55 protein-coding genes, 1 tRNA gene and 2 pseudogenes (1 of these 58 running past the window's edge) are annotated in these 56,288 nt (G+C 62.7%); 30 read left to right on the top strand and 28 right to left on the bottom strand.

Annotated elements, in window-relative coordinates; translation table 11 throughout:
• Positions 1–84 carry the final stretch of a GNAT family N-acetyltransferase gene (locus HDG39_RS25270; RefSeq protein WP_260328252.1) on the top strand. The gene continues 411 nt to the left of window position 1, outside the view, so 84 of the gene's 495 nt are visible here — the last part of the coding sequence; the start codon falls outside the window, past its left edge; it ends in the stop codon at positions 82–84.
• 25 nt (positions 85–109) lie between these two features.
• Here HDG39_RS25270 and HDG39_RS25265 read toward each other — a convergent pair whose 3' ends face one another.
• The 4 genes from HDG39_RS25265 to HDG39_RS25250 all read right to left on the bottom strand — a co-directional run bounded on the left by HDG39_RS25265 (position 110) and on the right by HDG39_RS25250 (position 4,989).
• Positions 110–601: a DNA-deoxyinosine glycosylase gene (locus HDG39_RS25265; RefSeq protein ID WP_184009586.1), complete on the bottom strand. Its 492-nt coding sequence runs from the start codon at positions 599–601 to the stop codon at positions 110–112.
• The gene (locus HDG39_RS25260) at positions 601–1,308 is read right to left on the bottom strand and encodes a chorismate--pyruvate lyase family protein (RefSeq protein WP_184009584.1); all 708 of its coding nucleotides are present in this window, start codon (positions 1,306–1,308) and stop codon (positions 601–603) included. Before HDG39_RS25260 ends, HDG39_RS25265 begins: the two co-directional genes overlap by 1 nt.
• 190 nt (positions 1,309–1,498) lie before the next feature.
• Complete coding sequence (gene htpG / locus HDG39_RS25255) at positions 1,499–3,397, bottom strand: molecular chaperone HtpG (RefSeq protein WP_184009582.1); 1,899 nt, start codon at positions 3,395–3,397, stop codon at positions 1,499–1,501.
• A 134-nt stretch (positions 3,398–3,531) separates the two neighbouring features.
• Positions 3,532–4,989, bottom strand: coding sequence for an aminotransferase-like domain-containing protein (locus tag HDG39_RS25250; protein ID WP_184009580.1), 1,458 nt, complete (start codon positions 4,987–4,989; stop codon positions 3,532–3,534).
• A gap of 231 nt (positions 4,990–5,220) precedes the next feature.
• Here HDG39_RS25250 and HDG39_RS25245 point away from each other — a divergent pair, with 231 nt between their 5' ends.
• From HDG39_RS25245 to HDG39_RS25220, 6 genes are all read left to right on the top strand, one after another.
• Positions 5,221–5,913 (top strand): VOC family protein, encoded by a 693-nt coding sequence (locus tag HDG39_RS25245; RefSeq protein ID WP_184009701.1) that lies wholly within the window; start codon positions 5,221–5,223, stop codon positions 5,911–5,913.
• Between the two features lie 92 nt (positions 5,914–6,005).
• Positions 6,006–7,202, top strand: a complete 1,197-nt coding sequence (locus HDG39_RS25240) for an aminotransferase-like domain-containing protein (protein WP_184009578.1) — start codon at positions 6,006–6,008, stop codon at positions 7,200–7,202.
• Between the two features lie 98 nt (positions 7,203–7,300).
• Entirely contained in the window at positions 7,301–7,765 is a 465-nt protein-coding gene (locus HDG39_RS25235) for a RidA family protein (RefSeq protein ID WP_184009576.1), read from the top strand.
• A gap of 195 nt (positions 7,766–7,960) precedes the next feature.
• On the top strand, positions 7,961–8,860 hold the full coding sequence (locus HDG39_RS25230) for a PhzF family phenazine biosynthesis protein (protein WP_018419864.1): 900 nt from the start codon (positions 7,961–7,963) through the stop codon (positions 8,858–8,860).
• A 486-nt stretch (positions 8,861–9,346) separates the two neighbouring features.
• Complete coding sequence (locus tag HDG39_RS25225; RefSeq protein ID WP_184009575.1) at positions 9,347–11,707, top strand: bifunctional diguanylate cyclase/phosphodiesterase; 2,361 nt, start codon at positions 9,347–9,349, stop codon at positions 11,705–11,707.
• A gap of 38 nt (positions 11,708–11,745) precedes the next feature.
• Positions 11,746–12,954 carry a chromate transporter gene (locus HDG39_RS25220; protein WP_184009573.1) on the top strand — a complete coding sequence of 403 codons (1,209 nt, stop codon included), beginning with the start codon at positions 11,746–11,748 and terminating at the stop codon, positions 12,952–12,954.
• Positions 12,955–13,042: 88 nt separating this feature from the next.
• Here the strand turns inward: HDG39_RS25220 and HDG39_RS25215 are convergent, their stop codons facing one another.
• From HDG39_RS25215 to HDG39_RS25195, 5 genes are all read right to left on the bottom strand, one after another.
• Positions 13,043–13,501, bottom strand: a complete 459-nt coding sequence (locus HDG39_RS25215; RefSeq protein WP_026225677.1) for a CopD family protein — start codon at positions 13,499–13,501, stop codon at positions 13,043–13,045.
• A 288-nt stretch (positions 13,502–13,789) separates the two neighbouring features.
• Complete coding sequence (gene parC / locus HDG39_RS25210) at positions 13,790–16,111, bottom strand: DNA topoisomerase IV subunit A (protein ID WP_184009571.1); 2,322 nt, start codon at positions 16,109–16,111, stop codon at positions 13,790–13,792.
• A 60-nt stretch (positions 16,112–16,171) separates the two neighbouring features.
• Positions 16,172–18,157: a DNA topoisomerase IV subunit B gene (locus tag HDG39_RS25205; protein ID WP_184009569.1), complete on the bottom strand. Its 1,986-nt coding sequence runs from the start codon at positions 18,155–18,157 to the stop codon at positions 16,172–16,174.
• A gap of 433 nt (positions 18,158–18,590) precedes the next feature.
• The gene (locus tag HDG39_RS25200; RefSeq protein ID WP_184009567.1) at positions 18,591–20,525 is read right to left on the bottom strand and encodes an ATP-binding cassette domain-containing protein; all 1,935 of its coding nucleotides are present in this window, start codon (positions 20,523–20,525) and stop codon (positions 18,591–18,593) included.
• Positions 20,526–20,696: 171 nt separating this feature from the next.
• Positions 20,697–21,098, bottom strand: a complete 402-nt coding sequence (locus HDG39_RS25195; RefSeq protein WP_184009559.1) for a DUF4399 domain-containing protein — start codon at positions 21,096–21,098, stop codon at positions 20,697–20,699.
• 308 nt (positions 21,099–21,406) lie between these two features.
• On the opposite strand from HDG39_RS25195, the gene HDG39_RS25190 reads away from it, so the two are divergent.
• Positions 21,407–21,598: a rubredoxin gene (locus HDG39_RS25190; protein ID WP_184009557.1), complete on the top strand. Its 192-nt coding sequence runs from the start codon at positions 21,407–21,409 to the stop codon at positions 21,596–21,598.
• Positions 21,599–21,805: 207 nt separating this feature from the next.
• A tRNA-Arg gene (locus HDG39_RS25185) sits at positions 21,806–21,880 on the top strand.
• Positions 21,881–22,254: 374 nt separating this feature from the next.
• On the opposite strand, the gene HDG39_RS25180 is transcribed toward HDG39_RS25185, so the two are convergent.
• On the bottom strand, positions 22,255–23,151 hold the full coding sequence (locus HDG39_RS25180) for a DUF5677 domain-containing protein (protein WP_260328251.1): 897 nt from the start codon (positions 23,149–23,151) through the stop codon (positions 22,255–22,257).
• A 207-nt stretch (positions 23,152–23,358) separates the two neighbouring features.
• A complete protein-coding gene (locus HDG39_RS25175; protein ID WP_184009553.1) occupies positions 23,359–23,646 on the bottom strand; it encodes a hypothetical protein in 288 nt (95 codons plus the stop codon).
• A gap of 406 nt (positions 23,647–24,052) precedes the next feature.
• On the opposite strand from HDG39_RS25175, the gene HDG39_RS35230 reads away from it, so the two are divergent.
• The 3 genes from HDG39_RS35230 to HDG39_RS25160 all read left to right on the top strand — a co-directional run bounded on the left by HDG39_RS35230 (position 24,053) and on the right by HDG39_RS25160 (position 24,915).
• Entirely contained in the window at positions 24,053–24,268 is a 216-nt protein-coding gene (locus HDG39_RS35230; protein WP_260328250.1) for a hypothetical protein, read from the top strand.
• A 69-nt stretch (positions 24,269–24,337) separates the two neighbouring features.
• On the top strand, positions 24,338–24,478 hold the full coding sequence (locus HDG39_RS25165) for a hypothetical protein (protein WP_184009549.1): 141 nt from the start codon (positions 24,338–24,340) through the stop codon (positions 24,476–24,478).
• A 101-nt stretch (positions 24,479–24,579) separates the two neighbouring features.
• The gene (locus HDG39_RS25160; protein ID WP_184009541.1) at positions 24,580–24,915 is read left to right on the top strand and encodes a YggL 50S ribosome-binding family protein; all 336 of its coding nucleotides are present in this window, start codon (positions 24,580–24,582) and stop codon (positions 24,913–24,915) included.
• Between the two features lie 97 nt (positions 24,916–25,012).
• Here HDG39_RS25160 and HDG39_RS25155 read toward each other — a convergent pair whose 3' ends face one another.
• The 4 genes from HDG39_RS25155 to HDG39_RS25140 form a co-directional block, all read right to left on the bottom strand.
• Positions 25,013–25,336, bottom strand: coding sequence for a hypothetical protein (locus tag HDG39_RS25155; protein WP_184009539.1), 324 nt, complete (start codon positions 25,334–25,336; stop codon positions 25,013–25,015).
• Between the two features lie 333 nt (positions 25,337–25,669).
• Positions 25,670–26,344, bottom strand: coding sequence for a helix-turn-helix domain-containing protein (locus HDG39_RS25150; protein ID WP_184009537.1), 675 nt, complete (start codon positions 26,342–26,344; stop codon positions 25,670–25,672).
• Positions 26,345–26,490: 146 nt separating this feature from the next.
• Positions 26,491–26,820: a hypothetical protein gene (locus tag HDG39_RS25145; RefSeq protein WP_184009535.1), complete on the bottom strand. Its 330-nt coding sequence runs from the start codon at positions 26,818–26,820 to the stop codon at positions 26,491–26,493.
• Positions 26,810–27,064, bottom strand: a complete 255-nt coding sequence (locus HDG39_RS25140) for a hypothetical protein (RefSeq protein ID WP_184009533.1) — start codon at positions 27,062–27,064, stop codon at positions 26,810–26,812. Before HDG39_RS25140 ends, HDG39_RS25145 begins: the two co-directional genes overlap by 11 nt.
• A gap of 226 nt (positions 27,065–27,290) precedes the next feature.
• Between HDG39_RS25140 and HDG39_RS25135 the strand changes: the two genes are divergently transcribed.
• From HDG39_RS25135 to HDG39_RS25090, 10 genes and pseudogenes are all read left to right on the top strand, one after another.
• Entirely contained in the window at positions 27,291–27,662 is a 372-nt protein-coding gene (locus HDG39_RS25135; protein WP_184009531.1) for a toxin-antitoxin system HicB family antitoxin, read from the top strand.
• Between the two features lie 59 nt (positions 27,663–27,721).
• Positions 27,722–28,330 carry a hypothetical protein gene (locus tag HDG39_RS25130; RefSeq protein WP_184009529.1) on the top strand — a complete coding sequence of 203 codons (609 nt, stop codon included), beginning with the start codon at positions 27,722–27,724 and terminating at the stop codon, positions 28,328–28,330.
• A gap of 541 nt (positions 28,331–28,871) precedes the next feature.
• Positions 28,872–29,057 (top strand): annotated as a pseudogene (locus HDG39_RS25125) (Arm DNA-binding domain-containing protein); the annotation flags it as partial.
• A gap of 56 nt (positions 29,058–29,113) precedes the next feature.
• Positions 29,114–29,356, top strand: coding sequence for an aldo/keto reductase (locus HDG39_RS25120; protein WP_260328249.1), 243 nt, complete (start codon positions 29,114–29,116; stop codon positions 29,354–29,356).
• Positions 29,357–29,979: 623 nt separating this feature from the next.
• Positions 29,980–31,671, top strand: coding sequence for a methyl-accepting chemotaxis protein (locus HDG39_RS25115; protein ID WP_184009525.1), 1,692 nt, complete (start codon positions 29,980–29,982; stop codon positions 31,669–31,671).
• A gap of 414 nt (positions 31,672–32,085) precedes the next feature.
• Positions 32,086–33,384, top strand: a complete 1,299-nt coding sequence (locus tag HDG39_RS25110) for an EAL and HDOD domain-containing protein (RefSeq protein ID WP_184009523.1) — start codon at positions 32,086–32,088, stop codon at positions 33,382–33,384.
• Between the two features lie 376 nt (positions 33,385–33,760).
• On the top strand, positions 33,761–34,075 hold the full coding sequence (locus HDG39_RS25105; protein ID WP_184009521.1) for a hypothetical protein: 315 nt from the start codon (positions 33,761–33,763) through the stop codon (positions 34,073–34,075).
• Positions 34,076–34,717: 642 nt separating this feature from the next.
• Positions 34,718–36,337: a methyl-accepting chemotaxis protein gene (locus HDG39_RS25100; protein ID WP_184009697.1), complete on the top strand. Its 1,620-nt coding sequence runs from the start codon at positions 34,718–34,720 to the stop codon at positions 36,335–36,337.
• A 167-nt stretch (positions 36,338–36,504) separates the two neighbouring features.
• On the top strand, positions 36,505–36,759 hold the full coding sequence (locus HDG39_RS25095) for a hypothetical protein (protein ID WP_184009519.1): 255 nt from the start codon (positions 36,505–36,507) through the stop codon (positions 36,757–36,759).
• A 1,005-nt stretch (positions 36,760–37,764) separates the two neighbouring features.
• Positions 37,765–37,923: pseudogene (locus tag HDG39_RS25090) on the top strand (magnesium and cobalt transport protein CorA); the annotation flags it as partial.
• 139 nt (positions 37,924–38,062) lie between these two features.
• Here HDG39_RS25090 and HDG39_RS25085 read toward each other — a convergent pair.
• The 5 genes from HDG39_RS25085 to HDG39_RS25065 all read right to left on the bottom strand — a co-directional run bounded on the left by HDG39_RS25085 (position 38,063) and on the right by HDG39_RS25065 (position 41,067).
• A complete protein-coding gene (locus HDG39_RS25085; RefSeq protein ID WP_184009517.1) occupies positions 38,063–38,902 on the bottom strand; it encodes a hypothetical protein in 840 nt (279 codons plus the stop codon).
• 78 nt (positions 38,903–38,980) lie between these two features.
• On the bottom strand, positions 38,981–39,457 hold the full coding sequence (locus HDG39_RS25080) for an acyltransferase family protein (protein ID WP_184009515.1): 477 nt from the start codon (positions 39,455–39,457) through the stop codon (positions 38,981–38,983).
• A gap of 128 nt (positions 39,458–39,585) precedes the next feature.
• Entirely contained in the window at positions 39,586–40,293 is a 708-nt protein-coding gene (locus tag HDG39_RS25075) for a glutathione binding-like protein (RefSeq protein WP_184009513.1), read from the bottom strand.
• A 129-nt stretch (positions 40,294–40,422) separates the two neighbouring features.
• Complete coding sequence (locus HDG39_RS25070) at positions 40,423–40,644, bottom strand: hypothetical protein (RefSeq protein WP_184009511.1); 222 nt, start codon at positions 40,642–40,644, stop codon at positions 40,423–40,425.
• Between the two features lie 231 nt (positions 40,645–40,875).
• On the bottom strand, positions 40,876–41,067 hold the full coding sequence (locus tag HDG39_RS25065; RefSeq protein ID WP_184009509.1) for a CsbD family protein: 192 nt from the start codon (positions 41,065–41,067) through the stop codon (positions 40,876–40,878).
• Positions 41,068–41,270: 203 nt separating this feature from the next.
• On the opposite strand from HDG39_RS25065, the gene HDG39_RS25060 reads away from it, so the two are divergent.
• The 5 genes from HDG39_RS25060 (at position 41,271) to HDG39_RS25040 (ending at position 45,947) form a co-directional block, all read left to right on the top strand.
• Positions 41,271–41,597, top strand: a complete 327-nt coding sequence (locus tag HDG39_RS25060) for a hypothetical protein (RefSeq protein ID WP_184009507.1) — start codon at positions 41,271–41,273, stop codon at positions 41,595–41,597.
• A gap of 299 nt (positions 41,598–41,896) precedes the next feature.
• Positions 41,897–43,189, top strand: coding sequence for a DNA (cytosine-5-)-methyltransferase (gene dcm, locus HDG39_RS25055; protein ID WP_184009505.1), 1,293 nt, complete (start codon positions 41,897–41,899; stop codon positions 43,187–43,189).
• Between the two features lie 30 nt (positions 43,190–43,219).
• The gene (locus HDG39_RS25050; protein ID WP_018419797.1) at positions 43,220–43,666 is read left to right on the top strand and encodes a very short patch repair endonuclease; all 447 of its coding nucleotides are present in this window, start codon (positions 43,220–43,222) and stop codon (positions 43,664–43,666) included.
• 241 nt (positions 43,667–43,907) lie between these two features.
• The gene (locus HDG39_RS25045; RefSeq protein WP_184009503.1) at positions 43,908–44,411 is read left to right on the top strand and encodes a YbhB/YbcL family Raf kinase inhibitor-like protein; all 504 of its coding nucleotides are present in this window, start codon (positions 43,908–43,910) and stop codon (positions 44,409–44,411) included.
• Positions 44,412–44,528: 117 nt separating this feature from the next.
• Positions 44,529–45,947, top strand: a complete 1,419-nt coding sequence (locus HDG39_RS25040) for an MFS transporter (RefSeq protein ID WP_184009501.1) — start codon at positions 44,529–44,531, stop codon at positions 45,945–45,947.
• 149 nt (positions 45,948–46,096) lie between these two features.
• Here HDG39_RS25040 and otsA read toward each other — a convergent pair whose 3' ends face one another.
• From otsA to HDG39_RS25010, 6 genes are all read right to left on the bottom strand, one after another.
• On the bottom strand, positions 46,097–47,524 hold the full coding sequence (otsA, locus tag HDG39_RS25035; protein WP_184009499.1) for an alpha,alpha-trehalose-phosphate synthase (UDP-forming): 1,428 nt from the start codon (positions 47,522–47,524) through the stop codon (positions 46,097–46,099).
• Between the two features lie 230 nt (positions 47,525–47,754).
• Positions 47,755–47,967, bottom strand: a complete 213-nt coding sequence (locus HDG39_RS25030; protein ID WP_026225665.1) for a hypothetical protein — start codon at positions 47,965–47,967, stop codon at positions 47,755–47,757.
• A gap of 179 nt (positions 47,968–48,146) precedes the next feature.
• On the bottom strand, positions 48,147–48,395 hold the full coding sequence (locus tag HDG39_RS25025; protein WP_409259209.1) for a hypothetical protein: 249 nt from the start codon (positions 48,393–48,395) through the stop codon (positions 48,147–48,149).
• 129 nt (positions 48,396–48,524) lie between these two features.
• Positions 48,525–49,925: a sigma-54-dependent transcriptional regulator gene (locus tag HDG39_RS25020; RefSeq protein WP_184009495.1), complete on the bottom strand. Its 1,401-nt coding sequence runs from the start codon at positions 49,923–49,925 to the stop codon at positions 48,525–48,527.
• Positions 49,926–50,192: 267 nt separating this feature from the next.
• Entirely contained in the window at positions 50,193–50,444 is a 252-nt protein-coding gene (locus tag HDG39_RS25015) for a hypothetical protein (protein ID WP_018419790.1), read from the bottom strand.
• Positions 50,445–50,502: 58 nt separating this feature from the next.
• Complete coding sequence (locus HDG39_RS25010; RefSeq protein ID WP_184009493.1) at positions 50,503–50,823, bottom strand: ElaB/YgaM/YqjD family protein; 321 nt, start codon at positions 50,821–50,823, stop codon at positions 50,503–50,505.
• 399 nt (positions 50,824–51,222) lie between these two features.
• On the opposite strand from HDG39_RS25010, the gene HDG39_RS25005 reads away from it, so the two are divergent.
• The 3 genes from HDG39_RS25005 to HDG39_RS24995 all read left to right on the top strand — a co-directional run bounded on the left by HDG39_RS25005 (position 51,223) and on the right by HDG39_RS24995 (position 53,736).
• A complete protein-coding gene (locus HDG39_RS25005) occupies positions 51,223–52,281 on the top strand; it encodes a sigma-54 interaction domain-containing protein (protein ID WP_018419788.1) in 1,059 nt (352 codons plus the stop codon).
• 343 nt (positions 52,282–52,624) lie between these two features.
• Positions 52,625–53,203 carry a hypothetical protein gene (locus tag HDG39_RS25000; protein ID WP_184009491.1) on the top strand — a complete coding sequence of 193 codons (579 nt, stop codon included), beginning with the start codon at positions 52,625–52,627 and terminating at the stop codon, positions 53,201–53,203.
• On the top strand, positions 53,200–53,736 hold the full coding sequence (locus HDG39_RS24995) for a hypothetical protein (protein WP_184009489.1): 537 nt from the start codon (positions 53,200–53,202) through the stop codon (positions 53,734–53,736). Before HDG39_RS25000 ends, HDG39_RS24995 begins: the two co-directional genes overlap by 4 nt.
• A 68-nt stretch (positions 53,737–53,804) precedes the next feature.
• On the opposite strand, the gene HDG39_RS24990 is transcribed toward HDG39_RS24995, so the two are convergent.
• Positions 53,805–55,151, bottom strand: a complete 1,347-nt coding sequence (locus tag HDG39_RS24990; RefSeq protein WP_184009487.1) for an ABC transporter ATP-binding protein — start codon at positions 55,149–55,151, stop codon at positions 53,805–53,807.
• A gap of 19 nt (positions 55,152–55,170) precedes the next feature.
• A partial coding sequence (locus HDG39_RS24985; RefSeq protein WP_184009485.1) for an ABC transporter permease occupies positions 55,171–56,288 on the bottom strand: 1,118 nt, incomplete at its 5' end.

The following is a 56,288-nucleotide window of genomic DNA, read 5'->3' as shown; positions in this document are numbered from 1 at the left end:
TACGAGCGGTTAGGGTTCGTCGAAACCGCGCCCTACTACGAGAATCCAGTCGAAGGCACACGGTTTCTTGCGCTCGATCTATGACCGCGAATGGCATCCTGTCGGTCGATCAGACGCAGGTTAGCCGTCGCCATATGTCGAGCTTTTGAGCGTATGAAACCGAGGCATGGGCGGGACTGCTCGATGGCAAACGGACAAGCCGGTATTGCTCTGCCCGCTCGCCCAACGCTTTCATCCCGATTTTGGCCGCCGTCCCCCCGTTGAAGGCGATGGAAGCCAGTTTCGGCAGCGTATCGATGAGAGCAATCAGATCGTTGCTGGCATGGTCGCGAATCCGGCTATCCAGGCTTCCTGTTCGACGAGCCTCGGCAACGACATCCCACAGTCCGATATGGTGTTCGAGCAACGTCTCAAGACGCGTCGAATAGGCCATGCCAACCAGATCCCGTTCTATCGCTTCACCGACCAGTAACCAGAATTTGTTCTGCGGGTGTGCGTAGTATTGGCCGTGAGCCAACGACACCTCGCCCGGCAAGCTACCGAGAATCAAGACCCGCGTATCAGCGTCGACGACAGGCGCAAAGCAACGCTTGAACGACATCAGCGGCTCCGCTCGTCGGCGCTGCGCGGCACGCTGTGCGCACGCGACGCGGTGTGATCGAGCGGACGACCGTGCTCGCGCGCCCGCGCGTGCGCGATATGCGCCGCGCCGGTGCCTGACGCGGCAGCGTGCGCGCGAGCGGCCGCGTCCAACGCACGCAAATGCTCCCACAGTGCCGGCAACATGCATTCGGTCACCATCAAAGGCGCGCCGTGGCGCTCGAACACCGAGCGACGCGCCACCAGCGCATGCCGATCGCCGCCGTCGATTTCATGCGCGGCCAACCGATACAACGGATGCCCCTGCCCCACCCTGCGGCTCACCAGCAACGAACGCGCGACGCTGCTATCGCTATACAGCAACTCCGCGAGCGGCCGGGTGCGCAGCCGGCGCGTCGCCTGCCAGACGCCGACGCTCGCGGCACGCGGCGTCACGCTATGCGCGGCGACGAACGGTACGCCATCGACCGACAGCACCACTTCGCGCACCCACACCGGCGCGCGCGGCGCGAGTCCGAGCGCGGCGGCTTCGTCGGGCCACGGCAGCGCGACGGCTTCGCGAGTCACGCGCACCGCGACCGCGCCGAGCGCGCGCAGGTGCGCGGTCAGTGAACCGCCGCGGGTCAGCCAGTCTTTCTGGGCGGCGCTGAAAGTGGCCAAAGGCGCGACGCGCCAGTGGGCGTCGGTGGGATCGAAACGGATAGGCATGGTGTCGGATTATAGCGGCGTGCTCCGACGGCAATTTTTCGCGGCGACGACCGCGGCGGCGATCGTGCGCGCTCCTTCAGCCAGCGAGCCGACGCAAACCAGAAGGCAAAAAAAATGCGCTGCCGAAACAGCGCATTTCTCTACTACCGGGCGTCAATCCAGCAACGACATCAACGCTTTCGGCTCACGCTCAACCCGCGCGCGACAGCAACAACGCATTGGTCCGCTTCACGAAGCTCGCCGGATCTTCTAGCGCACCGCCTTCGGCGAGCAGTGCCTGATCGAACAGCAGATGGCACCAGTCGTCGAAATTCGCGCTATCGGCATGCAAGCCCTTCACGAGGGCGTGCTCCGGATTCACTTCGAGAATCGGATGGAACTCGGGCGCCTGCTGGCCCGCGGCCTTCAGCATGCGCTGCAGGTAGCCGCTCATTTCGCCGTCGTCGGCAACGAGGCACGACGGCGAGTCGGTCAGGCGGAACGTCAGACGCACGTCCTTCGCCTTGTCCTTCAACGCTTCCTTCATCTTCTCGACGAGCGGCTTGAACGCTTCGCCGATCTTCTCCTGCGCCTGTTTTTCCTCGTCGTTCAGCGCGCCTAGATCGAGGTCGCCGCGCGCGACGCTTTGCAGCGGCTTGCCGTCGAATTCGTTGAGGAACGACAGCATCCATTCATCGACGCGATCGGTCAGCAACAGCACCTCGACGCCCTTCTTGCGGAACACTTCGAGATGCGGGCTGTTCGACGCGGCCTGCCACGTGTCGGCGGTCACGTAGTAGATCTTCGTCTGCTCGGGCTTCATGCGAGCGACGTAGTCGGCCAGCGACACGGTCTGCTCGGCCGTGCCCGTATGCGTCGTCGCGAAGCGCACGAGCTTCGCGACGCGCTCGCGATTGGCGAAGTCCTCGCCGATGCCTTCCTTCAGCACCTGGCCGAATTCCTTCCAGAAGCCTGCGTACTTTTCCTTATCGGCGTCGTTGTCCGCGTTGGCCAGTTCTTCCAGCATCGACAGCGCGCGCTTGGTCACGCCTTCGCGGATCGCCTTCACGTCGCGGCTTTCCTGCAGGATTTCGCGCGACACGTTGAGCGGCAGATCGGCCGAATCGACCACACCCTTCACGAAGCGCAGGTACGCAGGCAGCAGTTGCTCGGCGTCGTCCATGATGAACACGCGCTTCACGTACAGCTTCAGGCCGCCGCGCTGCTCGCGGTTCCACAGGTCGAACGGCGCGTGCGCCGGCACGTACAGCAGTTGCGTGTATTCGCTGCGGCCTTCGACGCGGTTATGCGTCCACGTCAGCGGATCTTGATGATCGTGCGAGATGTGCTGGTAGAACTGCTTGTATTGATCGTCGGTGATGTCGTTCTTCGAACGGGTCCACAGCGCGCTCGCCTGGTTGACGGTCTCGTCCTCGTCCTTCGTGACCATCTCGCTCTTTTCCGCGTCCCACTCTTCCTTCTTCATCAGGATCGGCAGCGCGACGTGGTCCGAGTACTTCTGGATGATCGACTTCAGCCGATACGACGACAGCAGTTCGTCCTCATCGGCACGCAGATGCAGCGTGATGGTCGTGCCGCGCGCGGCGCGCTCGATCGTCTCGACCGCGAAATCGCCTTCGCCCGCGCTTTCCCACCGCACGCCTTCCGAGGCCGGCAAACCGGCGCGGCGCGTCTCGACGGTGATCTTGTCCGCGACGATGAAGCCCGAATAGAAGCCCACGCCAAACTGGCCGATCAGCGCCGCGTCCTTCTGCTGGTCGCCCGACAGCTTGCCGAAGAATTCCTTGGTGCCCGAACGCGCGATCGTGCCGAGGTGCGCGATCGTCTCGTCGCGGCTCATGCCGATGCCGTTGTCGTCGATCGTGACGGTGCGCGCGGCCTTGTCGTACGACACGCGAATTCGCAGGTTCGAATCGTTCTCGTACAGCGCGCTGTTTTCGATCGCCTCGAAGCGCAGCTTGTCGGCCGCGTCGGACGCGTTCGAAATCAGCTCACGCAGAAAGATTTCCTTGTTGCTGTACAGCGAATGGATCATCAGTTGCAGAAGTTGCTTCACTTCTGCCTGAAAGCTCATGGTTTCTTGTGCCATGGTCGGACTTCCTCTCTGTTGCGAATGGGGGATGAGCGGCGGCCGAAGCGGATTCCAACCGCGGTTCGGGCCCGCCGTGCCGGAGCGCCGGACCGCCGGATCGTCCGCGCAAATGGGGACGCTCCGGCGCGGTTTCAAGAGGCGCGACGCGCGACGCCGTCGAGATAACGGCTTAGGAACGCCGACAATTCAGGATCGCCGCAATTGGCGATATTGAAGCGCATCCACGTGCTCGGCGACTGCTGCGGCGAAAACAGCCCGCCCGGCGTCAGCAGATAGCCGGCTTCGTGCCCGGCCGCGGCGAGCCCGCCTGCGTCCACGCCGGTGTCGGCCCACAGGAACATCCCGGCCGTCGGCGTCAGAAACAGCTTCATGCCGGTCTTCTCGATCATCCGCACGGCCTTCTCGCGCACGCCGTCGAGCCGTGCGCGAATGCGCTCGACGTGCCGCCGGTAGTGGCCCTCGGTCAGGATCTTGTAGATCACGCGCTCGTTCAACTCCGGGCTCGTCATGCCGACCAGCATCTTCTGATTGGCGACCACCATCGCGACCTCTGCCGCGCACGCGATGAAACCGACGCGCAGATTCGGCGCAAGCGTCTTCGAGAAACTGCCAAGGTAGATCACGCGCTTTAGCTGATCGAGGCTCGCGAGCCGCGTACCCGCGTAGCTAGGCGGGCACAGGTCGCCGTAGATGTCGTCCTCGACGACGATGAAGTCATACGCCTCGGCAAGCCGCAGGATGCGGAACGCCTGCGCGGCGCTCAGCGAGGTGCCGGTCGGGTTCTGCAGCACCGAGTTGATCACCAGCATTTTGGGGCGCCATTCCTGGACCAGCGCTTCGAGCGCGTCGAGATCGGGGCCGTCCGGCCTGTACGGCATGCCGACGAGCCGCGCGCCCTGCGACGCGAAGCAGCCGAACATCTGGAACCACGCCGGATCGCCGACGATCACCGCATCGCCCGGCTTCACGTAGATGCGCGAAATGAGGTCGATCGCCTGGGTGATGCCCGACACCATCACGATCTGCTCGGGCGACGCGCCGATCTCCAGCTCCTCGAGCCGCGTCTGCAACTGCTGACGCAGCGGCAGGAAACCTTGCGCGGTGCCGATGCCGAGCATCTGCATGCCGCTTTGTCGGCCGAGCGTGCGCAGCGCGTTGGTGATCAGGTCGCCGTCGAGCCAGCGGGCCGGCAGATAGCCGAGGCCCGGGCTGCGCTCGGGCCGCGCGCCGGTGTGCAGCATGTTGCGCAGCAGCCAGACGACGTCGATATTGGCCGGCGCGGGCAGCGTCTCGGCGCGCGGGTGCAGCTCGGAGACCGTCGCCGCGCCGCCCTGGCGCTCGCGCACATAGAAGCCGGAGCCGCGCCGCGACTCCAGAAAACCCTGCGCGACGAGCCGCTCGTACGCTTCGACCACCGTGAAGCGCGACACGCCCTTGTCGAGCGCGAGCTTGCGGATCGACGGCATGCGCATGCCGGGGCGGAACACGCGCTCCTCGATGCGGCGCCGCGCCCACTGGACGAGCTGTTCGACCAGCGTCAACGACGCGGTGTCGTGCGGGGCAGGAATCTGGGTAAGCGGGACGGACATGACGGACTCCAACTGTACCGAACAGTATCGCGCCGATTGTACCGTTACTGTGCAGGTCACGGCCGTTACATTTGAATCCAGCGAGGCTGGTGACACCATGTAAATCCATACGTATGGCCCACCGATCCGGCAAACGGTTATGCTTACGGCCCCGACAGCGCTGCCCACAAGCGTGGCGCGCAACTGGCCCTTGCGAAGAACAGCGTTTTCCGTCGATCCGCCATGACCACCCTGACAGCCCAATCGCTCAGTCTCGATCACCTCGTCGTCTCCGCGCGCACCCTGGACGAAGGCGTCCAGTACGTCGCCGATACGCTCGGCGTCGCGCCGGCCGGCGGCGGTGCGCATCCGCTGATGCGGACCCACAATCGCCTGCTCGGCCTGTGGGGCGGCGTCTACCTGGAAGTGATCGCCATCGATCCGCACGCCGCGGCCGACGCAACCGATGGCACCGCGCCGCGCCCGCGCCTGTTCGCGCTCGACGACCCGGCGACGCAGGCGCGACTGGAAAACGGGCCGTATCTGTCGCATTGGGTCGCGCGCGTCGAGCGGCCGAAGCATCTGACGACGTGGCAAGCGCAGTATCCGCAGCGCATCGCGCCGGTCGTGCCGATGACGCGCGGCGATTTCACGTGGGGCCTGACGGTGCCCGACGACGGGTCGTTCCCCGCGTGGCAAGGCGCCGGCGACGGCGTGCTGCCCTCGCTGATCCAGTGGGACTCGACGCGGCATCCGTCGCAGTCGCTGGCACCGACCACCCTCGCGCTGAAAGCGTTGAAAGCCGTGCATCCGCGGCCAGAGCTGATTGGCGAGCAACTGCGCTGGCTCGGCGCCGCGCACCTGCTGGACGTACAGCCGACCGACGGCGCGGCAGCGCTCGTCGCCGAATTCGAAACACCCGAGGGTCCGCGAACCCTCGGATAAGCAGCGCGTGATTGGGCAACCCCAGCGGCAATGGTTGGCCAGTCGCGCGATAATTGAAGTTTTGACCGGTTCCAGAAATACCAGAGGAGATCATGGACCAAAGCGACCTGAAAGCCCCGACGTGGCAATTGTCCGAACGCGCGCGCAAGCTCACGAGCTCCGCGATCCGCGAGATCCTGAAGGTCACGGAACGGCCCGAAGTCATCTCCTTCGCCGGCGGCCTGCCCTCGCCTGCCACCTTCCCGGCCGAGCGCATGCGCGAGGCGTCCGACCGCATCCTGCGCGACACGCCCGCCGCGGCGCTGCAGTACAGCGCGACCGAAGGTTATCTGCCGCTGCGCGAATGGGTCGCGCAACGCCACTCGACCAACGGCGCGCAGATCCGCGCGTCGCAGGTGCTGATCACGACCGGCTCGCAACAGGCGCTCGACCTGCTCGGCAAGGTGCTCGTCTGCGTCGGTAGCCCGGTGCTGGTCGAAACGCCGACCTACCTCGGCGCGCTGCAATCGTTCTCGATGTACGAGCCGCACTACGTGCAGGTGCCGACCGACGAGCAGGGCCTGGTCCCCGAGAGCCTGAAGCCGGAACTGACCAATGGCGCGCGTCTGCTGTACGCGCAGCCGAATTTCCAGAATCCGACGGGCCGCCGTCTGCCGGTCGAACGCCGCCGCGCGCTCGCCGAGTTCGCGAAGACCGCGCCGTTCCCGGTGATCGAGGACGATCCCTATGGCGCGCTCGACTACGCGGGCGAACCGCTGCCGACGATGTTGTCGATGGCGCCCGATCACATCGTCTATCTCGGCTCCTTCTCGAAGGTGCTCGCGCCGGGTCTGCGGGTCGGCTTCATCATCGCGCCCGAGGAGCTGATCTTCAAACTCGTGCAGGCCAAGCAGGCCACCGACCTGCATACGCCGAGCTTCACGCAGCGCATCGTGCACGAAGTGGTCAAGGACGGCTTCCTCGACACGCACGTGCCGACGATCCGCGAGCTGTATCGCAACCAGTGCGACGCGATGCTCACCGCGCTCGAGCGCTATATGCCCGAAGGCGTCAGTTGGAACCGTCCGGAAGGCGGCATGTTCATCTGGGTCAATCTGCCGGCGGGAATCGACAGCATGAAGCTGCTCGCGGAAGCGGTTGCGCAGAACGTCGCGTTCGTACCGGGCGCTCCGTTCTTCGCGAACGAAGCCCAGCACAACACGCTGCGTCTGTCGTTCGTCACGGTGCCACCGGCTAAAATCGACGAAGGCGTGGCGCGTCTCGCCGCACTCGTGCGCGCGAAAATCTGAACGGCGTTAGCCGCACTGCCATCGGGGCGAAGCTTGCACGCGCGTTGCGTGCGGACTTCGCCGGCATTCATGCAATCTCACCGAAACGAGGACACGACATGGCTCAATCGAATGTGTACGACAAGCTCAAGGAACTCGGCATCGAATTGCCGGCGGCGGGTGCGCCGGCAGCGGCCTATGTGATGAGCGCGCAAAGCGGCAACACGGTGTACCTGTCGGGCCACATCGCGAAGAAGGACGGCAAGGTCTGGGTCGGCAAGCTCGGTGCGACGCTCTCCACCGAGGAAGGCAAGGGCGCCGCGCGCTCGATCGCGATCGATCTGCTCGCCACGTTGCATGCGCACGTCGGCGACCTGAACCGCGTCACGCGCATCGTCAAGCTGATGAGCCTCGTCAACTCGACACTCGAGTTCACCGAGCAGCATCTGGTCACCAACGGCGCGTCCGAGCTGATCGCCGACGTGTTCGGCGAGCGCGGCAAGCACGCGCGCTCGGCGTTCGGCGTCGCGCAGATTCCGCTCGGCGCGTGCGTCGAGATCGAGCTGATCGCCGAGGTCCAATAGCATCGACGCGATGTAACCAAGCATGCGGTGTCGCGTGAGATGCGCATACGATTCACGCCGCATTGCGATTGAAGCGCGCCGTCCGGTGTCACGCACCGGCGGCGCGTTTCTGTTTTATGGCGACGGTGGATCGCCGCCGCGTAGCCGGATAGAATCCGCGAACTCCCTCAACGTCCATTGCCCCGAGGCCTGTCGATGTCCGCTCACACCGTTCGTTTCAAACAGGTCGACGTGTTTACGTCGACACCATTCAAGGGCAATCCGCTTGCCGTCGTATTCGATGCCGACGCGCTCGATACCGCGCAAATGCAGGCCATTGCGCGCTGGACCAATCTGTCCGAAACCACGTTTCTGCTGAAGCCGACCGACGCGGCCGCCGACTATCGCGTGCGCATCTTCACGACGGGGGGCGAGTTGCCGTTCGCGGGTCATCCGACCTTGGGCACCGCGCATGCTTTGCGCGAAAGCGGCTACCAGCCGAAGCAGGCTGGCAAGCTGATCCAGCAATGCGGCGTGGGTCTCGTGGAACTCGAAGCGCTCGACGGCGCCGACAACATGCACGGCGCATGGGCATTCGCCGCGCCGCCCGCGCGCGTGACACCACTCGCCGAGCATCGTTACGAAGCGCTGTCTACGGCTTTACGTAGTCAGGCGATCGACTTCAGCGCGCCGCCGTGCGCGGTCGACAACGGCGCGCCGTGGCTCGTCGTGCGGGTCGATTCGGCACGCGCCTGCCTCGCGCTCGAACCCGACGCGGCGGCGCTCGCCGAGCTCGTGCATTCGGTCGACACGCACGGCGTCGCCGTGTATGGACCGCACGACGCCGACGGCCCCGCGACGTTCGAGGTCCGTTGCCTGATGGCGGGCGGCGGCTTCGGTGTCGGCGAAGACCCGGTGACGGGCAGCGCCAATGCCGCGCTCGCGGGTCTGCTGAACCTGCAGCACCGTCGTCCCGCCGCGCGCTACACGGCGCGTCAGGGCACCGCGCTCGGGCGCGCGGGCGACGTGTCGGTCCACTACGACGATGCACGCGGCAAGATCTGGATCGGCGGGCCCTCGGTGACGATCGTCGATGGCACGTGCCGGCTCGCGTAAGCGAGCTGCGGCTTCGCGCGCACGCCACGGCGACACGCCACATGTCGCCGCTTCACACCACAAAAAGCCGCGGCGCGATTGCGTCGCCATACCTGGTTCTCCGAATTCATCGTGGCCGGATTGCAAAAGCCCTGCCAGAAACTGCCGAGTGACAGGCACCGTTGCCGATGAAGTCTTCGACAAATCACGGACCGGTCGCGTCATAAGACCGGCGATGCAGGCCACGTGAACAGCCACACCTGGGCGCTCGCCGCGCGAGCGTATACCCCATGCCCGGAAGCTTCCTTAATCCAGTGGCATTCAGTAATATCGAGACGTATATAGCGAACTCTATCCGATGACCTGCGGACGGTCCGGCGCGGCGCCACGCCCTCTCCTCCTGCGCAGCAGCTTTGGCACCTTGGTCACCATGCAGCCATCCATCTATTTCGCGCAGTCGATGCCCATGCTTTTGCAAGCGGCCCGCACCCAGCGAAGGCCCGCGCGATGACTCAGTCCCGCTTCTCCGAGCCGCGCGAAGCCAGGCCGCGACGCGATCCATTGGTCACGCGCCGGCGCGCGTTGCTCGTCATTCCCGCGCTCGGGGTACTCGTACTGATCCTGCTGTGGACCGTGATCTTCGCGCGGCTGTCGGTAGAAAGGGACGCGACGTACCGCGAAGCGATGGCGTCTTCCGCAATACTTTCCGCGGCGCTCGAGCAGCACACCGTCAAGGCGATTCACCAGGTCGATCAGATCACGCGCTTCGTCAAGTACGAGTTCGAGAAGACGCCCGATCATTTCGATCTCGCGAGCACGGTCGAAAAAGGCGTCGTGCAAAGCGAAACGCTCGTGCAGGTGTCGATAATCGACGAGCACGGCAGACTGATCGCCAATACGACCGAACTCAACCCCGCTCACATCGACTTGTCGGACCGCGAGCACTTCAAGGTCCACGAGCACGAAAACGACGACCAGCTGTACATCAGCAAGCCCGTGCTCGGCCGCGTATCGGGTCACTGGACGCTGCAGATGACGCGGCGTCTCAATCATCCGGACGGCTCGTTCGCGGGCGTCGTCGTGGTCTCCGAAGACCCGAGCTACTTTACGTCGGACTTCTACAACAACGCGGCGATCGGCCGCGAAGGCGTGATCGCGGTGATCTCGGACAACGGCACCGTGCTCGCGCGCCGCACCGGCAACGCCAGCAGGACGAGCAGCACGTTCACCGCGAGCGGCATGTATCCGACCTCGGAGCATGTGTCGGGCACCTACGTCGATTCGATCGACAACGTCACGCGCATCGTGTCGTACCGGCACATCGACGGCTATCCGCTCGGCGTGCTCGTCGGTCTTTCGCAGGACGAAGAATTCGCCGATTACAACCACACGCGCAACGTCTATCTGTTGATGGCGGGCTTCATCTCGCTCGCGATGCTCAGCTTCTTCGCGGTCGCGACCGGCCTGATAGGAAAACTGCTAGGCCGCGAGCGCGAGATGACGCACCTCGTCGAATACGATCTGTTGACCGGCCTGCGCAATCGCTACGCGACGCTGCAGGCGCTGCGCCATGACGTCGCGCAGCCGTTCAACCTGGGCCGCCTCGCGATTCTTTTTATCGACCTCGACAACTTCAAGACCGTCAACGACACGCTCGGCCACAACGCCGGCGACATCGTGCTGCAGATGACAGCCTCGCGCCTCGCCACCGCGGTCGGCGACGACGGCGCGCTGAGCCGCATCGGCGGGGACGAGTTCGTCGTCGTGATCAAGGGCGACGATGTCGAAAAGCGCGCGGTCGCGCTCGCCGAGGCCGCCGGCGAAGCGTTCTCGAAGCCGTTCGAGGTGCGCGGCAGCGCGTTCGTGCTGCATGCGAGCATTGGCATCGCGCTGTACTCGGTCGCCAACGAAAGCGAGATCGATCTGCTGAAGAAAGCCGACCTCGCGATGTACAGCGCGAAGGACGCCGGCAAGAACTGCTACCAGTTCTATTCGCCGCATCTGTCGCATCGCGCTGACCATCTGATGAAGTGGGAGCAGCAGTTGCGCGTCGCGCTGGCCGAGGGCCAACTGTTCCTCGCCTATCAGCCGAAGATCGATCTGACGCGCCGCTGCATCACCGGCTTCGAAGCGCTCGTGCGCTGGAACCATCCGCAGCACGGACAGATCCCGGCCAACGAGTTCATCCCCGTGGCCGAGTCGACCGGCCTGATCGTGCCGATCGGCGACTTCGTGATCGAGACCGCATGCCGTCAGCTCGCGCAATGGCAGCGGCAGGGCTACGACACGCTATCGCTCGCGGTGAACATTTCGGCGGTGCAGTTCTGGCGCGGCGACCTGCTCGAAACGGTCTCGCGCGCGATCGAGGAAACCGGCATCTCCGCCCGTCGCCTCGAACTCGAAATCACCGAAACGACGATGATGGAATTTCCGGAGGTGGTCTCCGAAAAAATCTTCGCGTTGAAGCGTCTCGGCGTACGCATCGCGCTCGACGATTTCGGCACCGGCTACTCTTCACTGTCCTATCTCAACCGCTTTGCCGTCGACACGCTGAAGGTGGACCGCTCGTTCGTCCAGGCGATTCCGGGGGACCGCAGCGTCTGCGTGATGGTCACCGCGATCGTCAATCTCGCGCGCTCGCTCGGGCTCGCGGTCGTGGTCGAAGGCACGGAGACTGAGGAGCAGATTGCGTGGCTGGCCGCGCTCGGCCATATCGAGGCACAGGGCTTCCTGTTCTCGCGGCCGGTGCCGGTTGAGGCAATCCCGGCACTGCTCGAGCGCTTCGGGGTATGCGGCATGAACAGCGTCAGCGGCCGCCGCGTCGCGCACGAAGCCGACAGCACAAGCAGCCTATCCAGCAACAATTAAAGGACGGGCGCCCGCACGGCGGGGCCCGCGCAGCGCCGATGCAGACCATCACGAGCGATGAGGCTGCCCGCCGCGGGCAACGGGAACCACTATGGACGCTGTTCCGGGTCGTGTGCGGCCTGTCGGCGCTGTCGTGGGGCGGTCTCGCGTTGATGGCGCAGCTCGAGCATCATTACGTGGAACGCGAGGGGCGGCTCTCACGCGTCGCGTTCTCGGACCTGAACGCGCTCGCGTGGATGGTGCCGGGACCCGTCGGCTGCAACGTCGCCGTGCAGCTCGGCCACGCGCTGCGCGGACGCGCGGGCGCATGGGTCGCCGGTGTGGCGAGCGTACTGCCCTTCTTCACGCTGATGACGCTGTTCGCGATCTTCTATCGCACGCCCATCGTGCACACGATCGCGTCGCAAACCCTGCTGCATCATTTCAGCGTCGTGCTCGCGACGCTGATCGCGGTCAGTTGGTACAAGCAAACCCGCGCGCTCGTGCGCGGCAAGCTCGAATGGACGGCGGCGCTGCTCGGCAGCATCGCGCTGCTCTATGCGCACAGCGCCGCGGCGTATGTGGTGATGCTCGGCGCGGCCTTCGGCGCCGGCTGGTTCGCGAGTCCGGAGCGCGACTCGCGACTCGCCGTGTCGCTCCAGCGCGGCGACTATCGGCTGCTGGCCGCGCTCGGCGTGCTGCTCGTGCTGTTTGCGCTGCCGCTGCCGCATCGCTATGACCTCGCGCTGCTGTGGCCGCGCCTCGCGGGCGCCGGCATGACGCTGTTCGGCGGTGGCTTCTCGGCGTTGCCGGTGCTGAAGACGCTGTTCGTCACGCCGGCGGTCGGCGTGTCCGATAACGACTTCACGCTTGCGTTTACGCTGTCGCCGTTGTCCCCTGGACCTTTGCTGAACGTTGTGCCGTTCTTCGGCTATCTCGTCGATGGCTGGCTCGGCGCACTGATCGCGACGCTCGCGCTATTCGTGCCGTCAGGCTGCCTCGTCGTGCTCGCGCAGCGGCATCTGCATCAGTTGAAGGTGAACCCGCGCTTCGAGCACGGCATGAGGACTCTGCGCGCGGTCACGACCGCGTTTCTCGCGGTCGCGGTACTGCGCATTGCCGTGCACGTACCGCTGGAGCCGATCTATATGCTGACCGCGACGTTCTCCGCGATGTGCTTCGCGAAGCTGAAGGTGCCGGTGTATGCCGTGTACGGAACGGTGGCGCTGGCGTGCGGTTTGTGGCTCGCGTACGGCGCCACGACGTGATGCGTCGCGGGCCGCACGAAGCCCGTTGCGCCGTTGGCGATCCGGCGGTCCGGCGATCCGGCGATCCGGCGATCCGGCGATCCGGCGATCAGAACCCGCGCGACAGCACAGCGACGCCGATCGTCACGACGCCCAGCACGAGATTGATCAGCACGAGACGGCGGACAGTACCGACCGCCTGCGCGCCATCGGGCCACTTCTGCGCCTGCACCGCGCGGCGAATGCGCGGATACACGGCGAAGCGGATATGCCCGAAGATCAGCATCATCACGATGCCGAGACCGGCCATCGCATGCAGCGGCCAGCTAGCATGACCGCCGCCGAATTGCATCAGCAGGAAGCCGCCGCTGATCAGGATCACGAGCACCGACACCCCGACCCAGTTGAAGAAGCGGCCAAATACCGACTCCCACAGCGGCAGGCGCAATTGCGGCGACAGATCGCCGAGCGCAGGACGCAGGCAGAAATGCGCGAACACCATACCGCCGACCCACACCGCCACCCCGAGCAGATGCAGAAAAAGCGCGACTTCGATAGCCTTGTTCATGTAGTTTTCCTCTCCCGACGACGCCACACCGTTTAGGACACGCGATCCGCTCAGAACCGACTGAGCGCGTTCGACCATACGTGATGCAGGCAGTTCCGGGTATCGACGTCTATTGCGTCGTGTTTTGTCGTTGTGATCGCGGCACTTTCATCTGGCCGCGACGCCGACGCGCCCCGTTTGCTTCTACGCCCTTCGCGCGACGGACTTTTCTGCGACAGACCGCGAGCGCCCCGCATGCTAGCAGGCGCCCGTGGTTTCACCGCGTCAAACTTCGTTAAATCGACTCCACTAAGCCGGCAACACCGGACGCATGCCGTCGAGCTTCAGCTTGCTGTCGGGCGCGCGTCCCTTGCGCGCACGCTTGCCGACATGCGCCGCAAGCTCGGCGCCGGCCAGCTTCTCCTCGTCGACGCGGCCGCCACGACGCGTGCCGATCAGCATCACGCCTGCTTTGTTGATCGCGAGCGCCTGCACGAGCGTTTCGTTGTCGTCGAGCGCCATCAGCGTGACGCCACGGCCGCCGCCCGACAGCGTCTTCATCTCGTCGAGGCCGAACACGAGCAGACGCCCGCCCGACGACAGACACGCGACCTGCGCCGCGTCCGGCAGCATCGGCATCGGCGCGAGCGGCGCGGCGCCGGCGTCGATCGTCATGAACGACTTGCCGGCCTTCACGCGGCTCACCATGTCGCCGACCTTTGCGATGAAGCCGAAGCCGTTGCTCGACGCGAGCAGCAGCGCCTGTTCCGCCGACGCCGCGTAGTAGTGCATCAAATGACTGCCCGATTCGAGCTCGATCAGCGACGTGACCGGCACGCCGTCGCCGCGTCCGCCCGGCAGTTGAGCCACCGCGACCGAATAGACGCGCCCGTTGCTACCCCACGCGATCAGCGTATCGGGCGTGCGGCATTGGAACGCCGCGTAGAGGCCGTCGCCGGCCTTGAAGCTGAATCCGGCCGTATCGAGCCCGTGGCCCTTCAGCGCACGCACCCAGCCCTTCTGCGACACCACGACGGTGACCGGTTCGTCGACCACGCGCGCTTCGAACGTCGCGCGCTTTTCCTGCTGGATCAGGGTGCGGCGCTCGTCGCCGTACTGCTTCGCGTCGGCTTCGATTTCCTTGATCAGCAGGCGCTTCATCGCCGGTTCGCTGCCGAGCAGTTCCTCGAGCTTCGCCTTCTCGTCGCGCAGCTCGGCTAGTTCCTTCTCGATCTTGATCTTCTCGAGGCGCGCCAACTGACGCAGCCGGATTTCGAGGATGTCTTCGGCCTGGCGGTCCGTGAGTCCGAACGCGGCCATCAGCGCGACCTTCGGCTCGTCCGATTCGCGAATGATGCGGATGACTTCGTCAATATTCAGGAAGACGATCATCCGGCCTTCGAGAATATGGATGCGGTCGTCGACCTTCGATAGACGATGCCGCGTGCGGCGCGTCACCGTCGCGAAACGGAACGCGATCCACTCGTGCAGGATTTCGCTCAAGCCCTTCTGACGCGGCCGGCCGTCGCCGCCGACCATCACCATGTTCAGCGGCGCGTTCGATTCGAGGCTCGTATGCGCGAGCAGCGTGTTGACGAAGTCGGTCTGATCGATGCGGCTCGACTTCGGCTCGAACACGAGACGCACCGGCGCGTCCTTGCCCGATTCGTCGCGCACCGCGTCGACGAGCCCGAGCAGCGTCTGCCTCGTCTGCAACTGCTCGGGCGTGAGCGTCTTCTTGCCGAGCTTGATTTTCGGGTTGGTCTGTTCTTCGATTTCCTCGAGCACCTTCTGCGCGGCCGTATTCGGCGGCATTTCGGTGATCACGAGTTGCCACTGGCCGCGCGCGAGATCCTCGATCTTCCAGCGCGCGCGCACCTTCAGGCTGCCGCGGCCGGCTTCGTACGCGGCGGCGATTTCCGCCTCGCTCGAAATGATCTGGCCGCCGCCGGGAAAGTCCGGACCAGGCACGTGCTGCATCAGCTCCGCGTGCGAGAGCTTCGGATTGCGGATCAGCGCAACCGCCGCGCCCGCGACTTCGCGCAGGTTGTGCGAAGGGATTTCGGTCGCGAGACCCACCGCGATGCCCGATGCGCCATTGAGCAGCACGAACGGCAGACGCGCCGGCAGCACCTTCGGCTCTTCGAACGAGCCGTCGTAGTTCGGCATGAAGTCGACCGTGCCCTGATCGATTTCGGCGAGCAGCAGCTTCGCGATCGGCGTCAGGCGCGCTTCGGTGTAACGCATCGCCGCCGCGCCGTCGCCATCGCGCGAGCCGAAGTTGCCCTGGCCGTCGATCAGCGGATAGCGCATCGAAAAGTCTTGCGCGAGACGCACGAGTGCGTCGTACGCGGACTGGTCGCCGTGCGGGTGATACTTACCGAGCACGTCGCCGACCACGCGCGCCGATTTGACCGGCTTCGCGTTGTCGCCCAGGCCCATCTCGTTCATCGCGAACAGGATGCGGCGCTGCACCGGCTTCTGGCCGTCGCAAACATCGGGCAGCGCGCGGCCCTTGACCACGCTGACCGCATACTCGAGGTACGCGCGCTCCGCGTAGTTGCCGAGCGTCAGCACGTCGCTGTCCGACGGCGGCTCGTTGAAAAGGTCGAGAGTGTTATCGTCGTCCATCTAGATTCCGTGTCCGTGTTTGGCTTGAAGTGTCGTATGCCGCATTGAGGCGCAATGCGCTCAGATGTCCGCTTCTACTTCGTTGCCCTTCTCTTCGAGCCAGCTGCGACGCGACGCCGCTTCGCCCTTGCCCATCAGCATCGTCATGCGCGCGACGGTCGCATCGTAGTCAAGGTCGCCGAGCGCGACCGGCTGCAGGCGGCGCGTGTCGGGATTCATCGTCGTGTCCCACAGCTGCTCGGCGCTCATTTCACCGAGACCCTTGAAGCGGCTGATCGACCACTGGTTGTCGCGCACGCCGTCCTTGCGCAACTTGTCGAGAATCGCCTCGAGCTCGCCTTCGTCGAGCGCATAGAGCTTCTGCGCGGGCTTCTTGCCGCGCGCGGGCGCATCGACGCGAAACAGCGGCGGACGCGCGACGCACACGTGACCGCGCTCGATCAGTTGCGGGAAATGCTTGAAGAACAGCGTGAGCAGCAGCACCTGGATATGCGAGCCGTCGACGTCCGCATCCGACAAAATGCAGATCTTGCCGTAGCGCAGATTCGACAGATCGACCTTGTCGTCCGGACTATGCGGATCGACGCCGATCGCTACTGAAATGTCGTGCACCTCGTTGTTCGCGAACAGGCGATCACGTTCGGTTTCCCATGTGTTCAGCACCTTGCCGCGCAGCGGCAGGATCGCCTGGTATTCCTTGTCGCGACCCATCTTCGCGGAGCCGCCCGCCGAGTCGCCCTCGACGAGGAACAGCTCATTGCGGCCGATTTCCGTCGATTCGCAATCGGTCAGCTTGCCGGGCAGCACGGCGACGCCCGAACTCTTGCGCTTCTCGACCTTCTGCCCCGCGCGCGTGCGCGCCTGCGCCTGCTTGATCACGAGGTCCGCGAGTTTCTTGCCATGCTCGACGTGCTGGTTCAACCACAGTTCGAGTGCCGGCCGGGCGAACGACGACACGAGCTTGACCGCATCGCGGCTATTCAGGCGCTCTTTGATCTGCCCTTGAAACTGCGGATCGAGCACCTTCGCCGACAGCACGAACGACACCCGCGCGAACACGTCTTCGGCGAGCAGTTTCACGCCCTTCGGCTGCAGGTTGTGCAACTCGACGAAGCTCTTGACCGCCTGATAAAGACCGTCGCGCAAGCCCGACTCATGCGTGCCGCCCGCGGGCGTAGGAATCAGGTTCACGTACGACTCGCGCGTGAGCGGCCCTTCCTCGCTCCACGCGACGACCCACGCCGCGCCCTCGCCTTCGGCGAACGTCTCTTCGCTCGAACGCGAGCTTTCCGCGTAGCGCTCGCCCTCGAACAGCGGAATCAGCAGATCGCTGCCGTTCATGCCTTCGAGCAGATAGCCGCGCAGGCCGTCTTCGTACTTCCAGCTTTGCCGCTCGCCGGTTTTCTCGTTGACGAGCGTGACCTCGACGCCCGGCAGCAGCACCGCTTTTGAGCGCAACAGACGCTGCAATTCACCGAGCGGCAGGTTCGGCGAATCGAAGTACTTCGGATCGGCCCACGCGGTCACGCGCGTGCCGGATTTCTTGTCGGCCTTGGTGGCGGCACGCACTTCGAGCGGCTTCGCGACATCGCCGTGCGCGAAGCTCAGTTCGGCGACCTTGCCGTCGCGCCACACGGTGACGTCGAGCCGCGTGGACAGCGCGTTGGTGACCGACACGCCGACGCCGTGCAGACCGCCCGAGAACGTATAGGCGCCGCCGGCGGCCTTGTCGAACTTGCCGCCCGCGTGCAAGCGCGTGAAAACGATTTCGACGACCGGTACGCCTTCGTCGGGGTGCAGGCCGAATGGAATGCCGCGGCCGTCGTCGTCGACCGAGACCGAATGGTCCGCATGCAGCGTGACCGTGATTTGCCGGCCGTAGCCGCCGAGGGCTTCGTCCGATGCGTTGTCGATGACTTCCTGAATGATGTGCAGCGGATTCTCGGTGCGGGTGTACATGCCGGGTCGTTGCTTGACCGGCTCCAAACCCTTCAACACCTTGATCGACGCTTCGCTATACGCGGCGTTTGGCTTTTTCGTAGACATGATTGACTCGGTGCGTCGGTTCATCGTTGTCCACAGGTCCTGTGGACAGGGCCGTGGACAATGCGTTGAGTATTCAAAAAAAGCGAAACGAAACAACGGGGTTAGGTGGAGCGCCCGCGATGCGGGCAAGCTGTTTTGTCGCGCGGCTTCCGTTGGCGCGCTCGAATGCCGGAGATGGACGCACAGCCCGCCGGGGAAGCCTGTTCGCGGGGTATTGTACTGATTTCGATCACGGCGGCAATTGACCCCGCGCTGAATTGGCCGACTGGACAAGGCGCGGCGGGCGTTGGCGGACATGCAATGGGGGACGGACGGCTTGCAGGACGGCGGCGCGATAGGTATCGGCGGAAATGCACGGGCGCGCGCCCGCTGAATTTCAGTGTCGTGCGCGGCGGCGCTTTCCGTTGTTTTTGTGCCGGCCGCGCACGCCGCGTTACTTGACGCGGTTTTCCAGCTCGTCCCAACGTTCGAGCGCGAGCATCAACTCCTCGTCGATCTCGGCATAGCGCTCGGTCAGACGCGCGCCTTCGCGTGCATCTTTCGCGAACACCGAGCCGTCTTCGAGCTGCGCGCCGATTGCCTTCTGTTCGGCCTCGAGGTCGGCAATCATTTTCGGTAGCGCCTCCAGTTCGCGCTGCTCCTTGAACGACAGCTTCGCGCTGCGCTGCGCATTGCGGCCCGACGCGCTGTCCTTCGGCGCCGCTTCTTTCGGCGCTTCCTTGCTCGATTCTTTCTGCGCTTCGAGCGCGAGTTGCTCCGAGCGATCGCGCTGCGTCTGCCAGTCCGTGAAGCCGCCGACATATTCGCGCCACTTGCCGCCGCCTTCCGATGCGATCACCGACGTCACGACGTTATCGAGAAACGCGCGGTCGTGGCTGACGAGCAGCACCGTGCCGTCGTAGTCGATCAGCAGTTCTTCGAGCAGTTCGAGCGTCGGAATGTCGAGGTCGTTGGTTGGTTCATCGAGCACCAGCACGTTGGCCGGGCGCGCGAACAGGCGCGCGAGCAACAGCCGGTTGCGCTCGCCGCCCGACAGCGACTTGACCGGCGAACGCGCGCGCTCCGGCGCGAACAGGAAGTCGCCGAGATAGCTCATCACGTGCTTCTTCTGGCCGTTGATTTCGACCCACTCGCTGCCGGGGCTGATCGTGTCCGCGAGACTCTTTTCCAGATCGAGCGCCGCGCGCATCTGATCGAAATACGCGACCTGCAGATTCGTGCCGACGCGCACGTTGCCCTCGTCCGGCGCGAGTTCACCGAGGATCAGCTTCAGCAGCGTGGTCTTGCCCGCGCCGTTCGGACCGACGAAGCCGATCTTGTCGCCGCGCATCACCGTGGCCGTAAAGCGGTCCACCACCGCGCGCTCGCCATAGCGCTTCGTCACATCCGTCAGTTCCGCGACGATCTTGCCGGACTTCTCGCCCTGACCGACGTCGAGCTTCACGTTGCCTTGCACGTTGCGGCGCTCGGCGCGCTCGTTGCGCATCTGCACGAGGCGCGCGATGCGGCCGACGCTGCGCGTGCGGCGTGCCTCGACGCCCTTGCGAATCCACACTTCTTCCTGCGCGAGCAGTTTGTCGAACTTCTCGCTCTCGATGCGCTCGACTTCGAGCTGCTGCGCCTTGCGCGTCTGGTACGCGGAGAAATTGCCCGGATACGACAGCAGCCGCCCGCGATCGAGCTCGACGATGCGCGTCGCGACGCGGTCGAGAAACGCGCGATCGTGCGTGATGAACAGCAGCCCAGCGCGCAGCGACACCAGCAGATCTTCGAGCCAGCGGATGCCGTCGAAGTCGAGATGGTTGGTCGGCTCGTCGAGCAGCAGCACGTCGGGCTGCACGACGAGCGCTCGCGCGAGCGCCGCGCGCTTCTGCATGCCGCCCGACAGAGAGCCGACACGGGCTTCGCCGTTCAGGCCGATCTGCTGCAGCGTGGTCGCGACGCGCGTGCTCCAATTCCATGCGTCCGCGGTGTCCAACGACGATTGCAGCGTGTTCATGCGCGCGAGCAGCGTGTCGTGTTCGGCGCCCTCAGGCGTGTCGGCGAGCTGATGCGCGACCGCGTCGTATTCGTCGAGCAGCGCGCGCGCATGGGTGAGTCCGGCGGCGACCGCGTCGAACACGGTGTCGTCGACGTTGAACTCGGGCTCCTGCGGCACGTAGACCGTGCTCAGATGCTGCTGACGCGTGACGAGGCCGTCGTCGGGTTTGGTCAGATCGGCGACGATTTTCAACAGCGACGACTTGCCCGCGCCGTTGCGCCCGATCAGCCCGACGCGCTCGCCCGCTTCGAGCGAGAAATCCGCGTGGTCGAGCAGCGCGACGTGACCGAACGCGAGCTGGGCTCCGGTAATGGTGTAAAGCGACATGGGAATGGGAGAAGACAGCGATGAGTCGGAACTGCTCATTGTACCGGGCGCGGGGCCGGTCGCAGGTATGCCGGACGGGAACATCCGTGCGATGAAGCGCGCAACACAGCGTGCAACGCAATCGGCGCGGGCCGGCGACGCGCGCGCCGGGCCGGCCTTTCGAACAGTTGCTTACTTGACGTGCACCGTGATCGTCTTGCTCATCTCCGGCCCATACGAGCGATGCGCGCCGTCGCCGAATTGCAGCGTCAGCGTATGGTCGCCCGGCGGCAGCGTCAGATCGGTTTCGGTCTGGCCTTTGCCGAAGTGCAGCGACTTGTCGGTCGCGGGGACGACCTCGCCCTTCGGCAGCGGCTTGCCGTCGATCAGCAGGTGATGATGCCCGGTGCCGTCCGTCAGCGTGCCGGCAGGCGCGATCTTCATGCCGTCGAGGCCAAACACGACGTGCACCGGATTGGTGACGGTCGCGCCGTCCGCCGGTTGCACGAAGCTCACGCCCGCCGCCTGCGCCACACCTGACCCGGCGAGTAGCCCAGCCACCGCGACGCCGACCAACCATCTGTTTTTAAACATCGTTTTCTCCTTTGGAAACGAAACCCGGCGATGCGGCGCCGCCAGCGGCCTCGCCCGAGACCGATCGTCGCAATACGTGCGAGGCGAGCGCCACATCTGTCCAATCAAATAGCTTGCAGGTCACAGCGTACACGGCTTGTGTGACGAGGCCAGTCGCGCGAGCCCGGGCTCGCCGCAGAGGCGTTGGGCCGGCGCCGCATCGGTCGTCTGCGGCTGATTTGACAAATTCCGGTAATATTGCGGGTCGCCGCGCCGCCCCATAAAGGGGCAGAGCAAGCCGGCCATTGCATTGAACGAGAGAGCGTGTCGTGAGCGAAGTAATCGAAGTGACGGAATTCAAGAGCTGGGTCTGCCTGATTTGCGGTTGGATCTACAACGAGGAAGACGGTCTGCCCGAAGAAGGTATCGCACCGGGCACGCGTTTCGCCGACATTCCGGAAGACTGGCGCTGCCCGCTGTGCGACGTGGGCAAGGCGGAGTTCGCGGTGGTGGAGTTTTGACAGTGAAATGACGTTGGGGCGATGCGCGCGGTTGCGTGCGCTTCGCCAGATGCGAAGGTAGTTTGCGCGGCCCGGCAGGCGATGTCTGCGGGGCCGTTTGTTTTTGCGGGATTTGTGCGAGGCCGCGGGCGGCTGCTGGCTTGGCTCTCCTTTTGTCCGCGCCGGTTTGATATACTCTGCGCTCGCCGATCTGTCCGGCTCGGTCCTCTCCCTGTAGTTCAATGGATAGAACAAGTGCCTCCTAAGCGCTAGATACAGGTTCGATTCCTGTCAGGGGGACCAGATAGCTTCCCGGCTACTCCCAAGATCGCCCATAAAAGCCCCGTATGCCTTGCGCTGCGGGGCTTTTTGCTGCCATCATTGCCTACGGTTGCCCAATACAAACCAGATTTTTTTGGGGTATCGGTGGGGATACCCCTCGACACCCCCAAAGCGGATACCCCCAACTCCATGCCCAAGCAGATCGCACCGTTGACCGAGCTGCAAGTCCGCAAGGCCAAGCCGGCCGAGCAGCCCTATCGCCTTGCGGACGGCAAGGGTCGGCTCGGATCCGGTCTTGCCCGCCGAGCTCCAACCGGCCATTCCGTTGCTCGCGCGACCGTTTGGCACGGACGCCACAGCCGAGCGGTGCGGCGCCTAATCCGTCTCGGAGGCCGCTAGGCTTCCCCTACGAGATCGTCGTCTCCCGCAGATACCACTTTGAAAATCCGTTCAAGTTCTTCGCGGATCGAATCGAACAGTTGCACCAGTGGCAATCGGTCATCCTCGTCGGCGATGACGAACTCGACGAAGCTTGTCATCGCGTTGAGCACGAGTAGCGGAACAAGCATGTATTGATTAACGTGGGTGCTGCAATCGTGCCCACGAGGCCGGAACAGACCACTGTCGTCGTGGTCTAGATAGTGCAATAGAAGGCTAGACCAAGTCCCGTGAACGTGATGCGAACCTAGGCGCTGTCCGACGACGTAAAGCAACCTGTCTTGACCGATCTCCTCGAGCATGGCCGCGAGGCTGGGCAGTTTCCTCGCGTCAGAGATTTCAGTTTCCGTTAAGCCTGAACGGCGAATGTGCGTCCCGATGGAATCAAGCATGCGCTTCTCGATGGCAAGCACTCCGCCTCGCGATGAGACCGCTCGATCAATAGACTGCATCAGTTCCAGTTCTGACTGCAGGCCGTCAGCTATGTAGCGAGCGAAGCGCTCACCATTGCCTTGGTCTTTGCAAAGCCAAGACACCTTTACGCATGATTCGAAGATGCAGCGATCAACGATTGCAGTCGTTTCTCCAAAGCGACCTTCATGAGAAAGAGAAATATTCGACAGCATCAAGCGCGCACACCGGTTTAGTAGCCCGATCAAGATCGCATAATGAACGCTGTTGCATCGTCCGACCGCGGGGGAATCTGCCTGAATGTGTGCTATGAACGCGCATGCCGCTCCGATGAATTTGTACCACTCGAAGAGAATGGGGCAATAGTCTCCGGAGGCGTGGCACGCAGGCCAGTCCTCGTCAGTGATCGGCGGTGCCGGGGGAAACTTAATGTCCGTAGTCATAGTTGAAGACGGTGTTGGCGCACTCTAGATGTTGCTCATCGCCCGTCTGCTTTGCGACTGGCTTTCTGGTTGAAACGGGTATGCCTGAGCGTGCATTGTGTCGACAGGACACAGGGCAGGGAACGAAGCGCACTTCGTCCAAGGTGTCGTGCAAGATAGCCAATCTGCGTACTCTTTCGGCGACACGATCACGACAGGAAGATTTCGTCACTTGAGGAGGCGGATTTTTTTCATTTGTTCCGCGACAGAAAGGGTTGGGTTGAACGGCGCCTCCAGTTGTTCTCTTGAAAAGCCGTGATCGAAGTCATCGACTTCGGAGGGCCTCATCGCGACAGGCAAATTTCCAAAGAACGTACAGAGGTAGCAGGGACGCTTCCGGAACCAGAAGCGCTGTTCAACTATTCCGGTGACGACACCGGGTTGTCCTTGGCGTACCGGACCGACGTTCTGTATGGCAACGACGAGCGTGCCGACGGGAAGTAGCTTCGTCTTCATGTCTCGGCGTTCTCCTGTAAGGGAAAGGGCTACCTTGCCGAGGTCATTCTACTGCGCCCCCAGCACCTATTGGAGACATCGGGTCTTGATTTCGTCGGCGTGCTTCACCGCAAAGCCAGCACCATCATCCATAGCCTCACACCTACGGCCAGCCGATCGGCGATATAAACGCTATTGTTTCGGACATCCGAACCTTGCGGCAGCGTTCGAATGCGAGAAGTGTTTCGTAAGGCGTTAGCGATGGTAAGCACTTGCGTAGTGTGACATGCCTGCCGACCTGGCCGAGCTCGCGCGGAGTTTGACAGACTTGGGAGCGTGCCCCCTCTTAGAGAGCAACCTTCCACTTTGGCTCAACCCTTCGCCGCTCTCTCGGTTTTCCGTTCACTTGCTCCCAGGTGATCATCGGATGGCCATCAACCTTGCGCGGCGGTTTGAAACCCAGCTCGCGCTCGATCCATCGAATCTGCGCAGCACCCTGCTTCAAACCGCCAGTCAGCAAAATCAGTTCATCGTTCGTCAGAATCGTCATAGCGAAGGAATGTCGGTAAAGGATCATCCGGCCATGGAATGGCAAGGTCACGGCATTGAAATTCTGGGTGCCGCGCTGGCGGGTAAACGCTAGTCGCCGAGGGGGCCTTTTCATCCTACATTAGGTGCGCAGTGCAAAACCAATCATCAGCACGAGGTGTTTATGGCTACGGGAAAGAAAGACGCGTCACTAGCAAGCAAACAGCTGTCCAATAAGAAGAGCACGCCGGCCCAAAAGTCGGTTGCCGGATCCGATCTGTCACAAGCGAAGAAGCCGGCGGCAGCAAAGCCGAAGAAGAAATAATTCGCAAGCCTCGAGATCAACGACCCGCCAGTGGCGGGTTTTTGTTTTGGCGCCTCACATCTAAAGCAGTCTTCCATTTCGGCGATGCACACGGAGACCTTATGAGCAAGAAGCACAACCGCCGTCAACGCAAGAAGCTGCACATCGGGGAATTCCAAGAGATGGCCTTCTCCGCCTCTGCGCGCTTTCTGCCGGATACCTCGCCCGCACAGCGCGAGGTAGTGCTCGAAACATTCATCGCCTTCATCGAAGAAAACGGAATGCTGGCGGCCGTCTCGACGAGCACTGATTTCGACGCCTTTATCGTTTCGGACGCGCCACGTGGATCGACGACCGAAGGCCAACGATCCGCGGTGCATTCCTGGCTGTCTACGCAAAACTGCGTGACTGATGCGGTGGTGGGCGAGATGATCGACGCGTGGTATGCATCGCCATAACAACAGCGCCAAGGCGGCCGACCAAAGGGTTACGCGGAGTCCCCATTCGGAGTGACCTCTTCGGGGTGGTGGCTCGGGTTGGACTCATTAACCACAGCTACTCTTCCTTCCGCTTAAACTCCTCAAACTTTTCAAGAAATTTTCGCAGGTCGGATGGCTTACTCTCGGGGCTCGAAATACAGATCCGCGCGTGCACGGACGCGTTCGACTCTACGTCAGGCAGTGGGGTAGGCCTTACCAAGCAGGCATCGAGGTACGCATAGAGCGAGTCACGGTCATACACATGTGTCTTGTGACCCAGCTTGTAGCGCTTTATGATCTCGCCGCCCCGGTCAATGCGGCTGATTGCGTACCGCGGCACACTGAGGATCTCGGCCGCCTCGGTCGCGCTAACCCGCTTTCCATTTGCGATGTCTGTCACGATCAGATTCCCGTTGTTCGATGCGCCCAGGTTACTCTCCACGTTTGACAACGCGGTTGCCAACGTCGCGGTTCGCTCATGATAGGATCGGCTCACAACCGACCCGAGGAGACTGTTATGGCATTCCATGAATCGAAGGGCGATAAGACGGTCGAAGCCTGTGTTCAGCCGGCGCCCGGTGGCATGTTTAAAGGCTATGTCCGAATAACCATAAAGCGGGGGACGCAAGTCCTTCGTCAGGTTGTTGGGCGGGACGCGGGGCGGCCAGTCAAAACCGAGGCTGAAGCCATGGGACTGGCAGAGGAGGCGGCTAAGCGGGAACTGGCTCGGTAGCTATCGTCTAGCGAACACCGTGGCCCAGACAGAAAATAAGTTGCATTGCCACGGCCGAATCACGGGACACATGCTTCTAAATACCTTGCTCTTTCTGATGCTTCTTGGCCTGAAGCACCCAGGCTGCGGCACGAAGTCGATTGGTACCGCCTCGACGTGATCGAACATTGACGGTTGAGATTCTGCAACGCTCTCCGCGCGACGCAGCCTCTTCTCGAGCGTGCTGGCCGTGATCGCCATGTATTTCGCGATCGTCTGCCGATCATGGTCGAAGTGATTCAACGTTCGGAGATAGGCGACCGCCTCGGTAAATCGCTCGGCAAGACCACGCTCTTGTGCCGCGAGCTCCTCGGCACGTTCTATTGCGATCTCGGGCTCATAGACATCCGGCGCGGCCAGACGAGCGCCGACGGAATTTGGCAAAAAATCGCCGTCGTCGCCCGACTGCTCGTGATCGAGCTGCACGGCGAACCGCATCTTCCGGTTCACGAACTTGCCAAATGCTTTTCGCAGTTTTGACAGCACGGCAGTCTGTAGGCGCTCGTCCTCCGGCTCGATGGCCTCTCCGATCTCGCTGCGAACATCCTGCGCAGCGATCCAAGCTTCCGCTTTCAAATCATCGAGGGACTGTTCGCCCCGGGTGCCACGTGCAATGCGCCGAAGTTGATCGATCATCGGAGAGATAAGTCGTGCGAAAGAGCTATCGGGGCGGTCGTTTTTTTCCATCCGCGGGATGCTAAAGCGGATTGAACGTTAGAACAATAGCCCTCAAGGGGCTACTGTTTGAGAGGAATCACCCTAGGGGTGATATGTGGTCCTACCTAATTTGCTTTGCGTTGTCTGGGCAGCGGACATGGAACACCCATCAGCGCGGCCGAATAGCACTCAGTGCGGGCCTGATAGTCGTCTTGGTAGTTGCTGAAATCGTTTTCGAGGGAGTCGCACAGATTCCGGCCAAGCGACGCGAGTCTGCTCGTCAGCGAATCGGTACCTCGCCCGGCTGAATCTTGAATCGCTTCGAACGGTGCGGCCAGATCGCTGAAAGACGTGTTTGCGTAGGCAAACAAGCCCGTGGCGGTGTCCATCGCAAAGACGATCTCCTTGACGTCCAGTTGCTCGGCTACAGTTGAACGAGTGGCTTCATTGGCCATGTGCGATCTCCTCGGCAGCGTCCCGAAATTGCTCTGCATCGCAGTCAACGAGATTCGCGTAGTTGTCGGCGATAAACGCGCCTTCTTTGGCCAATGTGCCGAGATCGTCCACGCCGGCCAAGGCGGCGAAACGCTCGATCGCCTTCAGCAGCTTTTCAAGGCGCGGGAAGCCCTCGATAGCGCATGTCGCAACGTCGCGGCCGGTGTTCAGCGCGGCGCTGTGAGTGGCAATCCGCTTATCCATGGCGCACCTCGAAACGTTGCCGATGCGTCGCCATGGCCCTATCCAATACTTCTTCTCGCCAATCCATCATTCTTCTCAGCTTGTTGAGCGGCTCTCTTTCCGCCAGACACATTATCAATGTTGCAGGGCTACTCTAGGCTCCGATTAGGCGGTGTTTACGGCGTCAATTTGGCGGCACGCATCGATGTTCTGGCGCCAAATATCTGGCAACCGTAGAATCCGGCCCATGCCCCAAGACCTCGAACCCATCAAAACCTCAGTACGCATCCCGCCGGCGTTGCACGCGGAACTCGAGCGAGCGGCGGAGGCGGCTGGGCTCACTTTGAATGCCGAGATGCTGGTTAGATTGCAAAACAATCCGAGGTCGGATACGGTCGCAAGATTGCTCGGAGAAATCGAGCGGCGTGATGTGATGGCCGTTGACGGACTACGCAAGCAGCTTGATGCCGTGTGGACCGTTCTTGATCGGGCAGATGATGTTTTGCAGGAAGTCGCCTTCGCGATGACGCGCGTCAAGCAGGGAAGTGAGGCGGCTGCCTTAAAACGTGAGGTAGAGTTTGCGCGTGAGCTAATCGCAACCGCGCGCGCGCATCGATAACTTCGCACAAAGCGATTACCGGTTGCTTTATACGGTCGAGTTGTCCGGCTCGAAAAAATATGGCGACGATCTTTGAAAAAATCAAAGCTTCAGTAGGCAATCTCGAATTTGCCTGGAAGATGTTCACATGGATCATCATCCTTGGCGGCGGGACGACCGCCGGCGTACTCGCCAAAGGCTCAAGCTACGTTCACGCGCTGGGTCTGCTCTTTGTTTTTGCTAGCGCAATTCTGTGTGCGCTCGCTATTGCGCTGACCTTTTATTTCGCGCGTGGCGCGCAGCTCGCCAATGCGCAAACGGTCTTGGCGACCGCCATGGCCGCGAAATCTGACCGCATAAATCCGCTTGCGACTGATTTTGCGGATTCCGTGATCGAAATGCGCTCGTTGTATCTTCCGGGGCAGCAACTGCACAGGAACAAGCATTTTCGTAGATGCAAATTTGTCGGTCCGGGATCCGTCGCTTTGCTAGGAGGGACGTTCGAGCACAATAACTTTAATCACGCTGGCCATATCTTGCCTCTTCCAGAAAACATAGAAATCACGGGTATCACCGTTTTTCAAAATTGTACTGTTGAGAACTGTGAATTCTTCCAAGTAACTTTTCTGGTGCCGCGGAATGCAATTGAGATATTTCGGGCAATTCCGGGCGCGCGAATAGCCCAATAAGGTGTCTTGGTTTGACGAAGCTAACATCACAATCCCTACTAGCTATGACGATCTTCACCGGCCGCGACAATCCGGTCTTATGGCGCCAATGAGGTAGCCAAAGACGAGGTTCAACAACACTACGGGAAGCTTCTGAATCACGACCCTGCAGAGCCGGGCGGTCCATTTTCGCGTTTGGTGGACTCTATGGTGGACTGACGCCGCCACCCCCAATGAAAGCCCCACTGCATAAGGTTGATGGGCGGACACCGCCGACTTTCAATGGAATCGCACCCGTATTTCCTCAGGAAACGGTTTTTAGGGGTACTGGTGGGGGTATAAAAATCGGAATATCGGCCGAAACGCGCATCCATCCTTGACGTATGAATTCTGTCTGGGGGACCATCTTGGAACCCAGCATCTCCCAACGTTACCGCAAAAGCCCCGCTCTGCCTTGCGCGACGGGGCTTTTTTGCTGCCATCATCCCCCAATTGAAACCAGTGCGATTAGGGGCATTTTTGGGGCAACCGGCAAATGCCCCCATTGCCGATCCCCCAACAGATGGCAAAACCCGCCGTCCCGCTCACGGACATACAAATCCGCAAGGCCAAGCCCTCCGAGAAACCGTACAGGCTGGCCGACGGCAAAGGCCTCTACTTGGAAGTGATGCCCAACGGCTCTCGTTACTGGCGCATGAAGTACCGGTTTGATGGCAAGGAGAAGCGCGCCGCGTTCGGTGTTTCCCCGTTTCGCACAATCTGGCCCTGGTCGAAGCCCTGCGCAATGTGGCAGACCGCAAAGGTATGACGGTCGCGCAACTAGCGATTGCGTGGGTGGCAGCGCAGGGTGCGGACGTTGTGCCGCTGGTGGGCGCCCGCACGCGTGCGAGACTTGCCGAGGCTCTCGGTTCAGTTAGCCTTCCGCTCGCGGATGATGACCTCTTGGAAATAGAGCGCGTCATACCGAAAGGCGCTGCGGCGGGGGAGCGTTATGCATCGACTCTTCTCGCCGAGCTGGACAGTGAGAAGCGGCCATCGGAGCGCTAATTCACTGCGAGCGGCTGAAACTGGCCGAACCCAGGCCGGCGCCGGCCTCGCAGGATCGCTAACCGCAGCAGATATGCGAAAGGCATGGGGCGACCCTGAACAGCCCTTCGTCGTCACACCGCAGCAACAACCGTTTCCGAACTACTACGGTCTCACGCGTAATCGAGCGGTCGGACGCTATTGATCTCAGTCGGGTTCAAGGATCAACGCTAATTCGCATAGTCCGTCTGGCCGGCCGGCCGGTCAAAGTACGACGACGAACAGTTGGTACCGACCTCGGCGAGCGGCAGACTTGACCAGTGCTTCAAGATTGCAAGACAAACGTCGGCTTTTGGCGCGTAAGTGCCAGCGTTCGTCCCTGAAAATAGGAAATTCACAGTTTGTCGCGATGATCTTGCGGTCTTCAGTTAGGTTGCCGAAGCACTCGTCGTGCTGATCGAAGCGGGGATACCCTCCTCATTTGTCCCAGCAGAATTTACTTTTTGCGCATTAAACGTTCCCTAAAGTCGATCGTCCCGCTGTCGTTATGTAGGTAGGTTCGATACTGATGTTCGGCCCGCGCAGCAGGCGCCACATCGCCGCCTGCTATTGCGCGTTACGCGGTGCGGTACCTTGGGGACAACATGTTTTCGACGATAAAAGGCCGCCTGGCGCTGGCCATGGCATTCTTGAGCGCGCTTCTCGTGGCAATCGGCACTGTCGGCCTGATCGGCATGAGTCGCTCGAACTTCACGACCTACGATCTCTTCACAAACGAGATGCCGAGCGCGGTGTCAGTCGGAAACGCCGAGATGTTCATGGCACGCGAACGCCTGAGTTTCGATCGCGCCGCGATGAACGCCGGCACGCCCGCCGCGGAAGAGGCAATCGGCCGCGGTGCGCTGATGCGCAAGATCTCGGACGAGGCCTGGGCGACGTATGCGGCATTGCCGCAAGGCCCGGGCGAAAAGCAACTGGCTGATACCTTCAATCGCCAGCGGCTCGCACTACAAAAGCTGCTGGACGAGAGCTACGCTGAGGTACGCTCCAACGACCACGACAGAATCATTGCTGCTGCGAATGCCATGCAGGTCGCGTTCAATCAGTTTGCCAAGTCGGGCGTCGAGTTGCGCAAATTCCAGTTCGAGGCTGCCAAAACGGCGTACGACGAGGGTCAGGCGACTTTCAACCAATTCCGCGCGCTCGGCATTTCGGCCGTTTTGCTGGGGTTGGCCGCAGCGGGCTACTCGTGGTTCTCATTGCGTCGGAAGATCGCACGTCCGCTCGATACCGCGCTGGCCCAATTTGATGCGATTGCCTCGGGCGACCTTCGCCGCGACGTCATCGTGACTTCGAACGATGAAATGGGTCAGTTGCTTCGCGGCCTCTCGAAGATGCAGACAAGCCTCGTCAATACGGTGCGCACGGTACGCTCAGGCAGCGAATCAATCGCCTCGGCCACGAGGCAGATCGCGGCGGGCAATATCGAGCTGTCGTCGCGCACGGAAGAGCAGGCGTCCGCGCTGCAGCAAACGTCGTCAAGCATGGATGAACTGACCGGCACCGTGAAGCAGAATGCTGACAACGCGCGCCAGGCCAGCTCGCTTGCCGCGAATGCGTCGGAAATCGCGGACAAGGGTAGCCGCGTCGTTTCGCAGGTAGTTGAAACGATGGGCGAGATCAATCAGAGCTCAGCAAAAATTGCAGACATCATCACGATCATCGAAGGCATTGCGTTCCAGACGAACATTCTCGCGCTGAACGCGGCCGTGGAAGCGGCGCGCGCCGGCGAGGAAGGGCGCGGCTTTGCGGTCGTTGCGGGCGAAGTGCGCTCGCTCGCCCAGCGCTCGTCGGCGGCCGCGAAAGAAATCAAGCAGCTCATCGACAATTCGGTCGAACGCGTTCAGTCGGGTACCTCGCTAGTCGATGAGGCGGGCCGCACGATGACTGAAATTATCGGCGCAGTGCAGCGCGTGACCGACATCATGGGCGAGATCGCGGCAGCATCCGCAGAGCAGAGCAGCGGTATCGAACAGGTGGCGCGCGCGGTGACGCAGATGGACGAAGTCACACAGCAGAACGCGGCGCTCGTGGAGGAAGCAGCAGCAGCGGCGCAATCGCTTGAACATCAGGCCGGTGCGTTAAGTACGGCTGTCGCGACCTTCCGCCTTCGCGATGAAGCGCCGCTCGGCATCTCCCCGGTGGTGAAGCCGAGGACGGAAGCGCCTGCACTGGCTGCGCGCCGTGGGGCGCCAAAAATGTCCCAGGCGCGTGTCGAGTACACGGCCGACGGACCGCAGCGGGCGGCGGTACACGCCGAATGGGAAACGTTCTGAACTGAGCACGGCATCGCCGGGCGCCCACCCGCGCGCTTGCTGAACAGTGAAGTCGATACTCGCTTTGTGGACGCGCGGGCGGGCACTCCGCGAGGCCGAGATGAGGTTGGCCGGGCACCCGCCGGCGAACATAGTCGAGTCAATAGCGGCTATTGGCCTGCTGACCACGTAGGCGCTACACCCCCTGAAAAATTGAACGGAATGCACGTCCCCGATCTGAAACCGAAGCACACAGCCATCCTGGTTGCAACTGAAGCCGTCGCCGACGCGGAACTGGTCTCCAACCTGATCCACTTGGCTGGGTAATGCGACTGCTTCGCCGGTCATTTCCTTGGCGATGGAGCGAAGGTCAGGATCAGGCAATCAGCACTCCACAGTCAGCACCGGCTGATTTATCAACAGAGCAGGACAAAAATGCGCTCGCCAGGTCTTACCGACGGTCGATCGGTATCGGACAACGAAGCGGTCACGCCCGAATACGTCTATCTCGGCCGCCAGCCGATTCTCGATCGCAACGGAACATTGACTGCGTTCGAATTGCTCTTCCGCGCGCAGGCCGGCAATTTCGCGCAGATCACGGATGATGCAACCGCCACGGCCCAGGTCATCGCGCGACTCGTCGGCGATGTCGGTCTCAGTACTGCGCTGGGCGATCGCGCCGGCTACGTGAACGTCGAGCGGTCGGTGTTGATGTCCGACATTGTCCGGTTGTTGCCGCCAGAGCGTTTCGTGTTGGAGATCCTCGAAACTGTCACGTTCGACGATGCACTGTTCAGGCGCTGCCAGGAACTGCGGCGCGTTGGTTTCCGCCTTGCGCTGGACGATGTTTCGCAACCATCCCCTCGGCTGGTCGAATTTCTGCCATGCGTCGATATCGTCAAGATCGACTTCCTCGATTGCTCGCGCAAACACCTTGCTGAACTCGTCGGCGTCGTCAGGCAGCATGGGAAATTATTGCTTGCGGAAAAGGTTGAAACACCGGAAGACCATGACGCCGCCATGCGCGCCGGCTTCGAACTGTTTCAGGGCTACTACTTTGCGAAGCCGCAGACGCTGACATCGCAGCGTATCAGGCCATCGCGTGAAGCACTGTTGCGCCTGCTGGTGCTGTTGAGCGAGGAACCGGAGATTGCCGAGCTCGAAGCCGAACTCAAGCTGAATCCGCACCTCGTGATGCAGTTGTTGCGCTTACTCAATTCGAGTGCATTCGGGCTTGACCACACGATTTCCTCACTGCGCGCGGCGATCATGGTAGTCGGCACGCGACAGATCACGCGCTGGGCGCAGTTGTTGCTCTTCGCAGATGAGAGTCTGTTGGCACTGCGCTGGGATCCCCTCGTGCAACTGTGCGGCACGCGCGCGCGTTTCATGGAACTTGTCGCCGGCCGGCTGCGTCCCGGTGACGAGCGATTTGCCGATACGGCGTTCATCACGGGCGTCTTCTCGCTGGTCCATGTCCTGTTCGGCGGTGCGCTTGAAGACGTTGTGCCGACGCTGCCGATTCACGCCAGTATTCGGCGGGCCCTGCTCGAAAAGGGCGGCCAGTTAGGTCTGTTGCTGAACGCTGCCGAGGCAGCCGAATCTGGCGAACTCAACGCGATCCGCGCGGCGTGTGATGCGCTGCCTGTCATTACCGCATGCGACCTGACCGCGCTCGGGCTCGCTGCGGCCGCCTGGCATGACGACCATGTGCGTGACGTCCACAGTCCCTGAACAGCCGTACTTAACGCACGCCGGGTCGACATAGGGTTTGTACCAATAAAATATCGAGAAGGGACGCCGTAATACCGCCCTGCATGCAACGACGCATTGGTCGGGAAGCGGGGATGAAAGCAAACGTTTGCGTACAACTGTGGTTGTCATTACTCTCGCGCTTCGCCTGTTTGACCGCGATCACCGGATATGACGTCTGGTTGTTGCGCCGACTGCATCGAACGGCCTGGGTGCCGGTTCCAGAAGGTCGACCTGGCGGGCGGGAGTCTTCCTCGCCGACACGCGTCCGGTCGATCACCACCATCCGATCGTGATCACGGAATACAAGCCGTAACGTGACACGTTGTTATTGGGTTCATGCTGAGAAAAGACCAACATGTTCGACGCCGAAATTGCCGCGACGCTCCTGAACCGGTGGGACCTTAAGCGCGCGTCCCCCGGTGACCGGCCACCGCTGAACCTCTTGCAGGAAGGCAACCTGCATTTCAAGTATCAAGGCGGCAATATCGGCGCGGACGATTCCGCCGCAGACCGATGCCTTCGCGTTGAATGCCTGACATTCCCGGACGGATCGCGCGCCTTGCGTGTAGCCGAGTCAGATGGACAAAGCGGCTGGTCGCTGTGGACGGCTGCCGAGCCGATCCGAACACGCGAAACGAGCGCACGCATCGAGCATGTCGACATCTCTTAGCCTCATTTTGCGTTGGCTTTTTGTGGTCGCCGAAGCCCTTGCACTGATACGGTTCTTCGCGGCCTGCTGACAGCGGGAGTCCCGCCGCAACGGATAACTGAGCCTTGCCGGAGTCGCGCTGGGTGACGCCTCTCGATGCCGGCAGCACAAGGCACGCATGCAGATCTCCCCGGGTATTACGCACCCACCGTCACGCTTATGCTCGTCGGATCTACGTCGTAGCGTTCCCTGCAAGTAGTCGGCTTTAGTGATATTCGACACCTCATCCCGCTACGCCGCCTCATATCCGCTTCTTGTTCGTCAGGCCAGCGCTTTACCTTCAGCTTCCTCCAGATTCGCGGTCGTCCGCGACACCCTTGCCATTCGGCTAACAATTCCGCTCGCCGGGTGTGTAGAGGACTCTCACCTCCAAGTACGGCGCCCTGCCGGGCGCACGAAAAAAAACCGACAGAATTACGTCGGCCGGAAGGTTCTGACGATTCCGAGGGCCATGCCAGAACCTGAGAGGCACGAATAATTGCATTGTCTTCGTCGCCAATTCGCACGGATAAAACCAGGGTGTACACCTATATTCCGTTCACCTTTTCCGTCCGTAAACATCTGCAATGTCCATTTAATACGTCCCCGGCGGTCAAAAAGAACATGGATAGGCTAACGTTTGCGCAGAAGCTTTGGTTGCCGTTGCTCTTGAGCCTTGCCTGTCTGACCGCAATGACAGGGTTTGACGCGTGGTCATTGCATCAGGTGCGAATCGAAGAACGCGAGAACGACCTGGCGAACAACGCCGACAATGTGGTCGGCCTGGTTCGTCACAATGCCGACCTGGTGCTGCACGGGGTGCTCACGCGTGACGCCGCGCAAAAGGAAGCAATCGAGCGCATCAAGGCCATGCGCTTCGGCAAGGACGGCTATTACACCGTCATGACCGATGAACCGAGGATGTTGATGCACCCGTTCAAACCTGAACTGGTGGGTCGGGCGCTTGGCGATTTCAAGGATGCCAACGGCACGCTGCTATATCGCGATGCGGTCAATATCGCTAAAGCAGCCGGCGCCGGTTTTTTCCGCTATGTGTGGCCACGTCCGGGCGAGGACCGACCGATTCCGAAGCTTACGCGCGTCGCGACCTTCAAGCCGTGGGGCTGGACTTTTCTGAATGGCGTCTACATAGACGACATTGATACCGCGTTCTACCGGTCCCTTATCGAGTCCGGGTCCGTCCTGGCCGCTGTTGCAGTGGCGCTGTCAGTCCTCGTTATCGTGATTAATCGAGGGTTGCAACGCTCACCCGGTGGCGAGCCGGCTTCTGCAGCAGAAGCCGCGCGCCGCATTGCAAGCTTCGATCTGAGCGTCCCGGTCAATACCAGCGGTGCGAGTTCAGACAGCCTGCTATCTACGATCGAAGCGATGCGCGCGCAGCTTGCCCGCACCGTCGGTGCGATCAGAGGTTCCACCGAATCCATCGCCTCAGCGACAAAGGAAATCGCCGCCGGCAACAGCGACCTTTCCCAGCGTACGGAGGAGCAGGTCGCGTCACTTCAGGAAACGGCATCGAGCATGGAACAGATGACGTCCATGGTGACAAACAATGCAGACAATGCGCTCCACGCCAACGAGATGGCAAGCACGGCATCAGACATTGCCGGCCGGGGAGGCGAACTGGTCGAGAGGGTGATCGGGACTATGCAGGAAATCTCGAACTCATCGGCCAGGATCGCAGAGATCGTCAGCGTCATCGAAGGTATCGCGTTCCAGACAAACATCCTCGCCCTGAACGCAGCGGTCGAAGCCGCGCGGGCCGGCGAACAGGGGCGCGGGTTTGCCGTCGTGGCAAGCGAAGTGCGAAGCCTTGCCCTGCGCGCAGCGGCCGCAGCCAAGGATGTGAAGGCTCTGATCGGGGAATCGGTCAACCGAGTCGAGAGCGGCTCTGCGCTGGTTGCTGAAACCGGAACTGCCATTCGGGAAATTGTTGGTGCTGTCAAGCGCGTCGACGCGATCGTCCACGAGATAGCGGCGGCCTCGAACGAACAAAGCGCGGGCATCCAGCAGGTCGGCAAAGCGATTTCCCAGATGGACTCAATAACTCAGCAGAACGCGGCGCTCGTTGAGCAGGCAGCGGCAGCCGCTCATTCACTTAGCGGACAGGCTAGCGGCCTGGCGCACATCGTCGAGGCATTCCGGCTGGAGGCCGCCGATCGTGGTGAAAGTAACGCGGATCATCGCCGCGGAGCAATGGAGAGGGTCCATGTCGCGTTCGCTTAGACCCATCGTGCGTTGGCTCTTTGTGGTGGCCGGCGTCGGCGCGCTGATATGGTTCTTCGCAACGTACTGGTAGTACTGTCGCGCCACAGGCGGATATCTGACACGAGAGAAGGTCAACCCGGGGGCGGCAATTCACCGGACAACGAGGCGAACCAGGTGGTTCTGGCGTGACCCAGGACCTGTTTGGCAATCAGACTGTGCAGGCGTCGGAGGGAGTTCACATGAACGTGGTGAAGACCGAGATTGGACAACTGGAGAAAGCGCTGAATGTCCTGATCTGGCGTCCGCGGCTTATTCGTCGCGACTATTGGACAATGCAGATCGAACGCTTGCTGGCACGCACTCCCCTCACTGTGCAGGACAGGCAGCGCCTACTCGCGCTGCTCGACCTCCTTGGTCGTTCAGGTGAATCGGGCGATTGAAAGAAAATTGCCCGACAGTCGAGACGTCTTCTGAATGCAGTGGTGCCCTTTAGCGACCTCCGTCGTGAGTTGGGGACCTTTGCGGTACACGCGGTAACAACGGGGAACGCGGACACTGGCTGCCGAAGCCATCTCGACAGAGTATCCGCCTGCAGTTGTGATCACAATCTCGCGATGAACACTTTCGATGCCGAACTTGCAACTAGCCGCAAACGCTTTTAATGCCTGGCGTTTCCCGGCGCTCCGTGCAATTGCGGCAACCAGGAGCGTGATGCCGGTAGCCCGGCCGTGCATGCGACGACGATCGAGGCCATGGTGAGGTCGCCCGCTCCACCGGTATGTGGTGAAAATTGCGTAACTAGCGTGCCGGCCGTAATAACGGCACTCAAGGAGCTCTACATCGTTTCGAGCGCAGCCGCACAGCGCGGTGCTCACGGGCTGGATGTTCTTGACGCCCAATGGAAGGCCTTGTATCGGGCGACCCGGCAGGCGAACGTGATCACGAGCCAACTGTTGCCCGGGAGTGAAACCCAGGCCAGTGCGCTACTGCGCGAACTGGCAGAAACGTGCGCGAAACTTCTTGACCGCCACGCCTCCACTCAGGGCTGCCCGACCGCGGTGTGGCGCGAAATAGCCCGGCTTGGGCGCGAGGTTTACGAATGTCTGAATCTCTTCCCCACTCACCGAACCTGAACAAGGATCAAGCGCGACTCATGTCTGGGTTTAGTGCCTCGCTGGGCCGGATAGCCCGCCCCGCCCGTGACCGGCGAATCCCTGGCCATAGGTTCCCTGGGGAACCCGAGGGTCACTGCCAGCGCCTCCGAGTACTTCGAGTAGACACTGGCCGGTCGGGGCAGACGAGTAGCGCCACGGGTGTCGCAATTGCACGAAGGTCGGACTACACATGAATGCTCGCAGCCAAGGGCGGACCACTATTCCAGCCGTTCCAGAATCGTGGGAGAGGCGATGAACCCTGACGGAATTCACAAGGCCGCGTTGTTGATGATGTCGCTCGGCGAAGACGAGGCGGCCGAAGCCTTCCGGTTCCTCGGCCCACGGGAGGTGCAGAAAATCAGTTCCGCGATGGCCGCGCTGAAAAACGTTCCACGTGGCTCCATCGACGCCGTGCTGCAAGACTTTATCGAGGAAGCAGAAACGCACACCTACCCGCATGCAAGGACCGCCGATGTTGCTGGATCGATCGTTTGTGAAGCAGCTAAGCGCAAAAAAGAATCTCGACATTGCGAGTTCGACGACTGTGATCGCGAAACGCGTTTGAGACGACGCCAGTCCAACGGCTCCATTATTTTTGCATCGGCCGACGGACACTTTGCTCGTATATCGAAGGATCGACAACGTTCATCTGGTCCTTTGGGCGTTCACCAAAAACTCGCTCGAAGTCCTCGGGACCCAGAATGTCAGCAGCGTCGTGGAGAAAAGACGAATAGGCCTGGTTCAGCTCCGAGGCGGACGGTACATCGCTGCCCTGCGGGGCATTTTGCAAACGCTCGACCCGCACCATAAATACGCGTCGATGATTCATCAACGACTTGATCTTCGCATCCGCGTCGGGACCCTTCAAAGTCGCCTGAAGATGCTCCTGAAAATCATCGACATCGGATTCCTGATGTCCTGGCTTCATGGCTTTACTCCCGCTTGGTGTCGAGCACTGAATCTTCTTGCTCGCCCATGCAGCATGCTGCCTGCCGTATGTTCCGAAGATCGCGATGCTCAACCAGTAGCCCCTGCACATGCGGATCGTAACCGGAACTGCTCCACCGCTGCCGGTCCCCCAAAGAATCTGATTTGACAGCTGATGGCATACACCATCGCGACCATAGCTGAATATCGTTCCACGGGCGGCCGGATCGATGTTCGAGTCCACATCGGGCTTACATAGACAACTAGCATAAAGCAGATTTGCCGCGCCGGAAGCCAAAAAACCATCCGCACTGACAGGCGTCCCACCTCGGGCGTGGAAGCTGCCCCAACTGTACCAATAGTGCTCGCGAGCGATCAGGACGTCCGCCAGCGCTGGGTAAATCTTCACGCGGCTGTCGTAGGTCGTCACCCATGTATGGTCGACCACGGAATCCTGGAAATACGCCGGAACGGACCACGCGAACAATGTAACGGCGCTCATTGCTTCACCTTTTCGTCCGGTCGCATCGGCGCTGTCGCGCGAAACTCGCCCGATAAGCCGGTAAGAACTTTACTCACCTCAAAGGTTATACATCTCGTAGTTCAACGTCCAGCCGACGCCCAGCACGGGCGCGGCCATGCCGGTCCAGCTCATCGACGGTAGAAACAGAAACGACGACAGCGCATGCCAGGCGCTCACGCGCGCATGACAGAACGCTTCGGGAACGCCCGGCACGAACGAGACGAGCGCGACGAGCGCGATAAACAACGCGGTGAGAATCCAGTAGAGCGGCACGACCCGCGCGATGCGGGAGCAAATGAACGAGCGCGCCGACTGGATTCCCGACGGCAAACCCCGAGTCACCAGCGCCATCACGAAGCCGAAGATCACGAAGAAGACGTCGACGCCGATTTCGCCATAGCGCGACACGCGCGGAAAAACATGGACGAGCCAGCCATGCGCGGCGACGATGCCGTCGGTATGAAACGCGACGACGCCAAGCGCGGCGAGCGCGCGCAACGCCTGAATTGATCGATACTTCCTGATACCTGTCACGCCCTTCGATCCGGCAAAGTGCGTCACGGGACATGGTAGCGCAGAGCGTCGCACGATGCCGCGTGGCCGGGCGCGTCCGATTCGCGCCCGCCCGGCCGAGCGGTCAAGCTCGCGAAACGCTCAGGCCATCAAGCCGGCCGCTGCGGAATATTCAGGCCGCGCACCACCGCCGGACGCTCGACGAACGCCGCCAGCACGCGCCGCACGTTCGGGAAGTCCTGAATGCCGACCAGTTCTCCCGCCTCATAGAAGCCGACCAGATTGCGCACCCACGGGAAGATCGCGATATCGGCGATCGAATACTGATCGCCCATCACCCATGTGCGTCCTTCCAGGCGCTGCTCCAGCACGCCGAGCAGCCGCTTCGATTCGGCGATGTAGCGATCGCGCGGACGCTTGTCCTCGTACTCCCTGCCGGCGAATTTGTGGAAGAAGCCGACCTGGCCGAACATCGGACCGATGCCGCCCATCTGGAACATCACCCACTGGATCGTCTCGTAGCGCCCGGCGGCGTCCTGCGGGATCAGCCGGCCGCTTTTGTCGGCGAGATAAATCAGGATCGCGCCCGATTCGAACAGCGGCAGCGGTTTGCCGTCGGGACCGTTCGGATCGAGGATCGCCGGAATCTTGTTGTTCGGGTTCAACGACAGAAACGCCGGCGTCATCTGATCGTTGGTATCGAAGCGCACCAGATGTGGCTCGTACGGCAAGCCGGTTTCCTCGAGCATGATCGAGATTTTTACGCCATTGGGCGTCGGCAGCGAATAGAGCTGAATCCGGTCCGGATGCTCGGCCGGCCATTTCTTCGTGATCGCGAAAGCGGATAAATCGGTCATGGATTCGGGTCGCCCTATCGGACAGAAATTGCAAGACCGCCCAATATAAACCGACTCGCCACAACGCGTGCGAGGCCGCGTGAAGACCTTACAAACGCTGCGGCAACAGCGCCGCTCGCGATCGGCGGTTCACCACAAGTCCTTCGTCGCCGTACCCGCGCGCACGTTGAAGCCCTCGCGCCACAGCGCCACGCCGACGGTCAGCAGCAGCGTCTTTTCGGTGCCGTCGAGCAGTTCCCACGCGGCCGCGAGCCACGTCGCGAAGTTCGCGCAGGTCGCTTCGAGATCCGGCGGCGCCTTGCCTTCCAAATACTGCCGTTCGAACATCGAAAGTATCTTTGCGGGTGTCATGGGCGCGACCTCCTGATGGGATTGCGCCAAGTCTAAAGGGCTCGCAGCGCGTGCGGAATGCCGATGATCGCGATCACGGGTTACTCCCAGGCCGGCCGCCGCGCCAACGTCAGCCGCGACCCATCTTGTGAAATCGGACGCGTCGTGTCCGACCTACGCCGTACAAAAAACAAAGACGCCGCGACGATCGCGACGCCTCCGCCGTTACGGCAACCTGCACCGAACGGGTTCTCAGTGACGGCCGCGCTTTGCATCGTCCCTGGCGTCTTCCTTCGCATCGCCATAGGCCTTCTGCACCTTGCCGGCGCCCTGCTGCAGGTCGCCCTTGACTTCCTTCGCAGGGTCGTTCGTGGCCTTGCCGACGGCCTTGTTGACCTTGCCCTTGACCTGCTCGCCAACGCCCTTCACTTGATCCTTGTTCATGCTCGGCTCCCATATGCGTAGTCGACAGAGATGCCGGCGCGCTATTCCGCCGGTGTGTGGGAAGCAGCAACGGCTGTTCCCGCGAACTGCTCCGCGCGCGGGGCCGCGGCACCGACGAATGCCGACGCGCGATCGGGCAAATTTTTTATCAAAAGGCCTAAAGTCTCACCGCGCACCGCCGTAAATCCGTTCAGGGAGGAGTCATGGACCGCACAGAGACTACGATTTCGGGATCATCGCAAGCTGCGTTGATCGACCACGACATCGCGCACATCGCGCGGGTGATGCACGTATCGCTGCGCGGCGATTTCGGCGGTCCGATCCTGCCAGCCACCTATTGGCGCAAGCGACTGACCGCGCTGGTCGACAGCGGCCAGCTTTCTACCGCCCAATCGGACAAAGTCGACAGCCTGCTGCTGCAACTCGATCGGCTGGCCTCGATGCCGCTGCCCGAATGGGAACGCTTCGCGCCCGCGCCGACCTCGCGATTCGAGCCGGCTGACCCGGTGAAGAAGGTAAAGTCGGCCTGACCGCAGCCGCCCCACCCGCTGCACCCGCACGCGTCGCGCCAGGCCGGCACGCGGCTCGTCTTGCGCGCCGCAAAAAAGCGGCCGGGAACGAGATCGCGGCCGCCAACACACATCGCAACGCCGGAAACCAGCGTCACAGGACAAACGTATATCCGCATTCGTGACAGGCATGTTTCGCCGCAGACAAATGCAGCGGCGCGACGTATCGCGAAAAATTCCTGATCAGTCGGCGCCGACAATAGGGAAAGGGGACGACCTTAGGTCATAATGTCCGCAAAAATTCCCAGCAAGGACGCCACGTGACCCTCGCCGCCCCGTTCGACCTGCTCAAGCAGGCGCGCGCCCGTTTCACCCAACGCGAAATCGCAGCCCATGTCGGCAAGGACATCAAGACGGTGCGTCGCTGGGAAAAAGGTGAAACGGCCTGTCCCGCGATGCTGGAACCCGCGTTGCGCGATCTGCTGCGGCAAGGCGCGCGTGAGGCGCAACACGCGGGCGACGCGGCGCGCTTCCGCTTCATCGATCTGTTCGCGGGTATCGGCGGCATTCGCATGGGCTTCGAGGCGCACGGCGGCGAATGCGTGTTCACCAGCGAGTGGAACGAGTTCTCGACGCGGACTTATCGCGAGAACCACGGCGACAACTCCGCGAGCGGCGGCGCGCACGCGCTGATCGGTGACATCGTCACGTTTCCCGCCGAGGACATGCCGAGCCACGACGTGCTGCTCGGCGGCTTTCCGTGCCAGCCGTTTTCGATCGCCGGCGTCAGCAAGAAAAACGCGCTTGGCCGGCCGCACGGCTTCGAATGCACGACCCAAGGCACGCTGTTTTTCGACGTCGCGCGCATCATCGCCGCGAAGCGCCCCGCCGCGTTCCTGCTCGAAAACGTAAAGAACCTGCTGTCGCACGACAAGGGCCGCACCTTCGACGTGATCCTGCAAACGCTGCGCGACGAGCTCGGCTACGAGGTGCACTACCGCGTGATCGATGGCCAGCATTTCACGCCTCAGCATCGCGAGCGCATCATCTTGGTGGGCTTTCGCGGCAAGACCAGGTTCACGTGGGACGACCTGCGCCTGCCCGAACATGGTCCGCGGCTCGGCGCGATCCTGCATCGCACGGACGGCACGGAACCGGTACTGCCGTGGGACCACGACCGCTTCTTCGAACACGCCGCGCGACGCGTGCAGCCGAAGTACACGCTCACCCCGAAGCTATGGGCGTATCTACAAAACTACGCGGCCAAGCATCGTGCGGCGGGCAACGGCTTCGGTTTCGGCATGGCCTATCCGGACAGCGTGACGCGCACGCTGTCGGCGCGCTATCACAAGGACGGCTCCGAAATTCTCGTCTATCAGGGCGAAGCGCTGCGCCCGCGTCGCCTGACGCCGCGCGAATGCGCGCGACTGATGGGCTTTCCCGACACCTTCAGGATTCCGGTCAGCGATACGCAGGCCTACCGGCAGTTCGGCAATAGCGTCGTGATGCCGGTGATGCGCGAAGTGGCGCGTATCATGCTGCCGCATGTGCAAACCCTGCTTGCCCACCCGACCCGCGATGCGTCGAAACTTTCCCTGCCGCTCTACGCGTGAGCGGCCGCGCGACCCGTTGGCCCGCTGACGATGGTCGATATCGTCGATAGTGCGACGCGCAGCCGGATGATGTCCGGCATTCGCGGCCGCAATACCAAGCCGGAAATCCTGATCCGTAGCCTGCTGCATCGGCGGGGCCTGCGCTTCCGGCTCGACGCGCGCGATCTGCCCGGCCGCCCCGACATCGTGCTGCCGCGCTATCGCGCGGTGGTGCTCGTGCATGGCTGCTTCTGGCATGGCCACGACTGTCATCTGTTCAAATGGCCGCAGACGCGGCCCGACTTCTGGCGCGACAAGATCGGCCGCAATCGCAGCAACGACGACAAGGTGCGCGCCGCGCTGCTCGCGAGCGGTTGGCGCGTCGCGGTCGTGTGGGAATGCGCTTTGCGAGGCGCGAATTGCGATATCGCGGGCGTGATCGAGCGGCTCGTCGCGTGGATCGGAAGCGACGCGCCGGAGTTGGAGGAACGCGGCTGAAAACCGCGCGCGACCTGCCCTGCTCGCGCGAGTCTTGCGGCCGCTGGTGCTACACTCGAAAGGCTCACCCGGCGCGCTTTCGAGATGCCTTCGAGGCACGCTTCGGCAGCGTTTTCCGGGTGCTTCCCGGCGCTTTCGCGGCACGTCCTCACGCGCTTCGGCATGCCACGAAATGCGCCTCGCCCGCCGCGACATCGCGCACTCTGACGATCCCAGAACCAATCAACAAGGGAGGCACATTATGGCTGACTTCCGTCTCTGGTCCGACGATTTTCCCACCAACGGGTTCATGCCGAGAGCCCACGAGTACAACGATAAGGCGTTCGGCGGCGACGGCGAAAACATCTCGCCGTCGCTGCAATGGGAAGCGCCGCCCGCGGACACGCAAAGCTTCGTGCTCACCGTTCACGATCCCGACGCGCCGACCGGCAGCGGCTTCTGGCATTGGGTCGTCGTGAACATTCCGGCCGACGCGCGCTCGCTGCCGCGCAACGCCGGCAAGGCCGACGGCTCGCTGCTGCCGCAGGGCGCGATGCAGGTGCGCAACGACTATGGGACCGTCGGCTTCGGCGGCGCCGCGCCGCCGCGCGGCGATCGCACGCATCGCTATATCTTCCGGCTGCATGCGCTGAAAGTGCCGCATCTGCCAGTCAGCGCGGAAACCACCAACGCGGTCGCGCGCTTCATGACGCACCTGAACGAAATCGATTCGACGACTCACACGGGCCTTTACGAACTCAAATAACGCACGCGCGGCGCCAGCGCCCGGAAACGCCGGCGCCGCGCCGACCGATACGCCTGCAGCGGCCAGCGCGTGAGCCGCGCACAGGCGCGCCAACATCTCCGACAAATCAAACAATCGATGCACGCACCCTCCCCGCGCACGGACGGCTCGACGCCGTCCACTTCCCGCTTCGAAGGCAAGGAACTGGGCCTACCGGTTCCACAACGCTACTGGGCGATGCTCGTCATCGCGCTCTCGCTGACGCTCGCGGTGCTCGACAGCGCGATCGCCAACGTCGCGCTGCCGACGATCGCGCGCAACCTCAATGCGAGCGCCGCCGCGTCGATCTGGGTCGTCAACGCGTATCAGCTCGCGATCACGATCTCGCTGCTGCCGCTGGCGTCGCTCGGCGACCGCATCGGCTACCGGCGCATTTATCTGTCGGGCCTGATCCTGTTCACGGTCGCGTCGTTCGGTTGCGCGCTGTCGAACTCGCTGGCGACGCTCGCGCTCGCGCGAGTGGTCCAGGGTTTCGGCGCGGCCGGCATCATGAGCGTGAACACCGCGATCGTGCGCATGATCTATCCGCCCACCCAGCTCGGGCGCGGCATCTCGATCAACGCGATGGTGGTGGCGGTGTCGTCGGCGGTCGGGCCGACGGTCGCCTCGGGCGTGCTCGCGATCGCGAGCTGGCCGTGGCTGTTCGCGATCAACGTGCCGATCGGGATCGCGGCGATCGTCGGCGGCTTCAAGGCGCTGCCGATTAACCCCGGCCACGAATCCCCGTATGACTATCTGAGCGCGGTGATGAACGCGTTCGTGTTCGGCCTGCTGATTTTCGCGGTCGATGGCCTCGGCCACGGCGAGCATTTCGGCTACGTGACGCTCGAGGCGCTCGGAGCGCTGGTCATCGGCTACTTCTTCGTGCGTCGCCAGCTGACGCGGCCCGCCCCGCTGCTGCCGATCGACCTGCTGCGTATTCCGGTGTTCGCGCTGTCGGTCGGCACGTCGGTCTGCTCGTTCTGCGCGCAGATGCTCGCGTTCGTGTCGCTGCCGTTCCTGCTGCAGGAAACGCTCGGCATGTCGCAGGTCGAAACGGGTCTTTTGATGACGCCGTGGCCCGCGATCATCATCATCGCGGCGCCCATTGCCGGCGTGCTGTCGGACAGGATATCGGCCGGCTGGCTCGGCGGCGTCGGGCTCGCCGCGATGACGGTCGGCCTGCTGCTGCTCGCGACGCTCGGGCCTCACCCGGACGCGCTGCAGATTTCGTGGCGCATGGCGCTGTGCGGCGCGGGCTTCGGCATCTTCCAGTCGCCGAACAATCGCACCATGCTGTCGTCCGCGCCGCGCGAACGCAGCGGCGGCGCGAGCGGCATGCTCGGCACCGCGCGCCTGACCGGGCAAACGCTCGGCGCGGCGCTGGTCGCGCTGATCTTCGGCGTCGCGCCGCAGAGCGGGACGATCATCGCGCTGTATGTGGCCGCGGGGTTCTCGGCGGTCGCGGCGGCCGTCAGCACGATGCGGGTCATGCAGAAGGTGGCGCAGCCGGCCTGAGGGCTGTGGCCGCTACGCGCGCAAGACATGCACGATAAAAGGCGCGCATCGCACGAGGCGATGCACGCCTTTTTGCTTTGATCTTCCCTGTCACTCCATGCACGACGTGAGCGGCATACGCGCGGCCCGCGCGGGCCGCGCGTGTCGGCTCAGGGCGATGCCGTCACGTCAGCGAGCTTTACCGCTTTGGCCGTCACCGAAGATGCGGTCGCGACGTGGCGCAGATCATCGAGCAACGTATCGCGCCACACCGACAGGTTGCTCTCGCGCATCGGCTCCATCATGTCCGCATGACGCGCCTGACGTTCGGCGAGCGGCATCGCTAATGCGCGCTCGAGCGCTTCGGCCATCTGCGACAGATCGAACGGATTGACGACGAGCGCGCCCGGCAGCTGCTCGGCCGCGCCCGCGAATTGCGACAGCACGAGCACGCCCGGATCGGCCGGATCCTGCGACGCGACGTACTCCTTGGCCACCAGATTCATGCCGTCGCGCAGCGGCGTCACATAGCCGACTTGCGACTGGCGGAAGAGCGCCATCAGCAGATTGCGCTCGTACTTGCGGTTCAGATACTGGATCGGCGTCCAGTCGAGCTGCGCGAACCGGCCGTTGATGCGGCCCGCCTCGCCTTCGAGCGTTTGCCGGATGCGCTGATAGGTCTGCACGTCGGCGCGGGTCGGCGGCGCGATCTGCACGAGCGACACGCGGCCGTGCCAGCCGGGCGCGTTCTGCAACAGCCGCTCGAACGCCTGGAAGCGCTCGACCAGCCCCTTCGAATAATCGAGCCGGTCGACGCTCATGATCAGCTTGCGCCCGCGCATGCCGTCGCGCAGGCTGCGCACCGCCTTGCGGTCGGTGAACTGCTCGGCGGTCTTCGCGATCGCATCGGGATAGATGCCGATCGGGTACGCGCCGACCTTCAGGAAGCGGTCGTACGCGTGCACCATGCCGTCTTCGCTCGACGTGCCGTGGTGACCGCGCTCGATATAGTCGACGAACGACTGGCGATCCGCCTCGGTCTGAAAGCCGATCACGTCGTAGCTGCACATCGCCTTGACGATCTCCTCGTGAGGCGGGATCGTGCGCAACACTTCGGGCACCGGAAACGGAATGTGCAGGAAGAAGCCGATCGGGTTCTTCACACCGAGCTCGCGCAGGCAGCGCGCGAACGGCAGCAGATGGTAGTCGTGCACCCAGATGATGTCGCTGGGCTTGAGCAGTTCCTTGAGCTGCTTCGCGAGCGTCGCGTTGACGCGCTGGTAGCCCGCGTAGTCTTCGCGGTTGTAGCGGGACAGGTCGTTGCGATAGTGGAAGGTCGGCCACAACGTGGTGTTCGAAAAACCGCGGTAGTACTCGTCGTAATCGCGCTTGGTGAGGCCCACGGTCGCGTAAGTGACGTTGCCCTGCTTCTCGATTACGGGCGCGGATGGCTCGCTGACCGTTTCGCCGCTCCAGCCGAACCAGACGCCGCCGGTCTCCTTCAGTGCGTCCAGCACGCCGATCGCGAGCCCGCCCGCTGCCGGACGCGCTTCCTGAATCGGTGCGACACGATTCGATACCACGATCAATCTGCTCATTAGTGCTCCATTGTTTCGTTGTATGCGGAATTGCGCCAAAACGGTGCACGCAAGCATCATGCCGATATTTGGGAGATCGGAAATAAAGTTGTATAAAAATGTGACAAACGAGCGAATCCCCGCAATCATCAACGATGGCGAAGAAAATTTTTCTGTTAAATCCGACGAATGCGGCGGTCTTTCTTACCGGTATCCGGTCGCCGGGACACCCCGCCCGGGTGCTACCTGCCTCAGGCATCCTGCTCCGAGCCCAGATCGCGCTGGTATTCGAGGCCTTCCTGACGCACCCCGCCCTGGTTGTGCTCGCCGTCCGGCGGCGTATGCGGGGCGATCCGATTCTGCGCGGCCGGGTCCGGCGACACCACCGGCTCAGTCTCGACCTCGGCCGGCCGTGGCCCGCGCTTGGAGTGCCGCGCGGAACGTCGCAATGCGGGGTGTCTCATGATCGTGCCTCCCGGGGAAGCCTGCCACTTGTCGCGGCATCCCTACAGTCTAGGGGGCGAAACCGTAAATTGCCGGTAAAACATGCGCCCGCTTTGTAACAAATACAGCAATGCGCTGCACCGATCCAGAGCATGGCCCGGTGCGAGTGCGCGACACGGCGCCGACATCGAGGGTCGTATCAACATTGCCGTGGGGGCGACAGACGGTCGGCGGCCTGAGGCGTTTGCGTTGGCTGCGGCGGCGGATCGCCGATCGGCGGCGTGACTGGTTCGACGGGTTCGATCGGATCGGGTGTCGGGCCGGGGATCGTGTCGGGCTCGGCCGGGTCCGGCGGCGCGACGGGCGGTGCAGTGGGCGGCTCGACCGGTTCGGGCCGATGAGCGTGCAACGGCCTGGACGGCGCGGAAACGGCAGTGTAATGCGGCAGGTGCAGCATGTCGGTGACCTCGTTTTACGTTCCACCGGAGGGCAGCAAGGCTTGTGCCGTTCGGGTGTCCGCCCGGAAGCCCGGGCGGGCGGATACTGGGGACGAGGATGACGTGCGAACGAGCGCGGATCAGGCGTCCGCGCCGCCGAGTGCGCGTGATTCGTCGGTGGAATCGCCGTCGTCGCGCGCATCGTTGCCGTACTCGACGAGCCGGTTGTACAGGGTCTTCAGGCTGATGCCGAGAATTTCCGCGGCGCGCGTCTTCACGCCGCCGCATTGCTCGAGCGTCGCAAGAATCAACTGACGGTCGGCTTCCGCGAGCGAGGTGCCGAACGGGATCGTGATCGCGGTGCCGGCCGCGGGCTTCGACAGCGTGATTTGCAACGGCACCGTCGCCGTGCTATCCGAATCCCCGCTCGACATGATGTGCGCGCGCTGCACGTAGTTCTTCAGCTCGCGCACATTGCCCGGCCACGGATACGACAGCAGCATCTCCTTCACCGCGACAGGGAAATGCTTCTTCGTGCCGTGACGCTCGTTGAGTTCATCGAGGAACGATTGCGCGAGCAGCTCGACGTCCTTGCCGCGATCGCGCAGCGGCGGCAGGCTGATCGGAAACACGTTCAGCCGGTGGTACAGATCGAGCCGCAGCTTGCCTTCGAGCACCGCCTGCTCGGGATCGCGATTGGTGGCCGCGATCAGACGCACGTCGGTTTCGATTTCCTTGGTCGTGCCTACGCGCATGAACATGCCGGTCTCGAGCACGCGCAGCAGCTTCACCTGCAACTCGATCGGCATCTCGGTGATTTCGTCGAGGAACAGCGTGCCGCCGTTCGCGCGCTCGAAATAGCCCTTGTGCTGCCGATCCGCGCCGGTGAACGAACCGCGCTCGTGGCCGAACATTTCCGATTCGATCAGGTTCGGCGAAATCGCGCCGCAGTTGACCGCGAGGAACGCGTGCTTGCGGCGCAGGCTCAGCTCGTGCAGCGTCTGCGCGGCAACTTCCTTGCCGGTGCCCGATTCGCCGACGAGCATCACCGAGGCCGCCGTCGGCGCGACGCGGCTGATCTGGTCGTAGACCTCCTGCATAGCCGGTGAATTGCCGAGCATCAGACCGAAGCGGCCCATGCGGCGCAACTCGCCGCGCAGCGTGCCGATTTCGGCCTTCAGGTCGCCGGCGCGCGGCAGGCGCGACAGGATCGACTTCACGCGCTGCATGTTGATCGGCTTCACGAGGTAGTCGGCCGCGCCCATTTTCAGAGCGCTGACCGCCGACTCGACCGTCGCGTGGCCGGTGATCACGATCACTTCGACGCCGGAGCGCGGATCGAGATCTTCGAACAGATCGACCCCGCTGCCGTCGGGCAGCTTCAGGTCGGTGAATACGACGTCCGGCATCTGCCGGATAAGTTGAATACGCGCTTCGCGCAGATCGCCCGCGGTGGCGGTGGTCAGCCCGTCTTCCCCGATGACGGCGGAAAGTGCCTCGCGGGTACCTGCGTCGTCATCGACAATGAGTACATGTGGCATCGCGTTTCGAAAGCCTGCAAGCGTGGTTCAGAAAATATGCGGAACATGCCAATGGGCATGCCGCTGGGTCGGGTCGGCTGCATGACGCGGAGTCGACTGCGTTCCGTTCAGCCGACCATTCGATGAAAAATGGCAACAATCACGGGCAAGTTCGCACCGATTTCCGCGTCATTGTTGTCAATTTATCCATTATACGGCTTTATAAGGTTCATTTAACAATCCCGTTCCAGGCGCCGGCCGCAGGCCGCTTGATTCGAGCGAACCGTTTCAGCCGCGCGGAAACGGCCATGCGCGGGGTTCGCCGTTGACCTGCCCCGAGCCGTTGGCGCTGTGCGAGGCGGGCGCCAGTTCGGTCGACAAGGTCGCCGGCGCCGCCACCGCGCCGCCCTCGTTTTCCCAGCGGCTCAGCTCGCGCGCCGGTGAGACCTGGCCCGTGCGTTTGTGTTGCACGTAGCGAACCGCCAGGAAGCCGCCGATTGCCATCAATGCGCCAAAAAAACCAATCGTGGGTCGTGTCATCATGAACTCCTTGGAACGTGATGCGGATGAATGCAGCCGTGCCAAGCGTGCGCCGCGTCTAACGCGCGACCAGCACGCCGAGCAGAAAACCGGTGCCCGCCGCGAGCGCGAGCGAGCGCCACGGGTTATGGCGCACATAGTGCTCGGTGCTGACCGCCGCCTCGCGATACCGGCGATGCACGTTGCGTTGCGCATCGCCGAGCGCCGATTGCAGCGTTTCCACGTGCGTGCCGAGCCGGTCGCGCAAGGCATCGACACCTTCGCCCGGCACGTTGGCGGCGAGCCGCAGCATTTCCTCCGAGTCCCTCAGCAGCACCCGAAGGTCCTCGACGATCTTCTGTCCGCCGAGTGCAAGTTGTTGCGTGGTGGTGTCAGTCATTGTTCACTCCTCGTCTGATTCGGCGTTCGTGAGTTGCCGCGGAATCGGTGCGCCGACCGGTGCAACAGTTCGGGCTTCGGGCGCACGGTGCAGGTTGCCGGTTTGGCGCTGGCCGGCGGCGCTGCGACGTAGCCGTCAAAGCTCGCACGACTCGATCAAACGGTCAATGAGGCAATGCATGTGCCCGGTATATTTACCGCTCCAGCGCACTGATAAAGCCAATTTCGCGCACTTTCGACCGATTGCGCCCACGGCTATTTCAGCGGCTGCCAGTTCGATTGCCGGAATCAGTGTCGAAGTGGTTAAATCGTCCTTTATGAGATAGTGGCCGTACGGTCTATCGCATTCAAGGCCTGCGCGCCGCAACACGAACTCCATTTGCACAGGACTTCCCTTTTTATGGCGTCAATCGATCTGGACTCGCCCACCGTGTCCGCCGGCGGCAATGCTTCGCCACAAGCGAAGCAGCGCGTCGCGGACGCCGTCGCGGGACTGAAATCGTACGGGCTGCTGTACGGCTCGTCGCCGGTAATGCTCGATCTGTACGAGCAGATCGAACGCGTCGCCAATACCGACGCGACCGCGCTGATCATCGGCGAATCGGGCACCGGCAAGGAGCTGATCGCCCGCACCATCCACGAGCGCAGTGGCCGCAAGGACGGCGCGTTCGTCGCCGTGAACTGCGGCGCGATTCCCGATGAGCTGATCGAAGCCGAACTGTTTGGCCACGAAAAAGGCAGCTTCACCGGCGCGGTCCAGGGCCGCGTCGGCTACTTCGAACATGCGAACGGCGGCACGCTGTTTCTGGACGAAATCACCGAAATGGCGCCGGTGCGCCAGGTCAAGTTGCTGCGCGCGCTCGAAACCGGCACGTTCTATCGCGTCGGCGGCAACGAGTTGATCAGCGGCAACGTGCGCGTGATCGCCGCGACCAATCGCGACCCCGCGGTGGCCGTCAAGGAAAACGGCTTGCGCGAGGATCTGATGTACCGGCTCGCGGTGTTTCCGCTGCGCGCGCCGCCGCTGCGCGAGCGCGAAAACGATCGCGAACTGCTCGCGCAACACTTCCTCGCGCAATTGAATCAGCAGGAAGGCACCAACAAGAGCTTCAGCAAACGCTCGATCGAAACGCTGCGTTCATGGTCGTGGCCGGGCAACGTGCGCGAGTTGAAGAACGCCGTGTATCGCGCGTTCATTCTCGCGGAAAAAACGGTTGAATTGCCGCATCCGCATCTTGCGTCGCGAGTCAAGAAAGCGGTCACGCAAGGCGACGCGATGAGCGTGTGGATCGGCACGCCGCTCGCCGACGCGCAGAAGCAGATCATTCTCGGCACCCTCAAGTACTGCGGCGGCGACAAGCGGCGCGCTGCCAAAGCGCTCGGCGTGAGCCTCAAAACGCTGTACAACCGGCTGAGCGCATACGGCGACGAAAGCGGGGAAGACGAAGCCGACTCATAGGCACGGTGCAACGCGAGCCGTCCGCCGATGGCGGCGGCCAGCTGTTGTGCCGTTCGTCATGAACCCTTCGCCGCGCGTTTCGCGGCACCGAATTCACCTGCTCAACATCTCACGCCGACGGCAAGTTCACCTGATGTCCGAGATACCTGGCAGAGCCAGGCAAGCCCGCCCATCCATGCAACAGAAAACATCGCAGCGCACGATGTTTTGCAATTTTTTGCATTTTTTCCCTGCCAATTACAAAACGCATCCTGCACAATGCGGCAGCGTAATAAACGACGTGTCCTTCGTTTACACGCGCGAAGCGTGAACGCAGGCACCTGTACGGGCAGGGACGGGAGAAATGCAAAAGAACATGGTGTGGGCTGTCAACGCGAAGTCCGTTGTCGCTGGCAAACGCCCCCACGTAACGGCGCTGATCGCGCTGGCGCTGGCGGTGTCGTCGGCATTGAGCGGCTGTAGTTCGTTGTACACGGAAGGCGCGGTCGCGGGCGCCGGTGTCGCGGGCGCCGCGGTCGCCAACAAGGTCACCAGCAATGCGGCGGTCGCGACCGGTATCGGTCTTGGCGCGGTCGCCGCCGCGCGCGCGGGTGTGCAGTATTCGGAGCGCGTGGTCCACACGAATACGCAGAACAGCATCGCGCAGGCGGCCGGTCCGCTCGAGGTCGGCGCGGTCGCCCCGTGGAGCATCACCCACTCTTTCCCAATCGAAGACGACGAACACGGCCGCGTGACCGTCAGCCGTTTGATCAGCACCGGTCAGCTCGACTGCAAGGAAATCGTCTTTTCCGTCGATCAAAACGCAACGCGCGACAAACCCGCGAACAGCGCGTTCTACATCGCATCGGTTTGCCGTGATGGTAAGGACTGGCGTTGGGCATCGGCCGAACCCGCCACCGAGCGCTGGGGTGCGCTGCAATGAAATGTCGTTCGCTTGGCGTTCCGATGGGTGATCGGATGCGGCTCATCGCGGCCGGCGCGCTATGCGTCGGCGCGAGCCTGCTGGCGAGCGGCTGCGCGTCGATCGGCGCGGCGAGCGGCGCGGCGGCGGGTATCGCGTCAGGCCTCGTGACCAGCAATCCGGCCGTCGCGCTCGGCGTCGGCGTGGCCGTGCAGGCCGCGACCGACGAAGCGGTCGCACGCTACATGCGCAGCATGCACAAGGATCAGCAGGATCTGATGGCGGCGCTGGTCGGCACGATGCCGGTCGGCGAAACGAAACCGTGGTCGGTCAAGCACACCTTGCCGATCGAAAACGGCCACGGCGAGGTGCGCGTGACCCGCGCGTTCAGCTCGGCGCTCGCGCTGTGCAAGGATTTCGTGTTCTCGGTGCAGGACGGCGACGGCCCGAATGCGCCCGAGAGGTGGTTCACCGCGAGCGCGTGCCAGCAGGACAAGGGTTGGAAGTGGGCAACGGCCGAGCCGGCGGTTGCACGGTGGGGCAATCTGCAATAAAAAAGCGGCGAGGTTTTCCTCGCCGCTTTTTTGTCTGAACCGCAGTTCGTTTCCGCGGCAACTTTGGCTTAAGACTCCACGTCTTCCAGACTGAAGATTTCAGTCTGGTCGTTATACGAAAAGATCTCGCCGTAACGGCCCCAGTTGATGACCGCGTCGAGCGTCTCTTCTGCCGCGCTGTCCGACAGGAAGTCCTCGAGCTCCTGCTCGAAACGCACGCGCGGCGCGCGATGTCCCGGCCGCTCGTTCAACACCTTCTTGATCCGCGCCGCGAGCGGCACGTGCCGCAGCAGATGCTCGGCGAACATCATCTTCCGTTCCTGCGTGCCGAACTCGGAGAACACGCGCGCCGGCGGCGTCAGGAAAATGTCGCCCTCGCGCACGTCGGCGAAACCGAGGTGCTGCAGCACTTCGGCGATCGGGAACAGATCGTCGACCTCCAGGTGTAGCGAGCGCGCGATTTCCGGCATGTCCGCGCGGCCGTGATACGGCGCGGCGGCGAGCGTTTCGATCAGACCGGCCATCAGGTTGGTCGACACGTGGGGCAGCCAGCTACCGAGCTCCAGCCCCTTCCTGGTCTTTTCGTCGGTCTGACGCGCGGTCATCTTCGCGTAGATTTCGTCGACGAGGCGGCGGAATGCCGGGTCCAGACGGTTGCGCGGATGCTTGAACGGCACCTTGATCTCGGCGATCACGCGGCCCGGGTTCGACGACAGCACCAGAATGCGGTCGCACATGAACACCGCTTCCTCGATGTTGTGCGTCACGATCAGCACCGCCTTGATCGGCATGCGCCCCTGAGTCCAGAGATCGAGCAGGTCGGTACGCAGCGTTTCGGCGGTCAGCACGTCGAGCGCGGAGAACGGCTCGTCCATCAGCAGCAGCGTCGGATCGACGACGAGCGCGCGCGCAAAGCCGACGCGCTGGCGCATGCCGCCCGACAGCTCGCGCGGATAGGCGTTTTCGAAACCGTCGAGGCCGATCAGGTCGATCGCGGCGAGCGCGCGCGTGCGCCGCTCCGATGCGCCGACGCCTTGCGCCTCGAGACCCGCTTCCACGTTCTGCAGCACGGTCAGCCACGGAAACAGCGCGAAGGTCTGAAACACCATCGCGACACCCTTCGCAGGACCTGCGAGCGGCTTGCCCATGTACGTGACTTCGCCGTCGGTCGGCTCGATCAGACCGGCGATGATGCGCAACAGCGTCGACTTGCCCGAGCCAGAACGGCCAAGCAGACCGACGATCTCGCCCTCGCGCAGCGACAGATTCGCGTCGTCGAGGACGAGCAGTTCGCCCTGCGTCTTGTTGAAGCCGCGGCACACGTCCTTCACGCGCAGGATTTCCTCGCCGAGGCGCGGGGGCTTCGGCGGCGTCTGGATCGGCGCGGCGGTCATAGCAGCTTTAGGATTTTGCATCGCGTTAAGCCTTCATTTCTCAATCTAGACGGAGCTTGCCTTCGGCGTAGGCGTACATCGGACGCCACAGCAGACGGTTGAAGAGGGTCACGAACAGGGACATCACGGCGATGCCCACGATGATCTTCGGATAGTCGCCCGCCGCGGTAGTCTGCGCTATATAGGCGCCGAGGCCATGCGCGGCGACCTTGGTATCGCCCCACTGCACGAACTCGGCAACGATGCTCGCGTTCCACGCGCCGCCCGACGCGGTGATCGCGCCGGTCACGTAGTAAGGAAAAATACCCGGCAGCATCGCCTGACGCCACCACTGCCAGCCGCGAATGTGGAAATTCTTGGCCGCCTCGCGGTAGTCGTTCGGATACGAGCTTGCACCGGCAATCACGTTGAACAGGATATACCACTGCGTGCCGAGCACGATCAGCGGCGACAGCCAGATGTCTGGATTCAGGTGAAAGCGCACGATCGCGATCACGAACACCGGGAACAGCAGGTTCGCCGGGAACGCCGCGAGGAACTGCGCGAGTGGCTGCACCTTTTCCGCGAGCGCGGGGCGCAGGCCAATCAGCACGCCGACGGGCACCCAGATCACGGAAGCGATCGCGATCAGCACGACCACGCGCAGGAGCGTGATCAGGCCCAGCACGAACACGTGGCCGATCTCGTCGAGCGTCACGCCGGTACGCACATACAGGAACACGCGGTACACCACATACACCGTGGCGAGCAGCACGATCGCCGCCCAGATGATGTCGCCGAGCTTCGAGTTCTTCTCGCGCTGCGGGATGTGAAAGCGCGGCGCGCTGAACGCCGGCAGTTGGAAGCGCACCCGGGCCGCGCGCGCGAACATCCAGCCGAGCGGCACGAGCAACCGGTGAATCAGCCGCGTGCGGCGGATCAGGTCGAGCAGCCACGATTCCGGCGCATCGCCCGAACTCGTGAACTCCATGCGGAACTTGTCCGCCCACGCGACGAGCGGACGGAACAGCAACTGGTCGTAGGCGAGAATCACGACCGTCATCGCGAGGATGACCCAGCCGATCGCGTGCAGGTTCTTGTCGCTGATCGCCTGCGCCAGGTAGGCGCCGATGCCCGGCAGCTTAATCGTGTTATTGCCGACCGTAATCGCCTCAGAAG

The organism is Paraburkholderia lebeckiae (assembly GCF_014201005.1).
Taxonomy (GTDB): Bacteria; Pseudomonadota; Gammaproteobacteria; order Burkholderiales; family Burkholderiaceae; genus Paraburkholderia; species Paraburkholderia tuberum.
Note: the sequence above shows the minus strand (reverse complement) of the source record. Positions and strands in the feature narration are given on the sequence as shown.

Bases quoted from the DNA above. Each gene is read 5' to 3' on its own strand.
- HDG39_RS25015 (WP_018419790.1), bottom strand. From the start codon at position 50,444: ATGACACGACCCACGATTGGTTTTTTTGGCGCATTGATGGCAATCGGC.
- HDG39_RS25145 (WP_184009535.1), bottom strand. From the start codon at position 26,820: ATGGCCAATGAAGCCACTCGTTCAACTGTAGCCGAGCAACTGGACGTC.
- HDG39_RS25225 (WP_184009575.1), top strand. From the start codon at position 9,347: ATGACTCAGTCCCGCTTCTCCGAGCCGCGCGAAGCCAGGCCGCGACGC.
- HDG39_RS25065 (WP_184009509.1), bottom strand. From the start codon at position 41,067: ATGAACAAGGATCAAGTGAAGGGCGTTGGCGAGCAGGTCAAGGGCAAG.
- HDG39_RS25215 (WP_026225677.1), bottom strand. From the start codon at position 13,501: ATGAACAAGGCTATCGAAGTCGCGCTTTTTCTGCATCTGCTCGGGGTG.
- HDG39_RS25195 (WP_184009559.1), bottom strand. From the start codon at position 21,098: ATGTTTAAAAACAGATGGTTGGTCGGCGTCGCGGTGGCTGGGCTACTC.
- HDG39_RS25230 (WP_018419864.1), top strand. From the start codon at position 7,961: ATGTCCGCTCACACCGTTCGTTTCAAACAGGTCGACGTGTTTACGTCG.
- HDG39_RS25235 (WP_184009576.1), top strand. From the start codon at position 7,301: ATGGCTCAATCGAATGTGTACGACAAGCTCAAGGAACTCGGCATCGAA.
- HDG39_RS25105 (WP_184009521.1), top strand. From the start codon at position 33,761: ATGTTCGACGCCGAAATTGCCGCGACGCTCCTGAACCGGTGGGACCTT.
- HDG39_RS25110 (WP_184009523.1), top strand. From the start codon at position 32,086: ATGCGCTCGCCAGGTCTTACCGACGGTCGATCGGTATCGGACAACGAA.
- htpG (WP_184009582.1), bottom strand. From the start codon at position 3,397: ATGGCACAAGAAACCATGAGCTTTCAGGCAGAAGTGAAGCAACTTCTG.
- parC (WP_184009571.1), bottom strand. From the start codon at position 16,111: ATGGACGACGATAACACTCTCGACCTTTTCAACGAGCCGCCGTCGGAC.
- HDG39_RS25050 (WP_018419797.1), top strand. From the start codon at position 43,220: ATGGTCGATATCGTCGATAGTGCGACGCGCAGCCGGATGATGTCCGGC.
- HDG39_RS25240 (WP_184009578.1), top strand. From the start codon at position 6,006: ATGGACCAAAGCGACCTGAAAGCCCCGACGTGGCAATTGTCCGAACGC.
- HDG39_RS25220 (WP_184009573.1), top strand. From the start codon at position 11,746: ATGCAGACCATCACGAGCGATGAGGCTGCCCGCCGCGGGCAACGGGAA.
- HDG39_RS25100 (WP_184009697.1), top strand. From the start codon at position 34,718: ATGGATAGGCTAACGTTTGCGCAGAAGCTTTGGTTGCCGTTGCTCTTG.
- HDG39_RS24995 (WP_184009489.1), top strand. From the start codon at position 53,200: ATGAAATGTCGTTCGCTTGGCGTTCCGATGGGTGATCGGATGCGGCTC.
- HDG39_RS25070 (WP_184009511.1), bottom strand. From the start codon at position 40,644: ATGACACCCGCAAAGATACTTTCGATGTTCGAACGGCAGTATTTGGAA.
- HDG39_RS25175 (WP_184009553.1), bottom strand. From the start codon at position 23,646: ATGAAGACGAAGCTACTTCCCGTCGGCACGCTCGTCGTTGCCATACAG.
- HDG39_RS25045 (WP_184009503.1), top strand. From the start codon at position 43,908: ATGGCTGACTTCCGTCTCTGGTCCGACGATTTTCCCACCAACGGGTTC.
- HDG39_RS25030 (WP_026225665.1), bottom strand. From the start codon at position 47,967: ATGAGACACCCCGCATTGCGACGTTCCGCGCGGCACTCCAAGCGCGGG.
- HDG39_RS25140 (WP_184009533.1), bottom strand. From the start codon at position 27,064: ATGGATAAGCGGATTGCCACTCACAGCGCCGCGCTGAACACCGGCCGC.
- HDG39_RS25060 (WP_184009507.1), top strand. From the start codon at position 41,271: ATGGACCGCACAGAGACTACGATTTCGGGATCATCGCAAGCTGCGTTG.
- HDG39_RS25005 (WP_018419788.1), top strand. From the start codon at position 51,223: ATGGCGTCAATCGATCTGGACTCGCCCACCGTGTCCGCCGGCGGCAAT.
- HDG39_RS25075 (WP_184009513.1), bottom strand. From the start codon at position 40,293: ATGACCGATTTATCCGCTTTCGCGATCACGAAGAAATGGCCGGCCGAG.
- HDG39_RS25165 (WP_184009549.1), top strand. From the start codon at position 24,338: ATGGCTACGGGAAAGAAAGACGCGTCACTAGCAAGCAAACAGCTGTCC.
- HDG39_RS25135 (WP_184009531.1), top strand. From the start codon at position 27,291: ATGCCCCAAGACCTCGAACCCATCAAAACCTCAGTACGCATCCCGCCG.
- HDG39_RS24990 (WP_184009487.1), bottom strand. From the start codon at position 55,151: ATGCAAAATCCTAAAGCTGCTATGACCGCCGCGCCGATCCAGACGCCG.
- HDG39_RS25020 (WP_184009495.1), bottom strand. From the start codon at position 49,925: ATGCCACATGTACTCATTGTCGATGACGACGCAGGTACCCGCGAGGCA.
- HDG39_RS25260 (WP_184009584.1), bottom strand. From the start codon at position 1,308: ATGCCTATCCGTTTCGATCCCACCGACGCCCACTGGCGCGTCGCGCCT.
- otsA (WP_184009499.1), bottom strand. From the start codon at position 47,524: ATGAGCAGATTGATCGTGGTATCGAATCGTGTCGCACCGATTCAGGAA.
- HDG39_RS25200 (WP_184009567.1), bottom strand. From the start codon at position 20,525: ATGTCGCTTTACACCATTACCGGAGCCCAGCTCGCGTTCGGTCACGTC.
- HDG39_RS25040 (WP_184009501.1), top strand. From the start codon at position 44,529: ATGCACGCACCCTCCCCGCGCACGGACGGCTCGACGCCGTCCACTTCC.
- HDG39_RS25205 (WP_184009569.1), bottom strand. From the start codon at position 18,157: ATGTCTACGAAAAAGCCAAACGCCGCGTATAGCGAAGCGTCGATCAAG.
- HDG39_RS25150 (WP_184009537.1), bottom strand. From the start codon at position 26,344: ATGATCGATCAACTTCGGCGCATTGCACGTGGCACCCGGGGCGAACAG.
- HDG39_RS25120 (WP_260328249.1), top strand. From the start codon at position 29,114: ATGACGGTCGCGCAACTAGCGATTGCGTGGGTGGCAGCGCAGGGTGCG.
- HDG39_RS25000 (WP_184009491.1), top strand. From the start codon at position 52,625: ATGCAAAAGAACATGGTGTGGGCTGTCAACGCGAAGTCCGTTGTCGCT.
- HDG39_RS25130 (WP_184009529.1), top strand. From the start codon at position 27,722: ATGGCGACGATCTTTGAAAAAATCAAAGCTTCAGTAGGCAATCTCGAA.
- HDG39_RS25250 (WP_184009580.1), bottom strand. From the start codon at position 4,989: ATGTCCGTCCCGCTTACCCAGATTCCTGCCCCGCACGACACCGCGTCG.
- HDG39_RS35230 (WP_260328250.1), top strand. From the start codon at position 24,053: ATGGCCATCAACCTTGCGCGGCGGTTTGAAACCCAGCTCGCGCTCGAT.
- HDG39_RS25265 (WP_184009586.1), bottom strand. From the start codon at position 601: ATGTCGTTCAAGCGTTGCTTTGCGCCTGTCGTCGACGCTGATACGCGG.
- HDG39_RS25085 (WP_184009517.1), bottom strand. From the start codon at position 38,902: ATGAGCGCCGTTACATTGTTCGCGTGGTCCGTTCCGGCGTATTTCCAG.
- HDG39_RS25010 (WP_184009493.1), bottom strand. From the start codon at position 50,823: ATGACTGACACCACCACGCAACAACTTGCACTCGGCGGACAGAAGATC.
- HDG39_RS25160 (WP_184009541.1), top strand. From the start codon at position 24,580: ATGAGCAAGAAGCACAACCGCCGTCAACGCAAGAAGCTGCACATCGGG.
- HDG39_RS25115 (WP_184009525.1), top strand. From the start codon at position 29,980: ATGTTTTCGACGATAAAAGGCCGCCTGGCGCTGGCCATGGCATTCTTG.
- HDG39_RS25180 (WP_260328251.1), bottom strand. From the start codon at position 23,151: ATGACTACGGACATTAAGTTTCCCCCGGCACCGCCGATCACTGACGAG.